At 68.3% G+C, this 54,783-nt stretch carries 54 protein-coding genes (1 of these 54 running past the window's edge); 29 read left to right on the forward strand and 25 right to left on the reverse strand.

The window, feature by feature from the left end; translation table 11 throughout:
- The 13 genes from AC07OY_RS13500 to AC07OY_RS13560 form a co-directional block, all read left to right on the forward strand.
- On the forward strand, positions 1-594 hold the 3' portion of the coding sequence (locus AC07OY_RS13500; RefSeq protein WP_495043102.1) for an arabinan endo-1,5-alpha-L-arabinosidase. Its footprint begins 327 nt before the window's first position; 594 of the gene's 921 nt are visible here — the last part of the coding sequence; its start codon lies off the left edge, out of view; it ends in the stop codon at positions 592-594.
- A 19-nt stretch (positions 595-613) separates the two neighbouring features.
- Positions 614-1,708 (forward strand): ABC transporter ATP-binding protein, encoded by a 1,095-nt coding sequence (locus tag AC07OY_RS13505; RefSeq protein ID WP_495043103.1) that lies wholly within the window; start codon positions 614-616, stop codon positions 1,706-1,708.
- On the forward strand, positions 1,705-2,577 hold the full coding sequence (locus AC07OY_RS13510) for a carbohydrate ABC transporter permease (protein WP_495043104.1): 873 nt from the start codon (positions 1,705-1,707) through the stop codon (positions 2,575-2,577). The genes AC07OY_RS13505 and AC07OY_RS13510 overlap by 4 nt, the downstream gene beginning before the upstream one ends.
- Before the next feature lie 144 nt (positions 2,578-2,721).
- Complete coding sequence (locus AC07OY_RS13515) at positions 2,722-3,558, forward strand: carbohydrate ABC transporter permease (protein ID WP_495043105.1); 837 nt, start codon at positions 2,722-2,724, stop codon at positions 3,556-3,558.
- Positions 3,555-4,883 (forward strand): ABC transporter substrate-binding protein, encoded by a 1,329-nt coding sequence (locus AC07OY_RS13520; protein WP_495043106.1) that lies wholly within the window; start codon positions 3,555-3,557, stop codon positions 4,881-4,883. Before AC07OY_RS13515 ends, AC07OY_RS13520 begins: the two co-directional genes overlap by 4 nt.
- On the forward strand, positions 4,883-6,409 hold the full coding sequence (gene arfA / locus AC07OY_RS13525) for an arabinosylfuranosidase ArfA (protein ID WP_495043107.1): 1,527 nt from the start codon (positions 4,883-4,885) through the stop codon (positions 6,407-6,409). Before AC07OY_RS13520 ends, arfA begins: the two co-directional genes overlap by 1 nt.
- On the forward strand, positions 6,406-7,347 hold the full coding sequence (locus tag AC07OY_RS13530; RefSeq protein WP_495043108.1) for a glycoside hydrolase family 43 protein: 942 nt from the start codon (positions 6,406-6,408) through the stop codon (positions 7,345-7,347). The genes arfA and AC07OY_RS13530 overlap by 4 nt, the downstream gene beginning before the upstream one ends.
- A complete protein-coding gene (locus tag AC07OY_RS13535) occupies positions 7,344-9,239 on the forward strand; it encodes a glycoside hydrolase family 97 protein (RefSeq protein ID WP_495043109.1) in 1,896 nt (631 codons plus the stop codon). Before AC07OY_RS13530 ends, AC07OY_RS13535 begins: the two co-directional genes overlap by 4 nt.
- A gap of 29 nt (positions 9,240-9,268) precedes the next feature.
- Positions 9,269-10,021, forward strand: coding sequence for a FadR/GntR family transcriptional regulator (locus tag AC07OY_RS13540; protein WP_495043110.1), 753 nt, complete (start codon positions 9,269-9,271; stop codon positions 10,019-10,021).
- A 2-nt stretch (positions 10,022-10,023) separates the two neighbouring features.
- Positions 10,024-11,010 carry a LysR family transcriptional regulator gene (locus AC07OY_RS13545; protein ID WP_495043111.1) on the forward strand — a complete coding sequence of 329 codons (987 nt, stop codon included), beginning with the start codon at positions 10,024-10,026 and terminating at the stop codon, positions 11,008-11,010.
- Positions 11,011-11,228: 218 nt separating this feature from the next.
- Entirely contained in the window at positions 11,229-12,341 is a 1,113-nt protein-coding gene (gene dnaN, locus AC07OY_RS13550) for a DNA polymerase III subunit beta (RefSeq protein WP_495043112.1), read from the forward strand.
- 112 nt (positions 12,342-12,453) lie between these two features.
- Positions 12,454-15,003 carry a DNA topoisomerase (ATP-hydrolyzing) subunit B gene (gyrB, locus tag AC07OY_RS13555; protein WP_495043113.1) on the forward strand — a complete coding sequence of 850 codons (2,550 nt, stop codon included), beginning with the start codon at positions 12,454-12,456 and terminating at the stop codon, positions 15,001-15,003.
- A 183-nt stretch (positions 15,004-15,186) separates the two neighbouring features.
- Positions 15,187-15,759 carry a YuaM family protein gene (locus tag AC07OY_RS13560; RefSeq protein ID WP_495043114.1) on the forward strand — a complete coding sequence of 191 codons (573 nt, stop codon included), beginning with the start codon at positions 15,187-15,189 and terminating at the stop codon, positions 15,757-15,759.
- A 122-nt stretch (positions 15,760-15,881) separates the two neighbouring features.
- Here AC07OY_RS13560 and AC07OY_RS13565 read toward each other — a convergent pair whose 3' ends face one another.
- Complete coding sequence (locus AC07OY_RS13565; RefSeq protein ID WP_495043115.1) at positions 15,882-18,908, reverse strand: N-6 DNA methylase; 3,027 nt, start codon at positions 18,906-18,908, stop codon at positions 15,882-15,884.
- Between the two features lie 266 nt (positions 18,909-19,174).
- Here AC07OY_RS13565 and AC07OY_RS13570 point away from each other — a divergent pair, with 266 nt between their 5' ends.
- Entirely contained in the window at positions 19,175-20,230 is a 1,056-nt protein-coding gene (locus tag AC07OY_RS13570; RefSeq protein ID WP_495043116.1) for a DNA cytosine methyltransferase, read from the forward strand.
- Positions 20,231-20,247: 17 nt separating this feature from the next.
- On the opposite strand, the gene AC07OY_RS13575 is transcribed toward AC07OY_RS13570, so the two are convergent.
- From AC07OY_RS13575 to AC07OY_RS13590, 4 genes are all read right to left on the reverse strand, one after another.
- The gene (locus tag AC07OY_RS13575; RefSeq protein WP_495043117.1) at positions 20,248-21,078 is read right to left on the reverse strand and encodes a hypothetical protein; all 831 of its coding nucleotides are present in this window, start codon (positions 21,076-21,078) and stop codon (positions 20,248-20,250) included.
- 45 nt (positions 21,079-21,123) lie between these two features.
- Complete coding sequence (locus tag AC07OY_RS13580; protein ID WP_495043118.1) at positions 21,124-21,531, reverse strand: very short patch repair endonuclease; 408 nt, start codon at positions 21,529-21,531, stop codon at positions 21,124-21,126.
- 27 nt (positions 21,532-21,558) lie between these two features.
- Entirely contained in the window at positions 21,559-21,801 is a 243-nt protein-coding gene (locus tag AC07OY_RS13585; protein ID WP_495043119.1) for a helix-turn-helix domain-containing protein, read from the reverse strand.
- Positions 21,802-22,222: 421 nt separating this feature from the next.
- A complete protein-coding gene (locus tag AC07OY_RS13590) occupies positions 22,223-23,005 on the reverse strand; it encodes a ThuA domain-containing protein (RefSeq protein WP_495043120.1) in 783 nt (260 codons plus the stop codon).
- 107 nt (positions 23,006-23,112) lie between these two features.
- Between AC07OY_RS13590 and AC07OY_RS13595 the strand changes: the two genes are divergently transcribed.
- A complete protein-coding gene (locus AC07OY_RS13595) occupies positions 23,113-23,991 on the forward strand; it encodes a GNAT family N-acetyltransferase (protein ID WP_495043121.1) in 879 nt (292 codons plus the stop codon).
- Here the strand turns inward: AC07OY_RS13595 and AC07OY_RS13600 are convergent.
- The 4 genes from AC07OY_RS13600 to AC07OY_RS13615 form a co-directional block, all read right to left on the reverse strand.
- Positions 23,988-24,947, reverse strand: coding sequence for an SGNH/GDSL hydrolase family protein (locus AC07OY_RS13600; RefSeq protein ID WP_495043122.1), 960 nt, complete (start codon positions 24,945-24,947; stop codon positions 23,988-23,990). The genes AC07OY_RS13595 and AC07OY_RS13600 overlap by 4 nt on opposite strands.
- Positions 24,948-25,036: 89 nt before the next feature.
- The gene (locus tag AC07OY_RS13605) at positions 25,037-25,888 is read right to left on the reverse strand and encodes an alpha/beta hydrolase family protein (protein ID WP_495043123.1); all 852 of its coding nucleotides are present in this window, start codon (positions 25,886-25,888) and stop codon (positions 25,037-25,039) included.
- Positions 25,889-25,943: 55 nt separating this feature from the next.
- Positions 25,944-26,996, reverse strand: coding sequence for a hypothetical protein (locus AC07OY_RS13610; RefSeq protein WP_495043125.1), 1,053 nt, complete (start codon positions 26,994-26,996; stop codon positions 25,944-25,946).
- A gap of 77 nt (positions 26,997-27,073) precedes the next feature.
- On the reverse strand, positions 27,074-27,655 hold the full coding sequence (locus tag AC07OY_RS13615) for a PEP-CTERM sorting domain-containing protein (protein WP_495043126.1): 582 nt from the start codon (positions 27,653-27,655) through the stop codon (positions 27,074-27,076).
- A gap of 160 nt (positions 27,656-27,815) precedes the next feature.
- Here AC07OY_RS13615 and AC07OY_RS13620 point away from each other — a divergent pair, with 160 nt between their 5' ends.
- Entirely contained in the window at positions 27,816-28,271 is a 456-nt protein-coding gene (locus tag AC07OY_RS13620; RefSeq protein WP_495043127.1) for a hypothetical protein, read from the forward strand.
- Between the two features lie 48 nt (positions 28,272-28,319).
- Here the strand turns inward: AC07OY_RS13620 and AC07OY_RS13625 are convergent, their stop codons facing one another.
- Complete coding sequence (locus tag AC07OY_RS13625; protein WP_495043128.1) at positions 28,320-29,915, reverse strand: hypothetical protein; 1,596 nt, start codon at positions 29,913-29,915, stop codon at positions 28,320-28,322.
- A gap of 187 nt (positions 29,916-30,102) precedes the next feature.
- On the opposite strand from AC07OY_RS13625, the gene AC07OY_RS13630 reads away from it, so the two are divergent.
- Together AC07OY_RS13630 and eutC are read left to right on the forward strand one after the other, a co-directional pair.
- Positions 30,103-31,467 (forward strand): ethanolamine ammonia-lyase subunit EutB, encoded by a 1,365-nt coding sequence (locus AC07OY_RS13630; RefSeq protein WP_495043129.1) that lies wholly within the window; start codon positions 30,103-30,105, stop codon positions 31,465-31,467.
- A complete protein-coding gene (eutC, locus tag AC07OY_RS13635) occupies positions 31,464-32,255 on the forward strand; it encodes an ethanolamine ammonia-lyase subunit EutC (protein ID WP_495043130.1) in 792 nt (263 codons plus the stop codon). The genes AC07OY_RS13630 and eutC overlap by 4 nt, the downstream gene beginning before the upstream one ends.
- Here eutC and AC07OY_RS13640 read toward each other — a convergent pair.
- The 4 genes from AC07OY_RS13640 to AC07OY_RS13655 all read right to left on the reverse strand — a co-directional run bounded on the left by AC07OY_RS13640 (position 32,252) and on the right by AC07OY_RS13655 (position 36,179).
- Complete coding sequence (locus tag AC07OY_RS13640; protein WP_495043131.1) at positions 32,252-32,443, reverse strand: hypothetical protein; 192 nt, start codon at positions 32,441-32,443, stop codon at positions 32,252-32,254. The two genes, eutC and AC07OY_RS13640, sit on opposite strands and share 4 nt — an antisense overlap.
- Before the next feature lie 66 nt (positions 32,444-32,509).
- Entirely contained in the window at positions 32,510-32,860 is a 351-nt protein-coding gene (locus AC07OY_RS13645; protein WP_495043132.1) for a PRC-barrel domain-containing protein, read from the reverse strand.
- Between the two features lie 174 nt (positions 32,861-33,034).
- Positions 33,035-33,676 carry a response regulator gene (locus AC07OY_RS13650; RefSeq protein ID WP_495043133.1) on the reverse strand — a complete coding sequence of 214 codons (642 nt, stop codon included), beginning with the start codon at positions 33,674-33,676 and terminating at the stop codon, positions 33,035-33,037.
- The gene (locus AC07OY_RS13655; RefSeq protein ID WP_495043134.1) at positions 33,651-36,179 is read right to left on the reverse strand and encodes a sensor histidine kinase; all 2,529 of its coding nucleotides are present in this window, start codon (positions 36,177-36,179) and stop codon (positions 33,651-33,653) included. The genes AC07OY_RS13650 and AC07OY_RS13655 overlap by 26 nt, the downstream gene beginning before the upstream one ends.
- 296 nt (positions 36,180-36,475) lie before the next feature.
- Here AC07OY_RS13655 and AC07OY_RS13660 point away from each other — a divergent pair, with 296 nt between their 5' ends.
- Positions 36,476-36,901 (forward strand): response regulator, encoded by a 426-nt coding sequence (locus AC07OY_RS13660; RefSeq protein WP_495043135.1) that lies wholly within the window; start codon positions 36,476-36,478, stop codon positions 36,899-36,901.
- Positions 36,898-38,958 (forward strand): PAS domain-containing hybrid sensor histidine kinase/response regulator, encoded by a 2,061-nt coding sequence (locus AC07OY_RS13665; protein ID WP_495043136.1) that lies wholly within the window; start codon positions 36,898-36,900, stop codon positions 38,956-38,958. Before AC07OY_RS13660 ends, AC07OY_RS13665 begins: the two co-directional genes overlap by 4 nt.
- Before the next feature lie 6 nt (positions 38,959-38,964).
- On the opposite strand, the gene AC07OY_RS13670 is transcribed toward AC07OY_RS13665, so the two are convergent.
- The gene (locus tag AC07OY_RS13670; RefSeq protein WP_495043137.1) at positions 38,965-39,354 is read right to left on the reverse strand and encodes a RidA family protein; all 390 of its coding nucleotides are present in this window, start codon (positions 39,352-39,354) and stop codon (positions 38,965-38,967) included.
- Positions 39,355-39,407: 53 nt separating this feature from the next.
- Positions 39,408-40,274 carry a TolB family protein gene (locus AC07OY_RS13675; RefSeq protein WP_495043138.1) on the reverse strand — a complete coding sequence of 289 codons (867 nt, stop codon included), beginning with the start codon at positions 40,272-40,274 and terminating at the stop codon, positions 39,408-39,410.
- A 161-nt stretch (positions 40,275-40,435) separates the two neighbouring features.
- Between AC07OY_RS13675 and AC07OY_RS13680 the strand changes: the two genes are divergently transcribed.
- The 3 genes from AC07OY_RS13680 to AC07OY_RS13690 are packed head-to-tail and all read left to right on the forward strand — an operon-like array spanning position 40,436 to position 41,980.
- Complete coding sequence (locus AC07OY_RS13680; RefSeq protein WP_495043139.1) at positions 40,436-40,612, forward strand: hypothetical protein; 177 nt, start codon at positions 40,436-40,438, stop codon at positions 40,610-40,612.
- A gap of 8 nt (positions 40,613-40,620) precedes the next feature.
- A complete protein-coding gene (gene ku / locus AC07OY_RS13685; protein ID WP_495043140.1) occupies positions 40,621-41,487 on the forward strand; it encodes a non-homologous end joining protein Ku in 867 nt (288 codons plus the stop codon).
- A gap of 13 nt (positions 41,488-41,500) precedes the next feature.
- On the forward strand, positions 41,501-41,980 hold the full coding sequence (locus tag AC07OY_RS13690) for a VOC family protein (RefSeq protein WP_495043141.1): 480 nt from the start codon (positions 41,501-41,503) through the stop codon (positions 41,978-41,980).
- Here AC07OY_RS13690 and curA read toward each other — a convergent pair whose 3' ends face one another.
- The gene (gene curA / locus AC07OY_RS13695) at positions 41,981-42,976 is read right to left on the reverse strand and encodes an NADPH-dependent curcumin/dihydrocurcumin reductase (protein ID WP_495043142.1); all 996 of its coding nucleotides are present in this window, start codon (positions 42,974-42,976) and stop codon (positions 41,981-41,983) included. It lies immediately after the preceding gene.
- The gene (locus AC07OY_RS13700; protein WP_495043143.1) at positions 42,973-44,199 is read right to left on the reverse strand and encodes an MFS transporter; all 1,227 of its coding nucleotides are present in this window, start codon (positions 44,197-44,199) and stop codon (positions 42,973-42,975) included. The genes curA and AC07OY_RS13700 overlap by 4 nt, the downstream gene beginning before the upstream one ends.
- A 77-nt stretch (positions 44,200-44,276) precedes the next feature.
- Between AC07OY_RS13700 and AC07OY_RS13705 the strand changes: the two genes are divergently transcribed.
- Positions 44,277-45,260 carry an AraC family transcriptional regulator gene (locus AC07OY_RS13705; protein ID WP_495043144.1) on the forward strand — a complete coding sequence of 328 codons (984 nt, stop codon included), beginning with the start codon at positions 44,277-44,279 and terminating at the stop codon, positions 45,258-45,260.
- A gap of 3 nt (positions 45,261-45,263) precedes the next feature.
- On the opposite strand, the gene sodC is transcribed toward AC07OY_RS13705, so the two are convergent.
- The 4 genes from sodC to AC07OY_RS13725 all read right to left on the reverse strand — a co-directional run bounded on the left by sodC (position 45,264) and on the right by AC07OY_RS13725 (position 48,441).
- Positions 45,264-45,806, reverse strand: a complete 543-nt coding sequence (sodC, locus tag AC07OY_RS13710; protein ID WP_495043145.1) for a superoxide dismutase [Cu-Zn] SodC — start codon at positions 45,804-45,806, stop codon at positions 45,264-45,266.
- Positions 45,806-46,417, reverse strand: a complete 612-nt coding sequence (locus tag AC07OY_RS13715) for a PEP-CTERM sorting domain-containing protein (protein ID WP_495043146.1) — start codon at positions 46,415-46,417, stop codon at positions 45,806-45,808. Before AC07OY_RS13715 ends, sodC begins: the two co-directional genes overlap by 1 nt.
- A gap of 97 nt (positions 46,418-46,514) precedes the next feature.
- Entirely contained in the window at positions 46,515-47,774 is a 1,260-nt protein-coding gene (locus AC07OY_RS13720) for an ATP-binding protein (protein WP_495043147.1), read from the reverse strand.
- On the reverse strand, positions 47,767-48,441 hold the full coding sequence (locus AC07OY_RS13725) for a response regulator (protein WP_495043148.1): 675 nt from the start codon (positions 48,439-48,441) through the stop codon (positions 47,767-47,769). The genes AC07OY_RS13720 and AC07OY_RS13725 overlap by 8 nt, the downstream gene beginning before the upstream one ends.
- A 66-nt stretch (positions 48,442-48,507) precedes the next feature.
- On the opposite strand from AC07OY_RS13725, the gene AC07OY_RS13730 reads away from it, so the two are divergent.
- Entirely contained in the window at positions 48,508-49,185 is a 678-nt protein-coding gene (locus tag AC07OY_RS13730) for a phosphatase PAP2 family protein (protein WP_495043149.1), read from the forward strand.
- A gap of 127 nt (positions 49,186-49,312) precedes the next feature.
- Positions 49,313-49,774: a nuclear transport factor 2 family protein gene (locus AC07OY_RS13735; RefSeq protein WP_495043150.1), complete on the forward strand. Its 462-nt coding sequence runs from the start codon at positions 49,313-49,315 to the stop codon at positions 49,772-49,774.
- Positions 49,775-49,805: 31 nt separating this feature from the next.
- Here AC07OY_RS13735 and AC07OY_RS13740 read toward each other — a convergent pair whose 3' ends face one another.
- A complete protein-coding gene (locus AC07OY_RS13740) occupies positions 49,806-50,228 on the reverse strand; it encodes a hypothetical protein (protein ID WP_495043151.1) in 423 nt (140 codons plus the stop codon).
- A gap of 79 nt (positions 50,229-50,307) precedes the next feature.
- A complete protein-coding gene (gene ssb, locus AC07OY_RS13745; RefSeq protein WP_495043152.1) occupies positions 50,308-50,901 on the reverse strand; it encodes a single-stranded DNA-binding protein in 594 nt (197 codons plus the stop codon).
- Between the two features lie 158 nt (positions 50,902-51,059).
- Here ssb and AC07OY_RS13750 point away from each other — a divergent pair, with 158 nt between their 5' ends.
- From AC07OY_RS13750 to AC07OY_RS13760, 3 genes are read left to right on the forward strand one after another with little or no spacing between them, the layout of a single operon-like run.
- Positions 51,060-52,151 (forward strand): sensor histidine kinase, encoded by a 1,092-nt coding sequence (locus tag AC07OY_RS13750; protein ID WP_495043153.1) that lies wholly within the window; start codon positions 51,060-51,062, stop codon positions 52,149-52,151.
- Between the two features lie 2 nt (positions 52,152-52,153).
- Entirely contained in the window at positions 52,154-52,897 is a 744-nt protein-coding gene (locus AC07OY_RS13755; protein ID WP_495043154.1) for a LytR/AlgR family response regulator transcription factor, read from the forward strand.
- Positions 52,894-53,712, forward strand: coding sequence for a head GIN domain-containing protein (locus AC07OY_RS13760; protein ID WP_495043155.1), 819 nt, complete (start codon positions 52,894-52,896; stop codon positions 53,710-53,712). Before AC07OY_RS13755 ends, AC07OY_RS13760 begins: the two co-directional genes overlap by 4 nt.
- Here AC07OY_RS13760 and AC07OY_RS13765 read toward each other — a convergent pair.
- A complete protein-coding gene (locus tag AC07OY_RS13765; protein ID WP_495043156.1) occupies positions 53,684-54,574 on the reverse strand; it encodes a PEP-CTERM sorting domain-containing protein in 891 nt (296 codons plus the stop codon). The genes AC07OY_RS13760 and AC07OY_RS13765 overlap by 29 nt on opposite strands.
- Positions 54,575-54,783 lie beyond the last annotated feature (209 nt).

The raw sequence follows: 54,783 nt of genomic DNA on the forward strand, positions 1-54,783 counted from the left end.
AACCGCTCGGCCATCGGCCTGGTCAGCAGCGACAAGGCGGACGGTGCCGAATGGCGCGACGAAGGCCTGGTCGTGCAGAGCGTGGCGACGGACAACTTCAACGCCATCGACCCCGACCTCTTCGTCGACACCGACGGCAAGCTGTGGATGAGCTACGGCTCCTTCTGGGGCGGCCTGCGCCTGACGGAGCTGGACGCCAGGACGCTGCGCCCCACCGGCAGCACGCGCTTCATCGCCCGCAACCCGGCCATTGAGGCCCCGACCCTCGTGCGGCGTGGCGACTGGGTCTATCTGTTCGCCTCCTACGACCTGTGCTGCAAGGGCGCGCAAAGCACCTACAACATCCGCGTCGGCCGCGCCCGCAGCGTGACCGGCCCCTACCTGGACCGCGACGGCAAGGACATGATGGACGCTGGCGCCACGCCGCTGCTCTCGGCGACCGGCACGCGCTGGAAAGGCCCCGGCCACCAGGACGTGGTCGGCGACTGGCTGGTCCATCACGCCTACGACACCGAGCGTGGCGGCAAGCCGCATCTGCGCATTGCGCGCCTGAGCTGGTCCGCAGATGGCTGGCCCGTGATCCAAGAAGAATGAAGAACCGGAGACAAGCGAAGTGGCTGGCCTGAAGCTGGAGAACCTCTGCAAGCGCTATGGCGCGGTGCAGGTCATCGAGAACCTGTCGCTGGACGTGGCGCAGGGTGAGTTCGTCGTCTTCCTCGGCCCCTCGGGCTGCGGCAAGACGAGCCTCTTGCGCATGATCGCGGGCCTGGAAGAGGTGACGGGCGGCCGCATCCTCATCGGCGATCGCGACGTGACGCATGCCGCGCCCGGCCTGCGCAACCTCGCCATGGTCTTCCAGCACTACGCGCTCTACCCGCACATGACGGTGCGCGACAACCTGGCCTTCGGGTTGAAGAACATCGGCATCCCGGCTGAGGAGATCGCCAAGCGCATCACCGAGTCGGCCCGCATGCTGGAGCTGGACACGCTGCTGGACCGCAAGCCCGGCCAGCTCTCCGGCGGCCAGCGCCAGCGCGTCGCCATCGGCCGCGCGGTGGTCAAGGAGCCCGGCATCTTTCTGTTCGACGAGCCGCTGTCGAATCTGGATGCGGCTCTCCGTGGACGCACTCGTCTGGAACTGGCGCAGCTGCACCAGCGTCTGGGCGCGACCATGGTCTTCGTCACCCACGACCAGATCGAGGCCATGACGCTGGCGACGCGCATCGTCGTCATGAAGGGCGGCGCCATCGAGCAGGTCGCCACACCGGCCGAGCTCTATCGCCGGCCTGCCACGCGCTTTGTCGCCAGCTTCATCGGCACGCCGGGCATGGGCTTCGTGCCGGTGCAGCGCGCACCGGATGACCGTGGGCGTGCGGTCGTCACGGTGCCGGGCGGCCAGTGGGTGACGACCCGCGTCGCCACCGAAGGCCTGCCTGCGCAAGGCCTTGTGCTGGGCGTGCGCCCCGAGAACCTGCGCGTGGCCGACCAGGGTCCGCTGCGTGGGCGCGTCGAGCTGGTCGAGTTCCTTGGCGAACGCACGCTGGCGCACTTGAAGCTCGAGGGCGACACGCCGCTGATCGTCACCGTGCCGGCGGGTGCGGCCTCACCTCGGCTCGGCAGCTACGTCGCCGTCAGCGTCGACGTGGCCGAGGCGCATCTCTTCGACGAGACCGGCCGCGCCCATCACGCCCAGGAGTCGCTGGCATGAGCACCGTCGGCCTGCGCGCCTCGCGCCCGGCCTACGCCTTGTTCGTGCTGCCCTTCGTGGCGCTCTACGCGCTGATGCTGCTTTGGCCGCTGGCCAAGGGCGTGTGGATCAGCTTCCACGACCATGACCTGCTGTCCGACGACAGCTTCTGGGTGGGCCTGGCCAACTACAAGGAACTGTGGAGCGACGAGGTCTTCCGGCAAGTGGTCTGGAACACCATCCGCTTCGTCGCCATCAGCACGCCCATCTTCGTCGTGCTGTCGCTGATGCTGGCCCTCGCGCTGAACCGCACCGGCAAGCTGGCCACCTTCCTGCGCGCCACCTTTTTCTGCGCCTCCGTCTTTTCGGTCACGCTGATCACGCTGGTGTGGAAGCTCGCGCTGATGCCCGAGCGCGGCCTCGTCGCGCAGATGTTCACGGCCCTCGGCATCCCCGAGCTGCCGCTGCTGACCAGCGACAACCTCGCGCTGCTCACCATCGCCCTCGTCACCGTCTGGTGGATCATCGGGCTGCCGATGATCCTCTTCCTGTCGGCCCTGCAGCAGATCCCCTCGGACATCTACGAGGCCGCCGCGCTGGACAACACGCCGCGCTGGCGTGTGCTGACCCACATCACGCTGCCCAGCCTCAAGCGCGCCATCGTGCTGGTGGCGCTGATCGAGGTGATCCGCCAGTTCCAGGTCTTCCCGCAGATCATGCTGATGACCAACGGCGGGCCCAACAACACCACGCGGTCCATCGTGCAGTTCACCTACGAGCAGGCCTTCATGCAGCTCTCGCTGGGCTATGCGACGGCTGCCTCGCAGATCCTGCTCGCCATCATGCTCGTCGGGGTCTCCGCGCAACTCTGGCTGGAACGTGGCAAATGATGAAGCCCCTCGTCCAAGGAGTACCTTGGCCGGTCCCCCGCGGGGACGGCGATGCGTGCGGCATCGAGCCGCGCGCCCATCGCCTGAGCGGGCCGGCTAGGGAGCGGCCCGTCGCTCGGCCCGCAAGCGGAATGGAAACCTGACATGAATCCCTTGCTGAGACGCGGTTGGTTCGACCGCTTCGTCATGGCCGCGCTGACGCTGCTGGCCCTGGCCTGGATGGCGCCGCTGCTGTGGGTGCTGGCCCTGTCCTTCAAGCCCAACGAATTCCTGCTGCGCCACACCGATGTGTTCCTGGCGCCGCCCTACACGCTGGCCAACTACCTGGACATCCTGCAGACCTCGCAGGTGTTCCGCTGGCTGGGCAACAGCGCGCTGGTGGCGCTGCTGCAGACGGCGGGTGTGCTCGTGCTGTCGTCGCTGGCCGGCTATGGCTTCGCGCGCTGCGAGTTCCCGGGCCGCCGCGTGCTGTTCGCCCTCGTCATGTTCGGCCTGGCCGTGCCGGCCCAGTCGGTCTTCATCCCGCTGCATCGGCTGTTCTCGGAGTGGAACCTGCAGAACACGATTGCCGGCCTGGCACTGCCGGGCCTGGCCGCGCCCTTCGGCGTCTACCTGATGACGCAGTACTTCAAGGCCATCCCGGCCGAGTTGGAAGAGGCCGCGCTGCTGGACAACGCGTCGCGCTTCAAGACCTTCCTGACCATCATCCTGCCGCTGACGTTGCCCGCACAAGCGACGTTAGGCATCTTCACCTTCCTGGCCTGCTGGAACGACTACCTGTGGCCGCTGGTCATCGCGACGCAGCCCGACATGTACACGCTGACCCGCGGCCTGGCCTCCACGCAGACCAATTTCGCGCAGTCCGAGGGCCTGGGCTTCCTGATGGCTCAGGCCGTGTTCGCCGGCGTGCCCGCGCTGATGCTGTATCTCTTCTTCCAGCGCCATCTGGTGACGGCCGTCGCCGGGACGGGCAAGTCATGAAGCGCCTGTCAGTTCTGCTGTGCACTGTCCTGCTCGCCGCCTGCGGCGCGGGCAAGGACAACTCGGGCAAGACCGAGATCACGCTGATGCGCTTCTTCGGCAGCTGCGAGTCGCAGTTCGGCCAGGTGGTGAAGGCCTCCGAGGGCGTCGGCGAATGCGGCATCGTCACGGCCCTGGTCAACGAATTCAACGCGACCCATCCCAACATCGTCGTCAAGACGCAGATCGGCGAGTGGGGCCCTTACTACGACCAGCTCACCGCGCGCCTCGTGTCCAAGGACATCCCGACCGTGGCCGTCATGCACGAGTCGGCCCTGGGCGACTATGTGCGCCGCAAGCTGGTGCTGCCGCTGGACGAAGACTTCGCGCGCGTCGGCGTGTCGGTGGACGACTTCACCGAGCATGCGCGCAAAGGCACCACGTTCAACGGCCAGACCTATGCGCTGCCCTTCGACACCTGGGCCTGGCTGTGGCATATCAACACCCGACTGATGAAGCAAGCCGGGCTGCTCGGCGCCAACGGCGAGCCGGTGCTGCCGCGTTCGCCGGAGGAACTGCTGGCGCAGGCGCGGCAGTTCAAGCAGAAGACCGGCAAGCCCTTCTTTGCCTGGGCCGTGGCCAACGAGACTGCCGCCAACAACCGCACCTTCCAGTCGCTGGTGGCCCAGCAGGGCGCGGCGTTGTTCGCGGAAGACGGCAAGAGCATCCACATGCAGCAGCCGGCCGTGACGAAGGCGCTGACGTTGATGCAGACCCTCTACAAGGAGGGCCATGTGCGGCCCAACCTGGACTATGCCGCCGCCAACCAGGCCTTCCTGAACGGCGAGGCGGGTGTCGTCGTCGTCGGCACCTGGACCATCGACCAGTTCCTGCGTGAATCGAAGAAGGCCGACTCGCCGCTGCAGGGCGGCTACGCGGTGCGGCCCTTCGCCCAGCTCTACGACAAGCCCGCCGTGTTCGCCGACGGCCACTCCTGGGCGCTGTTCAAGGGCGGCGCGACCGATGCCAAGGGCCATGAGGCGGCGCTGAAGTTCCTGAAGTTCGTCTGGGAGCGCAGCGCCGAGTGGTCGCGCACCGGCCATCTGCCGGTCAGCAATACAGTGGCGCAGAGCGAGGCCTTCCGCGCGCTGCCGCAACGCGAGTCGCTGGCCGAGATCACGACCACCGGCGCGTCCATGCCGGGCAATGTGCCCACGCAACGCAATATCGAACTGCTGATCGGCGAGGACGTGGCCAACCTGCTGCTGTCGGGCAAGCCCGTGGCCGAGGTGCAGGCCAGCGTCGAGAAGCGGGTCAACAAGGCACTCCAGAAAGCCCGCCGCTGATGACCTTCCAAGCCTCTCTCATCGTCGACCGCGACTTTGCCCTCGCGCCGCTGGACCGCCGCCTGTTTGGCGTGTTCGTCGAGCACCTGGGACGCTGCGTCTACAACGGCATTCACGAGCCAGGCCACCCCACTGCCGACGAGCACGGCTTTCGCGGCGATGTGGCCGAGCTGACCAAGGAGCTTGGCGCCACCATCGTGCGCTACCCCGGCGGCAACTTCATGTCGGGCTACAACTGGGAGGATGGCGTCGGCCCCAAGGACCGGCGCCCGCGCCGGCTGGACCTGGCCTGGTTCTCGACCGAGACCAACCAGGTCGGCACGCATGAGTTCATGGCCTGGTGCAGGAAGGTCGGCATCGAGCCCATGTTCGGCGTCAACCTCGGCACGCGCGGGCCAGACGAAGCGCGCCATTACCTCGAGTACTGCAACCACCCGAGCGGCACCGCGCTGTCGGACCTGCGCCGCTCGCATGGCGCCGAGGAGCCGCTGGGCATCAAGTTCTGGTGCCTGGGCAACGAGATGGACGGCCCCTGGCAGATCTGCCAGAAGACGCCGGACGAGTACGGCCGCATCGCCAAGGAGACCGCCAAGCTGATGCGCTGGGTGGACCCGACCATCGAGCTGGCCGCCTGCGGCTCGTCGGCCTACGACATGCCGACGTATGGCGTGTGGGAAGACCGCGTGCTGGAGCACTGCTTCGAGTTCGTCGACTACCTGTCCCTGCACAGCTACTTCGTGAAGCCGCCCGCGGACGCCAGCACCGAGAGCTTCTTCGCGCAGATCGAGACGAATGCGCGCTACATCGAGGACACCGTGGCGATTGCGGATTCGGTGGCCACACGCAAGCGCTCCACCAAGCGGCTGAAGCTGTCCTTCGACGAATGGAACGTCTGGTACCGCGCCCGTCACGGCGAGCACCTGAAGCAAGCCGGCTGGCCCGAGGCGCCACGTCTGCTGGAAGAGGTCTACACGGCCGAGGACGCGCTGCTGATCGGCGGCATGCTGACCATGTTCATGAACCATGCGGACCGGCTCAAGGTCGCCTGCATGGCCCAGCTCTGCAATGTCATCGCGCCCATCATGACCGAGCCCGGCGGCGCGGCCTGGCGGCAGACCATCTTTCATCCTTTCGCGCAAGCCGCGCGCTGGGCCCAGGGCGAGGTGCTGCGGCCCGTCATCCAGTCGCCCGGCTATGCCAACGCGAAGCATGGCGAGCTGCCCTATCTGTGCGCCAGCGTGGTCGATGACGCGGCCACGGGCCAGACGGCGGTCTTCCTGCTGAACCGCAGCCTGACCGATGAGATGGACCTGTCCATCACGCTGCGCGGCCTGGGCGTGGAACGTCAACTCGTGCAGGCCGAGCAGCTCCACAGCGCCGACCTCAATGCCAGCAACACCGCCGACGCACCCGACCGCGTCGCGCCCCAGGCTCTCCACGGCATTGCCATCGACGGCGAGCAATTGCGCGTGAAGTTGAGGCCCGCCTCCTGGAACGTCATCGTCACGAAAGCCCTGCGCTCATGAGCGACTGGACCAACCCCCTCATCGCCCAACGCGCCGATCCGCAGATCACCCTGGTCGACGGCCGCTACTGGTTCACCGCCTCGGTACCCAGCTACGACGCCATCGAGATCCGCGCTTCCGACAGCATCGCCGGCCTGGCCACCGCGACCACCAAGATCATCTGGCGCAAGCACGACAGTGGACCGGCAAGCTTCCACGTCTGGGCTCCCGAGCTGCACCGCATCGATGGCCGCTGGTACGTCTATTTCGCAGCCAGCGAGCGCGACGACATCTGGAAGCTGCGCATGTACGTCCTCGAATGCGAGAGCGACGACCCGCTCACCGGCGCATGGATCGAGCGCGGCCAGATCGTCACGCCCGAGGAAGGCTTTTCGCTGGACGCAACGCCCTTCGAACACGGCGGCCGCCGCTTCCTGTGCTGGGCGCAGAAGAGCCCGCCGACGGAGAGCAACCTCTATCTCGCCGAACTCGCCAACCCGTGGACGCTGAAGACCGAGCCCGTCGTCATCACGCGGCCCGAGCTGGCCTGGGAGCGCATCGGCTTCTGCGTCAACGAAGGCCCGGCCGTGCTGAAGCGCAACGGCCGCGTCTTCATCGCCTACTCGGCCGCGGCGACCGACGCCAATTACTGCGTGGGCCTGCTGTGGGCGGATGAGAACGCCGACCTGCTGGACCCGGCGAGCTGGAGCAAGTCGTCCGTGCCGGTGTTCAAGAGCGATGAGTCAGCGAGCCAGTTCGGCCCCGGTCACAACAGCTTCACGACGACGCCCGACGGCAAGACCGACCTGCTGGTCTATCACGCCCGCAACTACCGCGACATCGTCGGCGACCCGCTCAACGACCCCAACCGCCAAACGCGCGTGCAAGCCTTTGGCTGGCGCGCCGACGGCTTCCCCGATTTCGGAACGCCGGTCGCCGACGGCCCCTACTCGTCATGAAACTCTTCGCCTCGTTCCTGCTCGCCATCCCCGCCCTCGCCAACGCGCTGAGCAGCCCCGACGGCCAGCTCCAGGTCGACGTGTCGGTCAACGCCGAGCAACAGCTCGTCTATTCGGTGCAGCGCGCCGGCCAGCCGGTGCTGCTGGCGTCGCGCCTGGGCCTGGTGCTGGAGCAGGGCGACTACGCCAACGGCCTCAAGCTCCTTTCGACCTCGCCCGTGAAGGCCCACCGCGAGCAGTACGCGCTGGCCGCCGGCAAGAAGAGCCAGGTGGACTACCGCGCCAACGAACAGCGCTTCACCGTCGCCAACGCGGCGGGCCAGAAGCTCAGCGTCACCCTGCGCGCCTCCAACGACGGCCTGGCGCTGCGCTACACGGTGGATGGCGCCGGCCGGAAGACGTTCAAGGACGAGCTGACCAGCTTTGCCTTCCCCCCCGAGGCCCGCGCCTGGCTGCAGCCCATGTCGGTCGCCAAGACGGGCTGGAAGCGCACCAACCCGTCCTACGAAGAGCACTACCAGGCCGACATCCCCGTCGGCACCGCCGCGCCTTCGCATGCGGGCTGGGTCTTCCCGGCGCTGTTCCGCTCGGGCGCCAACTGGGTGGCACTGACCGAAGCCGGCATGGACGGCCGCTTCCACGCCTCGCGCCTGGCGAGCGATTCAACGGGCGGCACCTACCGCATCGGCCTGCCCGAGGCGAGCGAGGTCAACACCGGTGGCCACCTGCTCGCTGATATCGATGGGCCTCTCACCACGCCCTGGCGCGTGCTCGCCATCGGCCCGCTGAAGACGGTCATGGAGTCGACGCTGGGCACCGATCTCGCCGCGCCCGCCGTCGCTTTCGACAAGACCCAGCTGAAGCCTGGCCCTGCATCGTGGAGCTGGGCCATCCTGAAGGACGACGGCACGGTCTTCGACGTGCAGAAGCGCTTCATCGACTACGCGGCCGACATGCGCTGGCCCTACACGCTGGTCGACGCCGACTGGGACCGCAAGATCGGCGACGCCAGGATGAAGGAACTGGCCGACTACGCCAAGACCAAGGGCGTCGGCCTGCTGGCCTGGTACAACTCGTCGGGCGCCTGGAACGATACCGAATACAGCCCCAAGGGCGCCCTGCTGACCCGGGAAGCGCGAGCCCGCGAATTCGCCCGCGTGAAGGCCATCGGCGTGAAGGGGCTGAAGGTGGACTTCTTCGGTGGCGACGGCGCCTCCATGCAGGCCTATTACGTCGACCTGCTGAAGGAGACGGCGGCGGCCGGCCTGCTGCTGAACTTCCACGGCGCCACGCTGCCGCGCGGCTGGAGCCGCACCTATCCCAATCTGCTGACGGTGGAGGCCGTGAAAGGCTTCGAGTTCGCGACCTTCACGCAGGAAGACCAGGACAAGGTCGCCCGCCACGCGGCCATGCTGCCCTTCACGCGCAACCTCTTCGATCCCATGGACTTCACGCCCGTCGTGTTCCATGACATCCCCAACATCCAGCGCGCCACGCGCAACGGTTTCGAACTGGCCGAGAGCGTGCTCTTCCTGTCGGGCATCCAGCACTACGCCGAGACACCCGAAGGCATGGCCACCGCGCCCGCCTCTGTGAAGGCCTTCCTGCGCGAGCTGCCGCGGCATTGGGACGAAGTGCGCTTCCTCGATGGCGAGCCCGGCAAGTGGGTCGCAATCGCCCGCCGTGCCGGCCAGCAATGGTTTGTCGCCGGCCTCAACGCCGACGACACGCCACGCGAGGTGCAATTGGATCTGGGCTGGCTCGGCAAGCGCGAGGGCCAGCTCATCAGCGATGGCGAAGGTCCGCGCGACTTCACCGAAGGCAAGCTGTCGGCGGCCTCGCCCAAGCTCACGCTTTCCCCCAAGGGCGGTTTTGTCGCCCGCTTTCGATAATGCGCGCTTTGTTCGGTAGCCTGCCGCCGATGAAGACTCGAGCAGATCACTCCACCTACAGCGCCCAACCCGAGGGCAAGAGCCAGCACGGCCGCATCGTCAGCGAGCTGGGCCTGGCCATCATCGGCGGCGAGCTCAAGCCCGGCGACAAGCTGCCGCCCGAGGCCCAGCTGCTGGAGCGCTACGAGATCAGCCGCCCCGTGCTGCGCGAGGCCGTGCGCGTCCTCGTCGCCAAGGGCCTGGTGGTGTCGCGCCAGCGCGCCGGCGCCATCGTCAGGCCGCGCAACGAATGGCATCTGCTCGATCCCGACGTGCTGTACTGGCTGATCCAGTCCCGCCCCCAGCGCGACTTCGTGCAGACCCTGCTGGAAGTGCGCCGCATCTTCGAACCCGCCGCCGCTGCCCTGGCCGCCCGCGCCGCGACGGACGAACAGCTGGCCGGCATCGCCACCGCCTACGAGGGCATGGCCGCCGCCCAGACGACGGCCGAGCTGCTGGAGCCCGACCTGGCCTTCCACCGCCGCATCGCTGAGGCCACCGGCAACGACCTGCTGGCCTATATCGGCAACATGCTGTCGCTGGCCCTGCGCGAATCCATCATCCTGTCCAGCCAGCTGCCCAACACGCACGACCTCTCCCTGCCGCGCCACAAGGCCATCCTGACGGCCCTGCAGGCCCGCGACGCCGTCGGCGCCCGCCAGGCCACGCTGGTACAGCTGGACGAGACGGGTGACGACATCAACAGCGTCCTGGCCAATGACGGCCGGGTCAACTTGGCTTGACCATGGCCCGCGACGACGACGATGACATCAACGGCACGTCGCTGACCGACGCCAGCCCCAACCCCAACTGGTTCCTGCGCGCGCGCCTGAAGACGCGCCAGCTGCTGCTGCTGATCGCGCTGGACGACGAGCGCAACATCCACCGCGCCGCCGAGGTGCTGTGCATGACCCAGCCGGCCGCCTCCAAGCAGCTCAAGGACCTGGAGGACATGCTGGACGTGAAGCTCTTCGAGCGCCACCCGCGCGGCATGGAGCCCACGCTCTACGGCGAGACCATGATCCGCCATGCCCGCATGGCGCTCACCAGCCTGTCGGCGGCGCATGACGACATCGTGTCGCTGAAGAATGGCCTGGCCGGCCAGGTCGAGGTCGGCGTCATCATGACCCCGGCCATGGGCCTGCTGCCGCGCGCCATCGCCCGCATCAAGCTGCTGGCGCCCAGGCTGCGCATCGGCGTGCACATGGAGAGCAGCAAGCAGCTGGTGGACATGCTGCAGCGGGGCAAGCTCGACTTCATGATCGGCCGCATCGTCGAAGAGGAAGACGCCGCTGGCCTGCACTACGAGGAGCTGACGGTCGAGCCCGCCTGCGCCGTCGCCCGCGTCGGACATCCTCTCTTGAAGGAAGACAACCTCAAGCTCGCCCACCTGGCCGACCAGCCCTGGATCCTGCCGCCCACCGGCAGCGTGCTGCGCCACCGCTGGGAGCTGATGTTCCGCCGCGCCGCGCTGGAGCCGCCGTCCAACAACGTCGACACCACGGCCCTGCTCCTCATCACCGCCCTGCTGCAGCAGACCGACTCCCTGCACGTGATGCCGGTGGAGGTGGCGCGCTACTACGCGTCCCTCAACGTGCTGGCCATCCTGCCCATCGACCTGCCCTGCCACATGGACGCCTTCGGCATCATCACCCGCGAGGGGCATCTGATGTCCCCGGGGGCGCGCCAGCTGCTGCACGAGGTGAGATCGGCCGCGCGGGACCTTTACTGAGGGTTTTGGCCGCCGTTGCGGCAAGAAGCCGGGTTTTGAGAGGCTTGCCGGCCCAGCCGGGCCGCGCCGCCCTGGCCGGCCCCCGGGTTGACCCGTAGCCTCCGGGAGAGCCCCGCCGGCCGGCCGGGCACCGTTTCCGGGCGACAATCGCAGCTTCGCGCGCGCGTTGTGCTTGGGCGCGCCCGGTTGACCCCCCTGAGATCCCCCAAGAGGCCTCCATGATCGTTTTGAAAGCTCCCCAGGATCAGGTGCTCGGCGCGCTGCAAGCGGTGTCCGGCATCGTTGAGCGGCGCCACACGCTGCCGATCCTGGCCAATGTGCTGATCCGCAAGACCGGCAACCAGGTGGAGCTCACGACCAGCGACCTCGAGATCCAGGTGCGCACCACGGTCCAGTTCGACGGCGACGCCGCCAACCTGAACACCACCGTCGGCGCCCGCAAGCTCATCGACATCCTGCGCTCCATGCCGGCCGACCAGGTCGTCAGCCTGACGAGCAACCAGAACAAGATGACCCTGCAGGGCGGCAAGAGCCGCTTCACGCTGCAGACCCTGCCGGCCGACGACTTCCCCCTGGTGCAGGAAGCCGCCGACTTCGGTCCCGCCTTCAGCGTGCCGCAGAAGGCGCTCAAGGGCCTGATCAACCAGGTCCACTTCGCGATGGCGGTGCACGACATCCGCTACTACCTGAACGGCATCCTGTTCGTCGCCGAAGGCAAGAACCTGACGCTGGTGGCCACCGACGGCCACCGCCTGGCCCTGGCCCAGGCCGAACTGGACACCGACATCCCCAAGCAGGAAGTCATCCTGCCGCGCAAGACCGTGCTGGAACTGCAGCGCCTGCTCAAGGACGGCAAGGACGACGACGCCATCGAGATGCGCTTTGCCGGCAACCAGGCCAAGTTCAGCTTCAGCGGCATGGAGTTCGTCACCAAGCTGGTCGAGGGCAAGTTCCCCGACTACAACCGCGTCATCCCCAAGAACCACAAGTTCCGCCTCACCCTGGGCCGTGCGCCCCTGCTGAGCAGCCTGCAGCGCGCCGCCATCCTGACCAGCGAGAAGTTCAAGGCCGTGCGCCTGACCTTCGAGCCGGGCCTGCTCTCCATCGCGTCCAGCAATGCCGAGCAGGAAGAGGCCAAGGAAGAGATCGAGATCGACTACGCCGGCGACAAGATCGAGACCGGCTTCAACGTCACCTACCTGATGGATGCCCTGGCCAACATGAGCCAGGACATGGTCTGCATCGACCTCAATGACAGCGCCAGCAGCGCGCTGCTGACCATCCCCGACACCACCGGCTTCAAGTACGTCGTGATGCCGATGAGGATCTGACGATCCTCATCGGCGTTGCATGCCTGAATGTTTTGCACCCCCCAGCCCCCCGCCGAGCGGGGGGCTCTAGTTTGAGTTTGTAGGGCCGCTCCCGCGGCCTTGAGAGTGCCCCATGAGTGATGTGAATAGCAGCCCCGAACACCCGGACGGCCTGAACGCCAACCAGCAGGCGGCCGCGGCGGCCGAGGCCAAAGCGGGCGAGGCCTATGACGCCAGTTCCATCCAGATCCTGGAAGGCCTGGAGGCCGTGCGCAAGCGCCCGGGCATGTACATCGGCGACACCTCCGACGGCACCGGCCTGCACCACCTCGTCTTCGAAGTGGTGGACAACTCCATCGACGAAGCCCTGGCCGGCCACTGCGACGACATCGTCGTCACCATCCACACCGACAACTCCATCTCCGTCATCGACAACGGCCGCGGCATCCCCACCGGCGTCAAGATGGACGACAAGCACGAGCCCAAGCGCTCCGCCGCCGAGATCGCGCTGACCGAGCTGCACGCCGGCGGCAAGTTCAACCAGAACAGCTACAAGGTCTCCGGCGGCCTGCACGGCGTGGGCGTGTCCTGCGTGAACGGCCTGTCCAAGTTCCTGCGCCTGACCGTGCGCCAGAACGGCAAGGTGCATTTCATCGAGTTCGCCAAGGGCATCCCGCAGAACGGCGAAAGCGTGATGGTCGACGGCTTCGAGACCCGTCCGATGAAGATCATCGGCGAGACCGACAAGCGCGGCACGGAGGTCCACTTCCTGCCCGACACCGAGATCTTCAAAGAGAACAACGACTACCACTACGACATCCTCGCCAAGCGCCTGCGCGAGCTGAGCTTCCTGAACAACGGCGTCAAGATCCGCCTGGTCGACGAGCGCAACAACAAGGAAGACAACTTTGCCTACGCCGGCGGCGTGAAAGGCTTCGTCGAGTTCATCAACAAGGGCAAGACGACGCTGCACCCGAACATCTTCCATGCGCAGGGCGACAAGGTCAGCGACCAGAACACCAACGTCGGCGTCGAAGTGGCCATGCAGTGGAACGACGGCTTCAACGAAAACGTCCTCTGCTTCACCAACAACATTCCGCAGCGCGACGGCGGCACCCACCTGACCGGCCTGCGCGCCGCGATGACCCGCGTCATCAACAAATACATCGACGACAACGAGCTGGCCAAGAAGGCCAAGGTCGAAGTCGCCGGTGACGACATGCGCGAAGGCCTGGCCTGCGTGGTGAGCGTGAAGGTGCCCGAGCCCAAGTTCAGCTCGCAGACCAAGGACAAGCTCGTGTCCTCGGAAGTGCGCGGCCCGGTGGAAGACATCGTCTCCCGCCTGCTGACCGACTACCTGCTCGAGAACCCGATCGACGCCAAGATCATCTGCGGCAAGATCCTCGACGCCGCCCGCGCCCGCGAGGCCGCCCGCAAGGCCCGCGAGATGACGCGCCGCAAGGGCGTGCTCGATGGCCTGGGCCTGCCCGGCAAGCTGGCCGACTGCCAGGAAAAAGACCCCGCCCTGTGCGAGATCTACATCGTGGAGGGCGACTCCGCCGGTGGCTCCGCCAAGCAGGGCCGCGACCGCAAGTTCCAGGCCATCCTGCCGCTGCGCGGCAAGATCCTGAACGTCGAGAAGGCGCGCTACGAGAAGCTGCTGACCAGCAATGAAATCCTGACGCTGATCACGGCCCTGGGCACCGGCATCGGGCGCGGCGCCGGTGGCGACGACTTCAACCCCGACAAGCTCCGCTACCACCGCATCATCATCATGACCGACGCGGACGTGGACGGCGCCCACATCCGCACCCTGCTGCTGACCTTCTTCTACCGCCAGATGCCCGAGCTCTGCGAGCGCGGCCACATCTACATCGCCCAGCCGCCGCTGTACAAGGTCAAGGTCGGCAAGCACGAGCAATACCTGAAGGACGGCCACGAGTTCGACGCCTTCCTGCTCAAGGTCGCGCTGCAGGACGCGAGCCTGGACACCGGCACCGGCAGCACCCTCAGCGGTGAAGCCCTCGACGTGCTGGCCCGCAAGTACGTGACGGCGCAAAGCGTCATCCAGCGCCTGTCCAACTGGATGGACATCGAAGCCCTGCATGTGCTGGCCAACGGCCTGGCGCTGGATCTCGACACCCTAGACGCCGCCACGGCCAGCGCCGCCAGCCTCAAGGGCCTGCTGCACGATGCGCTGGTGACGGTGGAGACCGACCCGCGCACCGACAAGCTCTTCCTGAAGATCGCCCGCACCCACCACGGCAATGTGCGCGCCAGCGTCATCAGTGCCGACTTCGTGCACGGCGCCGACTACGCCGTGCTGGCCGACGCCGGCCTGAGCTTCCAGGGCCTCATCAAGGCCGGCGCCATCGTGCGCAAGGGCGAGGGCGAGAAGGCCAAGGAATCCAAGGTCGAAGACTTCCGCGCCGCCATGGCCTGGCTGATGCAGCAAGCCGAAGGGGCAGTCGGCCGCCAGCGCTACAAGGGCCTGGGCGAGATGAACCCTGAGCAGCTCTGGGAAACGACGATGGACCCCACCGTGCGCCGCCTGCTGCGCGTGCAGATCGACGACGCCATCGAGGCGGACAAGGTCTTCACGATGCTGATGGGCGACGAGGTGGAGCCGCGACGCGATTTCATCGAAACCAACGCCTTGCGCGCCGGCAACATCGACGTCTAACAGCAAGCAGCACAGCCTTTGGCAATGGAGGAGGCCGCATCGGAGTCAGTAGACGGGCAGGCGTCAGGCTCTGACGTCAGAGCTGTCTTCGAACTCCTGGCTACTTGCGTCCCCTTCGACGTCGAAGGCACTCGTGGTGTTCGGTCCAGATTTCTAGATCGCATCGCCACTCGGGCGAACTTGGTGGGCGTGCCTCTGCTTGCCTTCCTTGCCGTCCTTGCCTGGCTTAGGTTTGGTATCGGCTCGGTAGGGGCGGCTTTGGATTGGGTCCTTCTGGCCTTCGGTCTGGGCGTCATACCGCTCTTGGCGGTAGCGGGCTTGGTCTGCACCATGGCCGCCGAAGTGCTGCACTTTCGTGAGATGAAAGAACGGCAAGGGCAGAACTGGGCAAGCGACTATGAAAACGACGCCTCGTACGCGGAGTCGTTGTCGAAGTTCTCGACAGACGCGTTGCGCTTCGCTGATGCGTGGTTCGAGCAGAAGATCAAGCGTCTTGAGCGGCGCCAAACGCGATTCTTCGGTGGCAATGACAAGCTCGCCCTGCTAACTTTGTTGGCCGCTGGATGGGCTTCGTGGAAAGAGATCCGCAGCCTGCTTCAGGGAGGCGAACCGCCTTGGTTCTTGCTTGGCTTGGCGCTTCTGGGCGGTATGGTGCTTGGAGGCGTGGCGCTTTCCAGCCGGTGGGAGCGGATGGGGTATTTGCGAGATCTGCTGGCTATGGCGATCAAGCGCAAAGAGGCTGTGGCGGCCAAGTAGCCAGCAGCAGCAAGGTGCGCTTCCGCGCTACAAAGGCGCCCCAGCGATATGAACTCCGAGCAGCTCTTGGAACGAAGATAAACCCACAGCTCAGGTGGCAACCGTGTTGCCACTTTAGGCGCTCAGATTGCTAGGAGCTCCCGCACTCGCGAATCGAGTTGGTCGAGATCAGACGGCTGGGCGTTGCCTGCCTTCTCGGTCAAATCCCGCGCAATGCTTCCGATGGCTGTCATCCGCTCATCAAGCTCATCGAACTTTGGAATATTGAGGTACTCCGCCACGCTCGCGCCGAGGCTTAGTTGGGCCGCGTATGCGGAAACTGCTTTGGAGATGGTGGGGGCGTTCAAAAATCCAGTTAGATAGGCGGCCTCAGGCTCCGAGTCCACCGGGATGAAGTAGAGCTTGTGGTCTGGAACCACAATCCGCTCCCCCACATGTTCAATGGTTGCGCTTCCGATATAGGCAGCCGCGAAGGTGTTGCCCATTTCGCGCCAAAGTACCTTGAAGGGTGCAAACGTGTAGGGCCCGGTGCTCCACAGCGAGTAAAACTCCTGCCCCTTCTGAAACCTCTTCAAGCTGGACCGTTGCTCCAGATGACTCTTGAAGCGGTTCAGGAACTTGAAGGTATGCGGGCTCTGAGCCGGCAGGCCAGGGTCGCCATGCATGCCGCGCTGCGGAACAAGGATGCGGAGGTCTGCTTCAGGTACGGCGTTGAACGGTGCAACGCCCCGTCCACGCAGGAGCGGGAACAGGTGTTCCGCCTCGACTGTTGCCGTGATTTGGGGAATGCCCTTCGTCTTGCCGATGTCCGCTGCGTTCCGCACCGACACCAGCTCAGGCCCTACCGCGCCAATTGCATGAACCCAGAAGATGCCGTTGCGGTCAGTCGTGATGCCTTTCCGTGCCTTGTATTCGGGTTTCGCACCTGCAGCGAAAACCTTTGAAAACACAGCTTGGTCCGCTGCAGATCCGACGAGCCACGGTCGCGTGCCATCGCCGCCTGGTACGGGCACTGCAGTGCCGTCAACTCGCTTGGCGGCATGGCGGAATTGATCTGCAGAAACGTAACTCCGCTGGCTTACGCCATCGCTGTCGGCTGTGGTCCAAGAGCGGTACGGAACAGGAAATGCAGTGACGGCGTCCCTTTGAAGCATCAGGAACGTCGGATGGTTGCTCACCCCATCGAAAGGCCTGATGTCCTGGTAGTCCTCAACCATCAAGACCTGGCACTGCAAGCTACCGTTTTCAATGGAGAAGCGTCTGAAGCCGGCGCTGGACTCGGTGGTGAATACCGATCCGGGAAGGAAGAAGCCCAACCGCCCATGGTGCGCAAGGTAGTGCTTCACGGCTTGGTACGTGATCACCGTCGAGATGTCGGCCTCGATGCCACCCACCCACTTGTCGGTGCTGAAAACGCCGAGACCGCGGCAGTGCTGCTGGATCGACTGAGCGTAGTCCTTTGGTAGGTTGCTCCACTTCACCCAAGGCGGGTTCCCGCATATATGTGACGAACGCGGAATTGCGCCCCCTGCAAAGCGATCGGCCAAGATCGAGCACCATATGCCGTTCCATCCTTGGTCGTGAAGGTCGACAAGATTGGCTACGGTGGCGCTAACGATGGAGATGTCCGACGGGTCTAACCCCATCGATTGCAGATCGGGCAGGATGGAGGTGCAGACCTTCGTTGCGGAGTAGTCTGCATCGATCAGGAACCGCACTTTCGAGAAGACGCGGAAGAAGTCCGGGTGACCAATCATCCGCTCCGGTACGGAAAACTCCTTCGGCCCTTTCTCCGTGTGCAGGACATGGCTGTAGTTTGAGAAGAGATCGACGGCCGCCGGGTACACGGCATCGGCCAAGTACACCGGCAGTCGGATAGGGCGCGCCGGATCCAGGTGCGGCGACAAGAAGACGGCAAGTGATCCCTTGGCCGCGAGGACCGCAAGGGGATTGAGGTCGATGCCGTGGATGCCTTCGAGCAGCGAGTGCGCTGTTGCGGTGCTGTCGACTTTCCGCCGGCGCCGGATCGCTTCGAGCAAGAACGTGCCTGATCCGCATGTGGGATCAGTTAGAGAATCTGTTGGCTGCCATTCCAGCAGATCCATCCCATGCTCTGCCAGCCAGTCCGGGGTGTAGAACTCTCCGAGCGCATGCCTGACCTCTCTGGGAATGAATCGCTCGTAGATGCCTTTGAAGAGGTCCCGGGTAGTATCAGCGTGCTTCTTAGAGATGGCGAAATCGACGCCGCTGAGCCGGCCCAACATGGCGCTAAGGTGGGATTCGTATCGGGACCAGTCTGCGTCGTCCAAGTACCAGGAAAAGAAGTCTCCACTCAGCATGTTCAGAATGCCGGCGTGTTCGAATAGCTCGCCCGTCTCAACGGGGCGAAGCCGGTCGGCTACACGAACGCCCGACTCCAGCACACCTTGGCTGGCCTGCGGCAGCGCGCAGGCTGCTACGACCTTAGCAATGATGGCGATGTACGTGTTTAGCGCGAAAAGGTAGGCCGCAGGGTTGTCTTGGTACGGCTGGTCGTGCGAGATCTCTTGCCGAGCAAGAAGCTTCTTCATGTGGTCTGGCTGGAAGCCAACGACCTGGCTGAAGAGCCTGCGCCATTCCGAAAACAGCATCTTGGTTTTCGTGGTTGCAGTGGAGCCGTCTGCTTTGCAGATGCTTGCATAAAGCTCGGGGATGAGTGCGGTCCCGTACTTGGAGTCGGGGCCCACCAATGCTTCCAGCAGTTGTGGATGAACAAGCGGCCGACCGTTGCCCTCCAATGCCGCGAGCAAGCGGGTTGCCGCAGCGTTGTCGAAGGGTCTGACTCCCTCCCAGTTGGCACCAGTCGCTTCGAACCTGCCGAAGGTGATGTCGGCTCCGTCCCAGGCCACCAGCACGTACTCATGGAGCGCGCGCCCTTCCTCGGCAGAGATGAGCTCAGCGTACTCCTCGGCTTGCTTGCGCGCGTGGTTCGCCTTGCTTCCAGCACGGCCGTTGAACGACTTGGGCGGCTCGTACTCGATCACCACTGCACCGTGGGCAACGTCCGCAAACTTCGTGGGCTTCCCTGTCGTCTTCAGCGCTCGTTCAAGCTGAAACGGCGTCCACGGAATAGAAAGCGCTGAACACGCCCGCTCCAGCGCGTTCTCCAACTCGTGCCGTAGCTGTGCTTCGTTCTTCGAAATCCCAGCTGCGGAAAGGACCGCGCTGACAAGGGCCGATGAAGTCGCGCTGATCACAGTCCTCCCGGTGCAGACGCAGCTGATGTTTGCATTTCACTTGGTGACTAGCGATGGAGACCCGACAGGCGCAGGACAACATGGCGACCCAGCGGTACAGGGGCCAGCACAAACCACTGGCCAAACATACAGCTAAGAAGTATAATGGCTTTCCAAGCGGAAATAACTAACTATCAAACATGACGTCACGGGTTATCTCTCTATTTTGTGGGGCCGGTGGGATGGATTTTGGATCCCATGCTGCGGGTTTCGAGACAACTCTGGCGCTTGACAATTTTGCTGCGGCAACCGAGACGTTTTCGAACTATTTCCCAAACGCCGATGTCAGGACGACGGGAATTTTTGAGTTTAACGAATCAAATAAGAACCCTTACCCCAAAGCGGATGTGCTGACAGGAGGTTATCCGTGTCAATCATTTTCCATGGGCGGTGTTCGAGACCCGGCCAGCGATGATCGCTCCAATTTGTTTTTGGGCTTTGCCGCTGCGGTCAACAAGGTTAAACCCAAAGTCTTTATCGCAGAGAATGTTTCCGGTTTGGCTAGGCTAAAGAATGGTGAGTGGTTCAAAAAACAAATTCAAGTTTATGAGAACGAGCTCTCCGTAAAATACCATGTCCACCATATGCTTCTAAACGCGGCGGATTACGGTGTTCCACAGTTCAGAAAAAGAGTGATTATTGTCGGCGTGCGTCACGATGTAAGTGATGCATTTGAATTCCCGACCCCGACCCATGCTAAGCCAAAGCAAGCGAAAAAGCTTGGTTTAATACCCCACGCGTCGCATGGAGAGGCGATCAGGCATCTGCCTCCGCATCCAGTGGGGGAGTATTACGAGCGACCGCATGATCCGGAGGGTAATTTTGCCTGGTACTTTATGTCCCGCAATAGACGGCATCGATGGGATAGCCCGGCATTCACTGTTGTCGCAAACTTCCGGCATATTACATTGCACCCAGCTTCGCCGGTGATGGAGCTGGAATGGAGCGACTTGGCGGACGGCTGGAAACAGAAGTGGAGGTTTACAAATGAATATGATCATATTCAATTTGCTCCCGAGTTTCCTAAGCTTGATCCAGCGAGGCGGCTTTCGTGGCGCGAAGCCGCCGCGATTCAAACGTTTCCTGTGAACTTTGAGCCCGCGGGTGACCTACAGGAAAAGTTCGAGCAAATCGGTAATGCAGTGCCGCCCCTCTTAATGCAGCACATCATGCGGAAAGTGAAAGAACTTCTTTAGTTTATGGCGCGAGGCTGCTACGAATGGCCGAACATTCGGACCGACTTTTGGTGCAGGGACTCTTGCGCCGGCTTCAAAAGTTTGAAGAGCCTGGATCCATATTTGCGATTTTTAATCAATGGGTAATATTTGAATTGACTTCCCGATAGTGCATACCATTCGTATAGCACGCCGCCATCAGCATCAAGGCCTACTAAAGCCTTACCCCTGAACTTCCATCTCGCGGGAGTTGGAAGGACGATTGAATAAGAGGATATTAGGTATTCTCGTTGTTCGTTTTTGTCCATCGGCGAATACATTACGGACACAAAGACGCTTGCGTCCGCATTTACGGTGCGCACTGCCGCATTCTTGCGCTGCTTCTGTATTTTTGCCACGGCGCTAGCGCGCTCCTTTGCTTGCCTTTGGAGAATTGCTGCTCCAAACTTCTTTGCGTATCGGTGAGCTCTAAAATCGTCCTCGCTTAGCCCCAATTCGTGACACAGCTTCCAATCTTTGGCATTTGCATTTGCAATTTCAAGATACGCCCTGAGCTTTTGGCGCTTCTTGACATCGCGGAAATCTCGAATGTTGGCGGCCTCCTTGGATTTGATAGACGCTGCGCTTACGATTACGCCACCGCCCTTGTTGATTTCAACGGCGAAATCGTAATAAGACTTACTTTCGGGAGGCTTCACGCCAAAGAGTTCTGCGAAGCAGCGTTCTATTTGTCGTGAATCGGCGCGCGTTGTCTTTTCAGAATCGTCTTCGCGAATATTTCCACTACCGTCTCGGTAGGTGCTAAGATATTTAACTAGTGCCCGAAGCTGATCCATTGTTGGATTTGCGCTCAGGAATGGTTGTGACATTTATTCACCCTGCGTTTGTAGACGCGGGTCCATGGTTTCTCGAAGCTAGGCGAGGAAACGTATAAGGCGCTTTTCCAGCTGCGCAAGATTTTTGGCCTTCGTCTGACATTCCCATACCGTTGCAACTCTCCAGCCGAGCCTTCTGAGGCTTCGTGTGGTACGGGAATCTCTAGCCATGTTTCCCAAGATTTTGGCGTTCCAATATGGTTGGTTTGATTTTGGAGTTGAAGACAGCTTGCAACCGTGGTGATGCCAAAAGCAACCATGCACTTGAATTACGCATCCTCGTGAAGGGAACACGAGGTCCGGTTTACCTGGCAAGCGGCGATCGTGAAGGAGGTAGCGATAGCCGAGGCCGTGCAGCAGCTTGCGTACTGCTAATTCCGGTAGCGTGTTTGTCGATTGAATACGCCGCATGAGGGCGCTGCGGCGCTCGCTTGAAAGTGTGTCCATTGCTCGTGCACACTATTGAAGCCCGCTCTAAGGCATGAGCAGGAAATGCACGGGCACATGCAGCGCCGCTGCGAGCTTTTCGACGTTGTCAAGGGAGATATTCCTCGCCCTTCGCTCTACGTGAGCCACGAAGGTACGATGAAGCCCCGCTTCAAATGCCAAAGCTTCTTGACTGAGTCCGCGCTGCTGACGCAAAAGGATTAAGTTCAAAGCTAAAAGGTCCCTAGCGGGCGTATTTACTTGCTGGTGGGCGCTTGAAGGTTCTGACACGGCACTAAGTCTTCCCGCCTGCCGCTTTTGCGTCAGCCGCGTTTAAGTCACAATCGCGCGGTTATGCGTTAAGTAGCGGTCGCAGAAAGTCGTGTGTCGCCAGCGAGACATGCTCGTCAAGCAGCTCATCAGTTTGCTCGTGAGCGCTTTAGCGTCTGTACGGCGGCATAACTTTTATGGGTGGGCATGGGTTGCATGGCCGCCAGTGGGGCACATGCGCGCGAGGTACTCGCGCTGCCGGCCAGGCTGGTCCGCCTGCTGGCCCAGGCGCCGGCCCTGAGCGTGAGGCGGCGGGTGCGCCTGACCTGCCGCTTCAGGCGCTGTGGCGGCGTGGGGTCTTGCGCAGCTAGGGCTTTGGGCGCTGCGGCTTCACGGTGGATTCGCTGTACAAGGCAGACGTGAGGGTTGATGCCCTCGGAGGTCAAGGTAGCTTCAGCTGCCCTGACCCACTCGCCGCCCACCACACCCCACCCCACAAGTGGTCCAGATACCGCCCCTCGCGGTACATCTCCCCGTTGTGCCCCAGCGCCGTGACGAACACGCGGCCCTTCTCATAGGGGTGCCACCAGCTCACCGGGTGGTCGGCGCCCATGCCCTTGGCGACCTGGCCGGGCCAGATCTTGGTGGGGTCGTAAGTGCGCTCGTCCACGGCCAGCACGGGGTTGATCTTGGCGCCGTGCGGGTTGCTGAACTCGTACCACTCGTCTGACCAGATCCACTTGTCCGGCAGGCCGAAGGTGGCGGGGTGGCTGGCATCGGCCTTGGTGACGACGGCTGTCTGCAGCATGGGGTGAATGACGAAGCTGCGGCCCACCAGCTTCTCGTACCAGGGCCACAGGCCCGGCTTGCTGATGATGGCGCGGTGCACGACGACGGCGTTGCCGCCGGCCTTCATGTAGCGCTCCAGCCCGGCGCGCTGCGCTTCGTTGAATTCCTCGCCCGAGCTGTTCAGCAGCACCACCGCGGCGTACTTGCTCAAGTCGCCCTCGAAGGCATAGGGCTGGGCCACCCAGGTGAGGTCGAAGGCGTGCAGCCTGGCGAGCTTCTCAAAGCTCTCGCGTGCCACCGGGATGTACTCGTAGTGGTACTTGGTGGGCATGGCCAGCACCAGCAGCTGGAACTGCCCGTCGCCGGCCTGTGCAGGCACCGCGGTGCTAGCGACCGCGGCGGCCACGGCGAGGGTCTGCAGCGTCTTCTTGATCATCGTGCGGCCGATTCTTCCACCGCGGGGGTACAGGCGTCGCTCAAGCGCATGACTTTGCGGGCGAGGGCCGAGCGTGGCCAGAATGCCCCCGACTGCTTCCAACGCCCATGACCACCTTCTCCCTCGTCCCCACCGACCAGCTCGTCCCCGAAGCCCTGCATGCGGCCTTCGTGCGGGCCTTTGCCGACTACCTGATCGGCCCCTTCAACCTGGCCTTGGACCAATGGCCGGGCTTTGTGCTGCGCCAGGGCGTGGACCTGGGCCTGGGGCGTGCGGCGGTCGGCGCTGACGGCCTGGTGCTCGCCTTCGCGCTGGTGGCGCCGCGGCCGGTACTCGGGCGCTGGCGGCTGGGCACCATGGGCGCGGTGCCGGAGGCGCGCGGCAGCGGCGCGGCGGTGCAGTTGCTGCAGGACTTTGTGAATCGGGGCCGAGACGAGCATTCCAGGGCGGGCCTGAAGGCGGTGGAGCTGGAGGTGTTTGCGCAGAACGAGCGCGCCGCGAACCTGTACCGCCGCCATGGCTTCGTCGAGCGGCATGCGCTGCACGGCTACCACCGCATGGCCGACGCCGGCGAGGCCCGCGTGCCGTCGCCCGAACTGGCCTGCACCCAGGCCGACGCGCTGGCCTGGCTGCGCGAGGCCGAGGCGGCCATTGCCGACCTGCCGCTGCAGGTGTGCGCCGATGTCGTGGGCGTGCTGACGGTGCCCTGGACGGCCTGGCGGCGCGGCAGCGCGCAGCTGGTGTTCACGGGTGACATCGAGACGGGCGTGCTGGTGCGATCGCTGATCGACCGCAACCCCGCCCAGCAGGACGCTCAAGGCCTGGTGCAGGCCCTGCTGGCGGCTCACCCGGGCGCCAAGGTCAGCGTGCCGCAGTTGCAGCGCGCCGACCTGGGCGGCGAGGCACTGCAGCGCTGCGGTTTCTCCACCGAGCCGCTGCACCAGGCCCTCATGCGTTTGGACCTGGCGCCTGCCTCCACCCTCTAGCCCGCCTTGCGTTCGCGGCGCCGCGCCATCACGCCGATGACGCCCAGGCCCAGGGCCATCAGGCCGTAGGTCTCGGGCTCGGGCACGGCGGCGATGGCCGCGGCGCCCATCATCTGGTGCGACAGCGCCGAGGGGTGCAGCGCATCGGAGAACTGCGAGACGCTGCAGGAGATGCCGATGGAGCCCTGGAAGGCGCCGCAGGGCGTGGTGATGTTGGTGATGCCGTAGGTGGCGCCGCCGTTGTTCAGCACGTCGTTGCGCACCGCGAGGCTGAGGCCGGCGAGGTCGAAGAAGCTCATGGTCAGGCCGATGCCCTGGCCGTAGCTGACGACGCCGCCCATCAGCGCATTGAAGGCGTTGGTGGCCTGGGTGGACGCGCCGACCACGCCCAGGGCCATGGCCTCGGGCGTCCAGCCGAGGTCGGGCAGGTTGGCCACCAGCACGTTCTTGGCGCCGTCGGCGGCCAGCAGGCCCAGGGCGGTCTTGAGGTTGTTGGTGGCGGTGACGGCGGCCGTGCCGATATTGGCCGGGTTGCCGCTGCGCGCATCGCGCATGTCGTTGCCGCCGGCCACGACCACATAGAGCGCGTTCGGGTCCAGCGAGCCCGCCGCACTGGTGAAGCTGCCCACCTGGGCCAGCAGGCTGGGGATGCCGCCGCCGGCGGTGCGCGCGCCGCCCCAGGCGTAGTTGTTGCCGCCTTGCAGGCTGGCCGTGGCGGCGCCGGCGTGGCCGATGCCGGCGGCGAGGTATTCCACCCACACCGGGCCGTCCGAGAAACGGCCGTTGTAATAGGGCGCGACGGGCAGGGCGCCGCCGTAGTAGGTGTAGACGTTGCCGGTGTCAGACAGGCTGTCGCCGAAGAAATAGGCGTTGCTGAAGCTGGCGGCGGTGGCGGGAGCGGCGAACACGGCCGCGAGAACTGCTGCGGCGAGTGGGCTGCGGACAGGGCGTGTCATGGCGTCTCCGTTCATTGTTGGAAGGGGAGACCGACGCTAGCAGCGGCCTTCGCGCTGGCAAGAGGGTAAGCCAGCGTGTCGCGCAGGTGTCAGGCGCCCAGCCAGGTGCCCAGGCGCTGCATGGCCGCGGGCGTGCGCGCCAGGCTGCGGTGGTTGGTGCCGGCCAGCTGCTGCACGGTGACGGCCACGCCCGCGCGCTCCAGCGCGCGCACGAGGGCATGGGAATGCGCATGCGGCACCTGCGTGTCGCGCTCGGCCAGCAGCACCAGCACGTTGCCCTGCAGCACCCGCGCGGCGGCGACGCTGTCCAGCGGCGAACGCAGCCAGGGCGTCAGCGGCGCGATCAGCGGGTTGCGATTCAGCACCGCGCGCAGGCTCTTCAACGGCGTGATCAGCGCGACGCTGGCGGCTGGGCGCCCGGCCGCGGCCAGGCGCGCCGCCAGCTGCATGGCCACGCCGGTGCCCAGGCTGCGCCCGGCCAGGTGCAGGGCGGCGGCCGGCAGCTCCAGGCGTGCCAGCCCCCAGGCCGCGGCGGCTTCGGCGTCGGCCACGCAGGCGGCTTCGCTCGGCCAGCCATTGCTGTTGCCCAGGCTGCGGTAGTTGAAGGCCAGCAGGGCGCAGTCGTCGGGCAGCCAGCCGGCGAGGTCGGGCGTCCAGGCGACGTGCTCGTTGCGCCCGCCGAACCACAGCAGCAGGCGGCGCGGTGGTGCCGCGCCTGACGGCACCGTGAGCCAGCCCTGCAGGCGCACACCGCCCGGGCGGTCCAGCCAGACGGCCTCGGCGAGCCGCCGCCCGGCAGCGGGGCCCGGGTCGGTGCGGCGGATGACCCAGGTGCGGCCGAACAGCAGCTTGCCCTGCAAGCCGACGACGGCGGCCATCAGGCCTGCCCAGGCGAGCAGGGCCCAGGCCCAGGGTGGAAAGGTGGCGAGGAGAGACGTCACAGGCCGGCCAGCCTAGCCAGCCGAGATGACAGCGCCGTGAGCGCGGGGCGCCCGCTCAGGTCCTGGCGCCCAACTCCCGCAGCTGGGCCACGGCGGCCGCGAACTGCTGGGCGACCTGCTTCAGCGCATCGAGCTCGGCGCCGGCCCGGGCCAGGGCCTTCTGGGCCGCCTCGCGTGCCGCGGCCTCGCCACCGGCCGGTGCCGCGGCGATGGCGCCGAGGCGGGCCTGGGCCTCGGTCAGCGCGCGGGCCAGGTGCTCACGCAGCTCCTCGAGGCGGCGGTCCAGGGCCGTCGCGAAGCCCAGGGCCTCTTCGGTCTTGGGGTCGACGCGCTCGCCAGGCCGCGTGGCCTCGCGCATGCCGTCGACGGTGTCGCGGTCCGCCTTGATCTGGGCCTCCAGCGCGTCGCGCTCGGTGGTCAGCGCGGCCTGCTGCCTTTGCTGGGCGGCCGGGTCGGTGGGCACGTTGCCGTCGCCGCGGGCGCGCAGGCCTTCGCTGGCGCTCTTGCTGCCGAAGTAGAAGCCGATGACGGTGGTCAGCAGCGTGATGATGGCGGTGAGCAGCTGCTTCTGGGCGTCCACGGCGGCGGCCGAGGGGCGGGGCTCCAGCGTGTAGAGATGGAGCTTGGCATTGGCGCCGGGGTCGGCACCTGAGGGCGCGCGGCCGGGCGAGGCGACGACGACCATCAGCGAAGGCACCTGCTGGTAACGCGCCAGCTCGATCTCCAATCGAGGCACGGGCACCTCGACCTGCTCCAGCGGCTTGTCGCTGAGGCGCGGGGTGCTGGCCTGGCTGTGCGCGTCGCTGAAGAACTTGAGGCCGAAGACGGCGAACAGCACCATGACGCCCACGGCCAGCAGGGTGCGCACCGAACCCGAGGGCAGGCCGAAGGCTTCGTTGGCGTCGTTGAGCTGGAGGCCGCCGAAGACGATGGCCGTCAGCGTCAGCGCGGTGGCCATCAGCACCAGCAGGCCGACGAACCAGAGGGCGGAGTCGCCGCTGCGGCCCGGCAGCATCAGCATGACCGCCAGCACCGCGCAGACGGCCAGCAGGCCGATGACGCCCCATTTGACCCGCCGGGAGATGTTGCTGCTGTCCTCTTCATCCATGGCGACCTCGCGCTGGCTGGCAAGACCGCCACCCTAGCCGCCACGGCCGAGCCGGGCATCCTCAGGCTTGCTGAGGCTCAGGCCCGGCGCCGGGCGGCGAAGCCGAGAAGGCCAAGGCCGGCGACCAGCATGGCCAGGGATGCCGGCTCAGGGACTGCGCTGACGCTCACGCCCGTGACCGTGCCGTAGTAGGCCGGGAAGCCGCCCTGATCGCCGAAGGACTGGACGACGAAGTCGTTGGTGTCCAGATGCATCCACGCGCCGGGCGAGCTGCTGACGATCTGGAACTCGAAGCGATAGCCGGAGCCACCGGACGCAAAGCGGCTGAAGTCGAACGGGATGGCCGCGGTGTTGCCGTTCTGGATGAAGAAGCTGTCAGGGCTGGAGAAGAAATTGAAGTGCCCGTTGTTCGCCGAGCCCCGGGCCACCAGGCCTTGGCCGTCGAATATCGAGTTCTCGATCTGGAACGTCCCGAAATGACCCCAGCCGGTGGGCAGGATCCACAGGGAGTTGTTCGTGGCCGGCTGCACCGGCAGCGAGAACTCGACGACCAGCCGGCTGCCGGTGGTCAGGGTGACGGGCACCGCCTGGGCGGGGGCCATGTGCAAGGCGAATGCCGTCGCGGCCGCCCAAGCGGCCATCTTGAACTTGGAGGTCAAAGCTGTTCTCCCTGGTGTGATGGAAAGCCGCGGATGATGGTGGCGCCGCCACTTGCCGCGACGCGCGCCTGCCCCCAGGAATGCGGGGGGCGAGACCATCACAAGACGGTCGTGACCCCGCGATGCGGGACACCGGGAGCCGGGAGCGCACACTCACACCATGGCCCATGCCCACACCCTCGGCACCGAGCGCTTCCACTTCGCCGACCTGCGCACCCTGCTGGCGGCTGCCTTCGGCGCAGATCTGGGCGATGGCGCACCGAGCGCCCGGGCCATCGCCTTGTTCACCGACGCCGATGCGCAGGAAGTGGAAAGCGAAAGCGTCACGGGGCCCTTCAATCTCTGGACCTGGCGCGGCCTGCAGCCCGACCGGCGGCTGCCCGAGGCGAGCGCCGCGTCACCGGAGCACTGGATCTGGAACGAGGGCTGCCCCGCCGACATCCCCGGCTTCGAAGGCCAGCGCGTCGTGCTGCTCGGCCCGGCGCCCTATCCCCGCACCTGGAATGCAGGCCGGACGTTCCCGGGCATGGTGGGCGAGTTGAGGATCGAGCGGGCGCTCACCGCGGCAGAAACTGCCGATTGGCTGTCACGGCTCGCGCGGGCCGCCGATTCCTGAGGCCGCGGTCGTGCGCATGCCCGCCGCCTGGGTCCTGGAGGGCGGCCCTCATTTGTCGAGGCGCAGGCTGCCGCTGCCCACATAGACGGTCTTGCCGTCGTCGTACACGGGGAAGCTCAGCAGGCGCTCCTGGCTGCCGTCGTCGTAGTCCAGCTGCAGCACGAAGCCGCCGAGCCGATAGCGGCCGCGGCGGCTGGCGCCGTCGTCCTTGTTGGCGCCGCTGGTGGCGGTGGCCGTGCCCATCGGCCCGGCCACGCTGCCCGCCATGGTGCTGCTGCTGCCCTTGCCGTCGCGGTGCGAGGACGAGGCGATCTGGGTGCCGTTGGTGGCCGCCAAACTGCCCGAGGTGCCCAGCGAGCTGCTGCTGCGCTCGAAGCGGCCGTCGCGCGTGAAGCGGATGGCGCGCCTGGACGACACGCCGCCGGTGATCAGGCTGCCGTTGAAGCTGCCGCGGCTGAAGTAGCCGTCCAGGCGCGTGTCCTGGGGCCAGGGCTTGACGGGGTGGTGCTTGCCGCCCTTCCAGTCGCCCGTGGGGCGGCCGTCGAAGTCCTGCGCCTGCATCTCGTACTGCTTGCCGGCGCTGCGCCAGCGGCCCCACTGCTGCGGCTCCAGCTTGCGCGAGGCAGCCACGTCGAGCTGGTCGGGCGGCATCTCGGTGCGGCTGTAGACCGTGCCGTCGCGCAGCAGGAAGCGCACATCCTCTTCCCAGGTCGTGCCGTTGTTGAAGTTGCTCTTGCCCTCGATGACGATGGCGGCCAGGTCCTTCTCGGCCAGGCCGCGGCCGGGCGGGCTCATCACGCGCTGCAGCAGCACTTCCTTGCGCCGCAGCGGCTCCTGGACCAGCGGCGACGGCAGCAGGTGCGAGGCGTCGGCCACCAGGGCCACCAGCTTGAGGTCGGCGGCATAGGGGCGCAACGACGTCATCACCCCGCGCACCACCACCTCGCGGCCCACCCAGGCCTCGGCATCGAAGTCGAGGTCGATGCGGGCGCGAGAGCTGCGCTCGCCCTCGTCCACGAACAGGCCGAAGAAGTCGCCGTTGCGGCTGCTGGCCCAGCGTTTGACCCGCCCCTTCACGTAGAAGAAGCCATGCTCGCGCTGGGCCTGGTCGGCGGACATCGAGTCCCAGCCGCCCTGATGCTGCTGCGCCAGCGCGGCAATCTGCGTCGGCAGCAGCACCTGGGCGCCGGCGGGGGCCGTGGTGGCCGGCAGCTCGGCCAGGCGCGACGCCGCGTCGGCGCGCACCAGATCCATCGCCGTGGCGGCAGCCTGCGGGTACAGCGCGGCCACGTCCATGCCCGGCGACTGCAGGTCGCGCACCAGGGCGGCGCAGGCCTTGTCGGGCGCGGGGTCGGCCAGCACGCGGGCCCGCATGGGCTCGATGATCTCGTCCCAGTCCGGCGCGCGGCCAAGGCGGTTGCGCCGGTTGGCGCTGACCAGCACCGCCTTCAGTTGCGGCAGCTGGTGCTTCTCGCGCCAGGCCACCCAGGCGGCGCGCAGGGGGCCGAAGGACGGCGCGCCCAGGTCGTCGCAGGCCGACAGCGAGGCCTCGGTCATCACGTCCAGGCTGACGGCGTTGACGAGCTGACCCACGGCGTTGCGGTCGACCGTCGGGCCTTGCGCCACAGCCGGGGCGGTGGCCATGCAGCATGCCCATGCCATCAGGCCGGTGAGGCTGGCGTGCGGATGCATCGGGGCAGGACTCCTGAATCGAAAGGGCGCGATGTTCGGCAGCCGCGCCCGCGCCGGCCATCCCATGCTTGCAACCCCGGTAATCCTCACGGCCGCGGGTTGTCATGCAGGCGCCGCCGCTTTTGCGGACACTCGCGCCATGGGCTACAGCCACACCCTCGGCACCGAGCGCTTCCACTTCGCCGACCTGCGCACCCTGCTCGCCAAGGCCAGCCCGCGGCGCTCGGGTGACGAGCTGGCGGGCGTTGCCGCCGCGAATGCCCGCGAGCGGGTGGCGGCCCAGCTGGCTCTGGCCGACCTGCCACTCAAGGCCTTCCTCACCGAGGCCGTCGTGCCCTACGAGAGCGACGAGGTCACGCGGCTCATCGTCGACACCCATGACGCCGCCGCCTTCGCGCCCATCGCCCACCTGACCGTCGGCGGCCTGCGCGATGCGCTGCTGGCCGATGCCGTCGACCCCGCGCAGATCGCGCCCGGCCTGACGCCCGAGATGGCCGCCGCCGTCAGCAAGCTCTGCCGCGTGCAGGACCTGATGCTGATCGCCAGCCGCTGTGAGGTCGTCACGCGCTTTCGCAGCACGATAGGCCTGCGCGGCCGCCTGGCCACGCGCCTGCAGCCCAACCACCCGACGGACGACGAAGCCGGCATCGCCGCCAGCCTGCTCGACGGCCTGCTGATGGGTGCCGGCGATGCCGTCATCGGCATCAACCCCGCGACCGACAACCTGCCCCAGGTGATGCGCCTCGTGCAGATGCTGGACGCCGTCATCGCCCGCCACGAGATCCCGACGCAGAGCTGCGTGCTGACCCATGTGACGACGACGCTGGAGGCCATCAACCGCGGCGCGCCGGTGGACCTGGTGTTCCAGTCCATCGCCGGCACCGAGGGCGCCAACCGCGGCTTTGGCATCACGCTGGCCTTGCTTGAAGAAGCGCAGCAGGCAGCGCTGGCTTTGAAGCGCGGCGGCCGCCAGGTCATGTATTTCGAGACCGGCCAGGGCAGCGCCCTGTCCAGCGGCGCCCACCAGGGCTGCGACCAGCAAACGCTGGAATGCCGCGCCTATGCGGTGGCGCGGCGCTTCGAGCCGCTGCTGGTCAACAGCGTGGTCGGCTTCATCGGGCCGGAATACCTGTTCGACGGCAAGCAGATCCTGCGCGCGGGCCTGGAGGACCATTGCTGCGGCAAGCTCCTCGGCCTGCCCATGGGCGTGGATGTCTGCTTCACCAACCACGCCGAGGCCGATGTCGACGACGTGGACAGCTTGCTGACCCTGCTGTGCACGGCCGGCTGCAACTACATCATGGGCGTGCCGGGCTCGGACGACATCATGCTGGGCTACCAGAGCACCAGCTTCCACGACGCCCTGGCCATGCGCCGCCTGCTGGGCCTGCGGGCCGCGCCCGAGTTCGAGGCCTGGCTGCAGCGCATGGGCATCTTCGACGGGCGGCTGGCGCTGGCGGACGGATTGCCCGAGCGCTTTGCGGCCATGCTGGAGCAGACGTGAGCGTTGTCGAGCAGCCTTGGTCGCGCCTGCGGGCCTACACGGCCGCGCGCATCGGCCTGGGCCGAGCCGGTGCCAGCGTGCCGACCGCCGCGCACCTGGCCTTCCAGCAGGCCCATGCCGAGGCGCGCGACGCCGTGCATGCGCCGCTGGATGCGCAAGCGCTGCTGGAAGGCCTGCGTGCGCTGGGAGAGGCGCCGTTGAAGGTGCAGAGCCGTGCGGCAGACCGCGCGAGCTATCTGCAGCGGCCCGATTTCGGGCGACGGCTCGATGAAGCCGATGCGCGGGCACTGCAGGCGCTGAATGCTTCCCCGACCGACCTGGCCTTCGTGCTGGCCGACGGCCTCTCGGCCCTCGCCCTGCAGCGCCAGGCCCTGCCGCTGTTCGCGGCGCTGCGTGAGCGGCTGCTGGAGGAAGGCGGCTGGACCTGGGCGCCGCCCGTTGTCGCCACGCAGGCTCGGGTGGCCCTGGGCGACGAGGTGGGGGAACTGCTGAAGGCGCGCTGCGTCGTCGTGCTGATCGGCGAGCGGCCGGGGTTGTCGGCGCCGGACAGCCTGGGGCTCTATTTCAGCTGGGCGCCGCGCATCGGCCTGGTGGATGCCGAGCGCAACTGCATCTCGAACGTGAGGCCCGAGGGCCTGGCGCCGGCCGCTGCCGCGCTCAAGCTGCACGGGCTGCTGCGCCTGGCGCGAACCCGCCAGCTGAGCGGCATCGCGCTGAAGGACGAGGAGGACGAGCGCACCCTGCCGACGGCGGCGGGTGCGCCGTTGATGCGCCTGCTTGCGGGCTAGCGGCGCGGCGTCAGCGTGTCGACACCGGCGCCCGGGTCTTCCTCGCCGGCCACCGAATCATCGAAGGCGCCGTCCTTCACGTCGCGTGCCGGCCGCTGCTTGGCGGTGGGGCGTTCAACGTCGCCGGACTGCGGCACGGTGGTCGCGGGTTCGGGCGGGATGGGCGGTGTGCGGGTGGGGTCAGGCATGGCGGCCTCCAGTTCAACAAAAGGGGCGGCAGCGCCGCCCCTCGATCACAAGCGGCGCGAGCCGGCTTACATCCACCACGCAGAGCCGTAGTAGTCGTAGACCTTGCGGCCGTACTCGTCGTTGTAGGTGGGCGTTTCGTCGCTGGGGTAGCGCGGCGCGCGTTCCAGCTGGGCCTTGTCGACGTTGACGACGTAGCCGTCCTTGCTGGTGTCGTACTTCAGCTGGTCCCAGGGCAGGGGGTAGCGGTCGCTGCCCATGCCCAGGAAGCCGCCGAACTCCAGGGCGGCATAGCGGACCTGGCCGGACTTCTTGTCGATGACCAGGTCATCGATGGAGCCGAGCTTGTCGCCGCTGGGGCTGTAGACGTTGGTGCCTTCGACCTTGGACGAAGAGATGGTGGGACTGACACTGGCCATGATGGACTCCTGTAGTGAACATGGGCACGGGGCAGGCCGGTGGCCTGCTCCGCCAGGTGCTGTGCACCATGCGTCCAATATGCGCGGGTCGCGGCGCCGGCACAGTCGGGCCAGGCGCACCGGGGATGTAGGAGCGGACCGACCGTGAGGTGACCCGCCGCCGAGGCTCCCGCCTCAGTTCTCATCCAGGCTGATCAGCCCCTCGCGCAGGGCCCACTTCACGAGGGCGGCGATGTCGTTCAAGCCGAGCTTTTTCATCAGCCGGCTGCGGTAGGTGTCCACGGACTTGGGCGACAGGTGCAGGGCCTCGCCGATGGCGCTGCTGGTTGCGCCTTGGGCCACCATCAGCAGGATCTGGCGCTCGCGCGGCGACAGATCCTCCTCGTCGCCCTGCTTGCCCGCGCCGGTCAGCATGGAGGCGGCGAACTCGGCCGCCTGGGGGCTCAGGAAGCGCTCGCCGGCGGCCACGGCCTTGACGGCCTGCAGCACCTCGGAGCTGGCCGAGCCCTTCAGCAGATAGCCCCAGGCGCCCAGGCGCAGGGCCTCGGCGACGTGGCGGGGCTGGTCGGACATGGTCAGCACGATGACGCGCAACTGCATGCCGCGCTTGCGCAGCTCCTCCAGCAGCTCGAAGCCCGAGCGCTGGCCCAGGCGCAGGTCCAGCAGCACGACGTCGGGCTGCAGGCGGCCCAGGTCGGCCAGGGCCGGCGTGGGGCCGGCGGCTTCGCCGATCACCTCGTGGCCGGCGGTCTCGAGCACGACGCGCAGGCCGTCGCGCATGATGGCGTGGTCATCGATCAGGTAGATGCGGCTCATCGGCGTGGGCCTCGTCGGGCGCCTCCCAGGTCAGGACGACCATGGTGCCATGGCCGGGCCGGCCGTCAATGTGCAGTTGCGCACCGATGGCCAGCGCGCGTTCGCGCATGCCGATGAGGCCGAGGCGGCCGGGCAGCGCCCCCAGCTGCAGGCCGCGGCCGTCGTCGCTGACGGCCAGCTCCAGCTGGAACTCGTCGCCGTCCAGCCTGACGGTGATGCTGCCGGCCTCGGCGTGGCGCAGCGCGTTCAGCAGGGCCTCGCGGGCGACCATGAAGACGGCGTACTCGATGTCGGCCGGCCAGCGCTGCAGCTGGGCCGACTCGCTGGCCCGCAACTCGAGGCGGGCCTCGCCGTCGTGATGCTGGCGGATCTCGTTGTCGATGGCGGCAGCCAGGCCGAGTTCGTCCAGCAGCGGCGGGCGCATCTCGGCCAGCACGCCGCGCACCTGGCGGTTGGCCAGCACGATGAGGTTGGCGATGCGCCCGTCCATGCGCTCGCGCTGCTCGGCACTGGCGCCGCGCCAGGCCTCCCAGTGCAGACGCAGGGCGGCCAGGGTCTGGCCGAGCTCGTCGTGCAGGGACTGGGCCAGGCGCCGGCTGGTGCGCTTCTCCTGGTCGAGCAGGCGGCGGTTGAGCAGCGTGACCTCGTCGCGCGTGGCCTCGACGAGGCGGGTCTGGGCGGCGCGCTCGCTGACGTCGCGCAGGATGAGGCCGAAGCGGCCCGCGCCTGGCGCCAGGCGCAGCGCATACAGCGAGCCCTCGAAGCGGCGCTCGCGGCCATCGGGCCCCGGGGCCTGGATGCGCAGCTCGCACCAGCCGTCGATCTGGGCGCTGCGCATCCAGGCCGCGCAGCCGCCGAAGCCGGGCAGCAGGGTGTCCACGCCGCGGCCCAGGGCGGCTGCCGGCGCATGGCCGCTGATCAGCTCGGCGCCGCGGCTCCACTCCAGCACCTGGCCCTGCATGTCCAGCGTGGCGAGCAGGGTGTCGACGGCGGCATCGGCCAGGGCGCGCAGCCGGCCGGCCATGGCGTCGGCGCGCGCGCGGGCGCAGCGTTCGGGGCGGATGTCGTGCACGATCTGCAAGGCGCCGCGCTGGCGGCCCTGGCCGTCGAACATGGGCACGAGATGGCATTGCGCGGCCACGGTGTCGCCGCTGGGCGTCAGCGCCTCCAGGCGCATGACGAACTCGCCCGGCGGGTCGCCGAGCTGCTGGTGGAGCCGCCCCAGGCCTTCGCGCTGCGACGGGTCCACCAGCGCCTCGCCGACCAGGCGGCCGCGCAGGGCCTCGGTCGTCCAGCCCAGCAGCCGCGTGTAGGCCGGGTTGACGTATTCGCAGCGGTGGTGGTGGTCGGTCAGCGCGATGGCGACGGGCAGGTGGTCGATGGCGCGGCGCAGGTTGCCGGCGTCGCGCGCCAGCCAGCCCATCAGCATCTCGGTGGGCGACTGCGGCCCGTGCTGGGCGCGTTCGGCGACGAGGTCCTGCACGCGGGCGCCTACATGGGCGAGGTCCGCGCCGGCGGCGCCCTCGGGCAGCACCTTGTCGATGATGTGGTCCCAGGGCGCCAGCAGACGGCGCGCGATCCAGAAGCCCGCGGCAGCCAGCAGCAGGGCGGCGGCGATGCCCACCCACAACATGGACGAGGTCAACTCGCGCAGCGGCGCCAGCGCCACGTCCTCGCGCTGCAGCACGACGGCCCGCCAGGGCAGCAGCGGCGCGTCGGCGCCGCCCAGGCCGCGCAGGGGCGACTGGGCCAGCAGCCAGCGCTGGCCGTCGGCGCTCTGCCAGGCGCGCGGGCGCGGATGGGCGGGCGGCAGGCCGGCGGGCACGACGCTGGCCGGCGCGACGCTGCGCGCGCCCGGCTCGGTCAGCACCAGGCCCTGCAGGCCCTGCGCGGCGGCGTCGGCGGGTTCGCCGAGGCTGAGGGCCATCTGCTCGCGCACCCAGTCCAGGCCAAGGTGCACGGCCACGACAGCCACGACCTCGCCGGCTTCGTTGAGCACCGGCTCGCCGATGTCGATGAGTTCGCGCGCGCCGCCGGGCAGCTTGGCCAGCAGCGGCGCCAGCGCCACGGGTTCGTGCACATCGCCCACCATGCCGTCCAGGCCGCGCCGGAACACCGGCCGCTGCGCGATGGAGGCGCCTTCCAGCCAGCCGCGGCTGGCGGCGAGGACCTGGCCGTCCAGTCCCACCAGGCCGGCCCAGACGAAGCGTGGCGAGCGCTCGACGAGATGGTCCAGCTCGGCGCGGGCCCGGCCGGGCGCCGCGCCGGGGCGCAGCAGCGGCGAGCGCGCCAGCAGGCGCACCTGGCTGACGGCGTCGCGCAGGGCCAGCTGCAACTGCAGGCCGAGGACGTCGGCGCGCTGCTGGTTGCGCACCAGGCTGCGCTCGACGAGCTCGGCGCCCAGCAGCCGCTGTTCGAAGGCCAGCAGCACGCAGGTCAGCGCGGCAACGGCAAGCGCCGGCAGCAGCGCGAAGCGCCAGGTCGGCCGGGCGGGGCGTTTCATGGCGGCGTCCTGAGCGGGGCTGGCGGCCTGGCCGATCGCGAGGGAGCTGCTGCGGGCGGCCATGGGCTCACGCAGCCCTGGCGGCGGCCAGCATCAGCTGTGTCGGTTGCGTCAGCGGTCCCTCGTCGCGCATGCCTCAACTCCGTTGTCGTGTCGCCCGGGGCCCACTGTCGGTCAAGAGATGTAACGGCGCCATGAGGTTTGTGTAGGGGATTCTTGATGGTCGCTGTCGGGGATGCCGGAAACCCCTCAGGACCCCCTCGCCAGCCGGGCCGGGCGCGAACAAGATGCGCGCCATGCTCATTTCTGACCCACCCGACGCCGCGCCCCTCGTGCTGCTGGCCGGCACCGCGCCCGAAGGCGCCGCCGCGCTGCTGCGCGAGGCGGGCTATCGCGTGCGCGCCGCGGCTTCGGGCGCCGCGCTGCTGCGTCTGGCGGGTGGCGAGCCCCGGCCCAGCCTGCTGCTGCTGGCCGAGACCGTCGCCGACCAACACGGCCTGGACCTCCTGAGCCGGCTGCGGGATGACGCGGCGACGCGGGCCATCCCCGTGCTCTTCGTGTCGGGCGGCGGCGACGAGGAGCTGGCCCTGGCGCTGGGGGCCTCCGATTGCCTGAGCCTGCCCTTGCGCCCACTGCTGCTGCTGGCGCGGGTTCAGGCCCACCTGACCCTGCATCGCCTGTTGGCTCGCAGCACGGGTGGCTCGATGAGGGCGGTGGTTTGAGCGCCCTGCCCCTACCCGCCGCCGGCCCGGCGCGCTGGCTGCGCCGCCTGCGCGACGCCGGCCGTGCCCGCCTGCTGCGCCGGCGCAGCCAGGCCCTGGGGGCCCAGGCCATGCAGATGCTGGACGCGGTGCTGGCCGATGCCGGCGTCGCCGTCGTCGTCTACGACGCCGAGGGCCACTGCCTGGTCTGCAATGCCGAGGCCGCCCGCGTCGCCGGCCTGGCCGTGGCGCCGCTGCCGGGCAGCAGCCTCGTGGGCCGCATGCCCGATGTGATGCTGCACGGCCCCTTCGAGGCGAGCGATGCCGAGACCTGGCAGACGCCGGCCGGCCCGCGCCTGTTCCGCGTCAACCGCGGCCGCCTGGCCGGCGCGGGCGAGCCGCGCTATCTCGTCGCCCGCGACGTGACCGAGCAGCGCTACGCCGCCGAGCGCCTGGCGCGCAGCGAGCAGCAGCTGTCGCTGGCGATGCGCGGCGCGGCCCTGGGCCTGTGGGACTGGCAGGTGGCCACCGGCCAGGTGCATGTCAATGAGCGCTGGGCCGAGATGCTGGGCTACCGCCTCGAGGAGATCGAGCCGCATCTGGACAGCTGGCGCTCCCTCGTCCACCCCGACGACTGGGCCGCCATCGATGCCTCGCTGCTGCCGCATCTGCGCGGCGACACCGACAGCTACCGCTGCGAACACCGCCTGCGCCACCGCGATGGGCACTGGATCTGGGTGCTGGACGCCGGCCAGGTGGTCGAGCGCGACGCCGACGGCCGCGCCCTGCGCGCCATCGGCATCCACCTCGACGTGACCGACAGGCGCGGCGCCATCGATGCACTGGAGCGTTCGCGCCGCGAGCTGGAGGTCCGCGTGCAGGAGCGCACCGCCGAGCTGCAGCAGGCCTCGGCCGAGGCGCGCGCGGCCAGCGAGGCCAAGTCGGCCTTCCTGGCCAATATCAGCCACGAGATCCGCACACCGATGAATGCCATCGTCGGCATGTCGCGCCTGCTGTCGCGCTCGGCCGTCGACGCCGAGCAGGCCGCGCGCATCGCCACCATCGAGAGCGCCGCCGGCCACTTGATGACGCTGATCGGCGATGTGCTGGACCTGTCCAAGATCGAGGCCGGCCACATGGTGCTGGAGCGGCTGCCGCTGGCCCTGCCCGAGCTGCTGCGCCAGTCCCTCGGCCTGTTCGGCCCGCAGGCCCAGGCCAAGGGCATCGCACTGAGGCTGTGCGCCGCCGGCCTGCCCGAGCGCCTGCTGGGCGACCCGACGCGGCTGCGCCAGGCCGTGCTCAATCTCGTCGCCAACGCGGTCAAGTTCACCGACAGCGGCGAGGTCGTGCTCAGCGTGACCGAGCTGCCCGAAGCGAACGATGGTGCGGTGCGGCTGCGTTTCGAGGTCAGCGACACCGGCCCGGGCTTCGGCCCCGAGGTGGCCGGCCGGCTCTTCAGCGCCTTCGAGCAGGGCGATGCCAGCATCGCGCGCCGCCACGGCGGCACCGGCCTGGGCCTGGCCATCACGCGGCGCATCGCCGAGATGATGGGCGGCGAGGTCGGCCTGTCCAGCCAGCCGGGCCGGGGCGCGCGCTTCTGGTTCACCGCCCGCCTGGCGTGCGACCAACGGCCGCGCGGCTTCGAGGAAGGCCCCTCCTTGCGCCTGTCGGCTGCCGAGCGGCTGCGCCTGCGCCACCATGGCCGGCGCCTGCTGCTCGTCGAAGACAACCCGGTCAACCAGGAGATTGCGCTGGCGGTGCTGGACCAGGGCGCGCTGGAGGCTGTCGTCGCGCCCGATGGCGAGAGCGCCCTGCGCGAGTTCGCCGACTACCCGGCCTTCGACGCCGTGCTGATGGACCTGCACCTGCCCGACATGGACGGCTTCGAGGTGACGCGCCGCCTGCGCGCGGCCGGCCTGCGGGCGCCGGTGCTGGCGCTGACGGCCAGCGCCATGCCGCTGGAGCGCGAACGGTGCGAGCGCTTGGGGCTGGCCGCCTTCCTGACCAAGCCGCTGGACCCCGACGCCCTGCACGAGGCGCTGCTGGCGGTGTTTGCCGCCGTGCCGCAAGCCGCCTGAGCGGCTTCAGTCGGCCGCGATGGCCTCGATCTCCAGCAGCCAGTCGCTGTCGTAGATGCCGGCAATGAGCACGGTCAGCGCCGGGCTGCGCGCGCCCAGCACCTCGCGGCGGATGGCGGAGTTCTCCAGCGCATGTTTCCTGTCGCCCAGATAGGTCGTCACCTTGACGAGCTGGTCGAGCGTCATGCCGGCCGCCTTCAGCTGGGCGTCGACATGGGCCCAGACGAGGCGGCATTGCGCGGCGAAGGTCTTGGGCACCGCGCCGGCCTTGTCGACGGGGATCTGGCCGCTGATGAAGAGCAGTCGCGAGGGCGCCTTCAGCTCCAGGGCTTGCGCATAGCCGCCCGAGGGAGCGGGGGCTTCGGGGGCGTTGACGGCGCGGGTCTTGGCGGCCATGGCGGTTCCTGTGAGAGGGGTGAGGCTGAGGGCGACGGCGCGGCGGGTCAGCGTCATGGCTTGCTCGCGGGGCAGGCCGGGGGCCAGGTGTTGTCCGGGCTGGCTCCGAGGTCGATGAGGAAGAGCTCGCCAGAGCGCTGGCCGTCTCCTTGAGCGAACAGCAGGCGGTCGGCCTTGGGCGACAGCAGGGGGCCGACCTGGAAGACGTCGTCGCGGGCCGGCACGCGGCCCAGCGGCCGCCAGCCGTCGCCCTGGCGCGCAAAGCGGTAGAGATGGGAGCGGCCCTCGCGGTCGGACACGACGACGGCCTGGCTGCCGTCGCGCGACATCTCCACCTCGTAGTCGTTCTTCGCGGTGTTCAGCGGCGCGCCGAGATTGGCGACGCGCCAGCCGCCGTCTGCCTGGGGCGTGGCGACATAGACGTCATTGCCGCCCAGGCCACCCGGGCGCTCGGAGCCGAAGAAGAGGCGGCCGTCGGCCAGGCGGCGCGGCAGCAGCTCGGACTGTGCCGAGTTGATGGGTTCGGGCAGGCGGCGCGGCGCACCCCAGCCGCCGCGGCCGTCGCTGTCAGCGACCCAGATGTCCAGGTCGTCGCCCTTCTTGCCCGGGAAGGGCCGGTTGGACACGAACCAGAGCTGGCGGCCATCGGCCGTGATGAAGGGATCGGCCTCGCTGGCCGGCAGCGGCGCGGCGATGGACAGGGGTCTGGCCTCGCTCCAGCCGGTGGGGCCGCAATCCGACTGCATCAGCCGGTAGGCCGAGAACTGCGGATTGGCGCGCATGAAGACCATGCCCTGGCCGTCGGGCGTGAAGCTCGGCGAGGACTCGTACTGGTCGGTCGAGACGCGCTCGGGCGTCCAGCGCATGGGAGCGCTTGCGGAGGTGGCGGCGGCAACGGCGAGAGCCAGCAGGACCTTCATGGCGGTGTCCGAGGTCAGTGGGGACGCAGTCTGGCGCCGCGGCGCACGGCTGACCATAGTCACCCCGGTGGTCGGCGCAGGCCTACAGCCGGACGGCCCGCACACCGACTGCGGTGTCAGCACGCGGCGCCGAAAGTGAAGCACCACGCCGCCGATTTCCCATGCCGCCCCGCCAGAGATTCAAGCTGTTGACCGTGACCGCCCTGGTGGCGGTGGCGGCCCTGGCTGCCTGCCGCAAGGAGGTGCCGCCGCCGCCCGGACCCGATGAGCTGCCCCGGCCCAAGACGGCGCTGGCGGCCTACGCCCTGCCCACCGCCCTGCTGCGGCCGGGCCACTGAAGCAGCCCATGGCCGAGGCCAGTTCCCGTGCGATCTGGAAGGGCGCCATCTCCTTCGGCCTCGTGCATGTGCCGGTGTCCCTGCACAGCGCCACGCAGGAGCAGGAGATCGACTTCGACTGGCTGGACAAGCGCAGCATGGACCCGGTGGGCTACAAGCGCGTCAACAAGCGCAGCGGCAAGGAGATCGCCAAGGAGCACATCGTCAAGGGCGTCAGGCTCCAGGGCAGCGATGACTATGTCGTGCTGTCCGACGACGAGATCAAGGCGGCCTATCCCAAGCGCACCCAGACCCTGCAGATCGAGTGCTTCGTGAAGGCGGCGGAGGTGTCCTTCGTCTACATCGAGAAGCCCTACTACCTGGCGCCCGACGGCCGTGCCGGCCGCGTCTATGCGCTGCTGCGCGAGGCGCTGGAGACCTCCGGCGTCATCGGCATCGCGCGCTTCGTGCTGCACAACAAGGAGCACCTGGCCGCGCTGATCCCGGCCGGACCGGCGCTGATGCTGGGCGTGCTGCGCTGGGCCGAGGAGATCCGCTCGCCCGAGGCGCTGGACCTGCCCAAGGCCGGCGCCGGCGACCTCAAGGCTGCCGAGCTGAAGATGGCCCGCCAGCTGATAGACCAGATGACCTCGGCCTGGAAGCCCGGCCAGTTCAAGGACGACTTCACGACCGCCATCCACGCCCTCGTGAAGCGCAAGGCCAAGGCCGGCAAGAAGGCCAAGGTCAAGCCCTTCGAGGACGCGCCGGAGCTGGGCAGCAGCAGCAATGTGGTCGACCTGACGGAGCTGCTGAAGCAGAGTCTGGGTGGCAAGTCCAAGGCGTCGCCGAAGCCGGCGGCGACCAAGAGCAAGACGCGCGGCAAGAAGGCCGCTTGATTCAGGAGCAGCCATGTCCGCGAAGAACACCATCTGCCTGTGGTTCGACGGCGCCGCCGAAGAGGCCGCCCGCTTCTATGCCGCCACTTTTCCCGACAGCCAGGTCGGCGCCGTCCACCGCGCGCCGGGCGACTATCCGTCGGGCAAGGAAGGCGACGTCATCACGGTGGACTTCACCGTCTACGGCATTCCCTGTGTCGGTCTGAACGGCGGGCCGGAGTTCAAGCACAGCGAGGCCTTCTCCTTCCAGATCGAGACCGAGGACCAGGCCGAGACCGACAGGCTGTGGCATGCCATCGTCGACAACGGCGGCCAGGAGAGCCAGTGCGGCTGGTGCAAGGACCGCTGGGGCGTGTCCTGGCAGATCAGCCCGCGGGTGCTGAACGAGTCGATGGACAACCCCGACCGCGCCGCGGCCAAGCGGGCCTTCGACGCGATGATGACGATGAAGAAGATCGACGTGGCGGCGATCGAGAGGGCGTTGAAGGGCTGATCAGGCCAGCTTCACCACCGTCTTGCCGAAGTTGCCCCCCTGCAGCAGCCGGGCCAGGGCCGCCGGGGCCTGCTCCAGGCCGTCGACGATGTCCTCGCGCAGCGTGAGGCGGCCTTCGCTCAGCCATTGGCCCATGTCGCGGCGGAAGCTGTCGAAGCGCTCGCCATAGTGATCCAGGATGATGAAGCCCTGCATGCGGATGCGCCTGGCCAGCAGCGTCGCGAGGTCGGGGCCTGGCGAGGGCGCGGCGTCGTTGTAGTGGGAGATGAAGCCGCAGACGGGGATGCGGGCATGCAGGTTCAGCAGCGGCAGCACCGCCGCCAGCACCTCGCCGCCGACGTTCTCGAAATAGACGTCGATGCCTTGCGGGCAGGCCTGGGCCAGGCGCGCGGCGAGATCGGGCGCGCGGCGGTCGATGCAGGCGTCAAAGCCCAGCACCTCGACGGCATGGCGACACTTCTCGGCGCCACCGGCAATGCCGACCACACGGGCGCCCTTCAGCTTTGCCAGCTGGCCGACGATGGAACCCACCGCGCCGGTGGCGGCAGCAACGACGACCGTCTCGCCAGGCTTGGGTTGGCCGATGTCCAGCAGCCCGACATAGGCCGTGAAGCCCGGCATGCCCAGGCCGCCGAGGGCGTGCGAGGGATGCGCGACGTCCCCCAGGGCCAGCAGGTCGCTGCCGTCGGACAGCGCGTAGTCCTGCCAGCCGGCGTTGGCCAGCACCAGCTCGCCCGGCTTGAAGCCTGCATGGCGTGACGCGACGACTTCACTGACCGTGCCGCCCACCATGACGCCGCCCAGCGGCACCGGCGGCGCGTAGCCGGGGCCGATTGCCGCCATCAGGTTGCGCTGGTAGGGGTCGACCGACAGATACAGGGTGCGCAGCAGCACCTGGCCCTCGGCCGGTTCGGGAACGGGCTGGCTGTCGAGGTGGAAATGCTCCGGCCCTGGCGGGCCTTGCGGGTAGGCGGCGAGCGTCAGGCGGCGGTTCATGCGGCCACCTTGGCGGCCCGGGGGCCGTGGCGCAGCGTCAGCAGCGTGCCCAAGGTGAGCGCGACAACCGCGAAGGCCGGGCCGCCCAGCGCGCCGATGCGGTCCACCAGCAGGCCGCCACCGATGGCGCCGCTGGCGATGGCGATCTGGAAGCCCGCCACCATCAGCCCACCGGCGCCCTCGGCCTGGTCGGGCGCGGCGCGCACGATCCAGGTCTGGAAGCCGACCGGGAAGGCGCCGAAGGCAAAGCCCCACAGCGTCACGGCGATGGCCGTCACCCAGGCCGAGCTGCCCGCCACGAGCAGGCTGGCCGCCAGCACGGCGATCAGCACGCCGCCCGCGACGATGGCGTGGCGCTCGCTGCGCCCGGCCAGCCAGCCGCCGGCGAAGTTGCCGAAGAAGCCGCCGATGCCATAGCCCAGCAGCACGCCCGAGATGGCGCCGACGGACAGATGCGTCACCTGCTCCATCAGCGGCCGGATGTAGGTGAAGCCGGCGAAATGGCCCGACACCACGAGCAGCACCGCCAGCAGGGCCACGCGCACCGGCGGGCGGCGCAGCAGCTCGGCCAGCACGCGCAGGTCGGGCTTGTCGCGCGGCGGCAGGGCCGGCAGCGTCAGGGCCTGCACGGCCAGCGTGACGAGGCTGACCGCGCCGGCGGCGATGAAGGCGCTGCGCCAGCCCCAGACCTCGCCCATCCAGGCGCCCAGCGGCGCCGCGCAGACGGTGGCGATCGACACGCCGGTCAGGATGACGGACATGGCCCGCGCGAACTGGTTCTCGGGCACCAGGCGCAGGGCCAGCGCGGCCGACATCGACCAGAAGCCGCCCAGGGCCACGCCGAGCATCACCCGCGCCACCAGCAGCGGCCCGAAGCTGCTCGCCGTCGCGGCGATCACGTTGGACAGCAGCAGCAGCACCGTGAAGGCCAGCATGACGAGGCGACGGTCCAGGCGGCGCGTCAGCAGCGGCAGCGAGGGCGCGGCGATGGCGCCGACCAGGGCCGTGGCCGTGACGGCCTGGCCGGCCGCGCCGTCGCTGATGCCGAGGTCGGTGGCCATGGCCGTCAGCAGGCTGGCCGGCAGGAATTCGGCCATCACGAGGCCGAAGACGCCCAGCGCCAGCGAGCCGACGGCGGCCCAGTGGTGGGTGGGGACAGGTGCCGGGACGGGAGCGGCATGGGCGCCGCCGTCGGGGCAGGTGGAGCAGGAAGAGGTCGACACGGCTATCAAGACCCTGAGTGGCTAACGTTTTCATGCTAGGCATAGGATCCCGGCGTTTGAATGCCGAGAGAGCCGAGATGCTTGACTATTCGTCCAGAGGCCTCGAGACCGAGCCCGGCGTGCCTGACACGCTGACCCAAGTGCTGCTGGGCCTGCGCCTGGACGGCGTGGAGTACGGCCGCTGCCTGATGCGCGGACCCTGGGCCGTGGCCTTCCCGGCCCAGGCGGCCGCGCGCTTTCATTTCGTCGCCAGCGGCGGCGCCTGGCTGCGCACGGCGGCGACGGACTGGCAGCGGCTGAACCCCGGCGACGCGGTGCTGCTGCCGCATGGCAGCTTCCACATCCTGGCCAGCTCGCCCGATGTGCCGACGGTGGACATTGATTCGCTGTCCCGCGTCGCCGTGGCCGACAACATCTATCTGGTCGGCGGCGAGCACCAGGGCCCGCCGCAGCCGGGCGAGGCGGCGCCCGACGTGATGTTCTGCGGCGCGCTGCGCTTCAACCTCGACCCGCTGCACCCGCTGATCGCCATGATGCCCACCGTCATGCTGGCCGGCGACCTGGCCGCCAAGGACGCCACCGTGCCGGCCCTGCTGGACGCCATGGAGCGCGAGGTGGCCCTGGACCGCATCGGCGCCTGCGGCATCCTGGCCCGGCTGGCCGACGCGCTGGCGGCGAGCATCATTCGCGCCTGGGTGGAATGCGGCTGCAGCGACTCCACCGGCTGGGTGGCGGCCGTGCGCTGCCCCCGGATCGGCAAGGTCATCGCCGCCATCCACGCCGACCCCGAGCGCGACTGGAACGTGCCCGAGATGGCGGCGCTGATGGGCGCCTCGCGCTCCAGCTTCGCCGAGGCCTTCACGCGCACCCTGGGCGAGAGCCCGGCCAAGTACGTCGCCAAGGTCAAGATGTTCCAGGCGCGGCGCTGGATCGCCCACGACGGCATGCGCGTCGCGACCGCGGCAGACCGGCTGGGCTACGAGTCCGAGGCCTCCTTCAGCCGCGCCTTCAAGCGCGTCATCGGCCACGCCCCGAGCGCGGCGCGGGGGCCGTCTTCCTGAGCTTCAGGGCTCGCGTGCCCCCGAGGGCGTCACCCCGCAGGCCAGGCGGCCACCGCCGCCGCCCAGCGGCATGGGGTGGTCGGCATGGTTGTCGCCGCCGATGTGGATCATCAGCGAGCGTGCGCGCAGATCGCTCAGCTTGAGCCGAGGCGCGAGCACGGCATGGCTGGCGCTCTGGTCGGCCTCCACCACCAGGGCGGGCAGGTCGCCCAGATGGCCGTCGCCCCAGGGCGTGCCGTGGCGCTTGCTGCCCAGCGGGTCCAGGTGGCCGCCGGCCGCCAGCCCCGCCACCGGCTGGCCGTCGCGCAGGCCCGGTGCGCAGCTGGGGTTCTCGTGCACATGAAAGCCGTGGACGCCGGGCGGCAGGCCGCTCAGCGCCGGCGTGAAGACCAGGCCGTAGGCGGACTCGGTCACGACGACCTCGCCGATCGCCCGGGCCGTGCCCGTGCCGTCGATCAGGTGCATGGGCACGGTCAGGGCCGCCGCCTGGGCCAGGGCGGCGGGGGCGGCCAGCAGGGCCGGGAGGGTCAGGAAGAGGGCGCGCATCAGAGGTCTCCAGGTGCCGGGGCGGACCTGCGCCGGCGCCCGGCAGCGCCGATGCCGCCCACGGCCGCCGCCACCAGCGCGAGGCTGGCGGGCTCGGGCAGGGCGCGCAGGAGCTCGACCTGCACGTCGAAGGCGCCGCTGTTGTCGCCGAAGAAGGTGTCGTTGACCGAGGCGTAGATATGCCCGGCCGTCAGCAGCGTCAGCTCCGCGGCGTTGCCGATCAGGAACCAGGCGTTCGCCTGCGCGAAGCTCGGGTCGGTGCCCAGGTAGGCGTTGGCGTCCAGGGTGCCGATGAGGGCGCCGATGCGGGCGTTGAGGCCGGCGCGCCCGAACATGTCGTCGGCGGTGTAGGCGCCGTTCGGATTGAAGTAGGGCGCCAGCGGCGGGCAGGTGACGGTCGAGTTCGGCTGGCCGTCGGGGCGGATGACCGCGGAGCCGCCGCCGCAGATGTCGATGGTGCCCGAGCCCGTCAGCTGGTAGTGGCCGGCGGCGAACAGGCCGAGGTCGATCAAGGCGCCCGATGACGAGACGGGGGCGGCCTGGGCGGCGGGCTGGCATGCAAGGCAGGCCAGCACCAGCGCGAGACGGCGATGGAGCGAGAAGGAAATCATGAGGAGGTTCTCCGGGAGGGGGCGGCGCACCGTGCACTGCCTCTGCTCACCCGGACGCCCTGCCGGCGGCAAAGCGGACATCGCTGCTAGGGGGGCGCTAGCGGCCGAGCACCAGTTCCACGGCAAAGCCCTGGGCGCTGTCCGGCAGCGACAGCTCGCCGCCATGGGCCTGGGCCACGAGCTGGGCCAGCCGCAGGCCCAGGCCCTGTTCCGTCGCGCCTGACGCCAGCCGCGAGCGCAGCGCAGCCTTCTCCGCGTCGGCCAGGCCCGTGCCGTCGTCCACCAGCAGCAGGCTGCCGGGTTGGGGCTGGCTCAGCCACAGCCGCGTCGCACCGTGGCGCTGCGCGTTGTCGACGAGGTTGAGCAGGGCCGCCGCCAGCAGTTCGGCGTCGGCGCTCAGCGGGCAGGGCGGGCCGTCCAGCAGCTGCAGCGAACCCAGCGGCAGGCCGGCCAGCAGCGCGCGGGCATCCAGCGCAACGCGATGCAGCTCCGGCGTGCTGCGGAACAGCCGCAGCAAGGCCAGCAGCAGATGCTGCAGGCGGCGGCTGGCCTCGCGCACGCGCTGCAGGCGCGGCTGGTCGGGCAGCTCCTTCAGGGCCACGGCCAGTTGTGCGTCCATGCCGGCCAGCGGCGTGCGCAGCAGATGCGCCGACTGGGCGGTGAACTCGCGCTCCAGCGCAAGGCGAGCGCCCAGGCGTTGGCCGATCTGGCTCAAGGCCTCGTGGATGGGCCGCAGCTCGGCGCGCGTCGGCGGCCCCAACTGGGCGGCCAGCGCGCCGGGTTCGTCGCGCGTGGCGTCGAAGCGGGCCAGGCCCTCCGCCAGGCGCTGCAGCGGCCGCAGCTCGCGCTGCGAGCGCCAGGCCAGCAGCGGCAGGCCCAGGGCCGCCAGCAGCAGCGCGGCCAGCAGCGCATTGCTCGCCACCTCCACGCGCACCTCGCGGCGCTCGGCGCGCGTCTGGGCCACCACCAGCAGGCCGCGGCCGCCGCGCAGGGGCAGGCCGTAGAGCCGCCACTGCTCGCGATCGGCAAAGCCCGGCGCAGCCGGTTGCCAGTTGATCGTGGCGCCGGGGCTGGCGCGCAGCAGGCGGCCGCTGGCGTCGAACCAGGCCCAGGCGAAGCGCAGCTCGTCGTCGCCGTCGGCCGGCGGCGACTGGGGCGCGGCGCCGGATTCCAGCAGCAGCGGCGCCAGCTGCAGGGCGCTGGCCTTGAGGCCGTCGTCGAGCAACTCGTCCACCTCGGCGTCGACCGTCAGCACCGCCGCCGCGGTCACCGCCAGCGCCACCAGCAGGCTGCCCAGCCCCGTCACCCACAGCAGGCGGCGGGCTATGGCCGGCAGGGGCGGCTGCCGATCAGTCATGGCCGGCCTCGGCCTGCACGCGGTAGCCCATGCCGCGCCGCGACTCGATGCTGTCGCGCCCGAGCTTGCGCCTCAGGTTGGCGACATGCACCTCCAGCGCATTGCTGGCGGCCGGCTCGCCGCCGAAGCCCAGCACCAGGTGTTCCAGCATGTCCTTGGCCACCCAGCGCCCGGCGCGCAGGCCCAGGGCTTCCAGCACCGCCCATTCGCGCGCCGTCAGCTCGACGGCGGCGCCGCCGTACCAGGCGCGCCGGCCCGCGAAGTCGACCTGCACGTCCTGCTGCAGCCGCAGGCCCTGCACGCCGCCCTGCTGGCGGCGCAGCAGCCCGCGCAGGCGGGCGGCCAGCTCCTCGGGGGCGAAGGGCTTGACGAGGTAGTCGTCGGCGCCGGCATCCAGGCCGTCGATGCGGTCGGCCAGCGCGTCGCGTGCGGTCAGCAGCAGGGCGGGCGTCTGCTCGCCGGCGCGGCGCAGCTCGCTGAGCCAGGCGCGGCCGGAGCCGTCGGGCAGCTGCCAGTCCAGCAGCCAGGCGTCGAAAGGCTCGCCGAGCAGGGTGGCGCGGGCGCTCGCCAGGTTGCGGCACCAGTCGACGACATGGCCCTCCGCGGCGAGGAAGTCGCGCAGGCCCTCGCCCAGGAGGGGATCGTCTTCGAGCAGCAGCAGCCTCATGGCCGGCCAAGTTAGCACGACGGCACTTCAGGCTCGCTTCAGCGACGGCCCCTGCAATGGCGGCCCATGCACAGCCTCGCCTCCGATTTCCGTCGTCCGATTGCCGTTCTGGCCCTGGGCCTGCTGGGGGTGCTGGCCTGGGATGCCAGCGGCCTGGACCTGGCGCTGGCGCGCTGCTTCGGCGATGCCGGCGGCTTTGCGGCCCGCGAGGCCTTCTGGTCGCGCGACCTGCTGCATGGGGGCCTGCGCTGGCTGTGGATGGCCACCTGGCTGGGGCTGGCCGTGGACGCCTGCTGGCGCACCCCGGCCCTGCGCGGCCCATCGCGCCGCCGGCGTCGCCAGGCCCTGGCGGCCGGGTTGCTGATCCTGCTGGTCGTGCCGGCCTTGAAGGCGCTGAGCCACAGCAGCTGCCCGTGGAGCCTGCAGGACTTCGGCGGCACGGTGCCCTGGGTGTCGCACTGGGACTGGACGCTGAGCGACGGCGGGCCGGGGCATTGCTTCCCGTCCGGGCACACGGCTGGCGCGGCGGCGTTTGCGCCCTTCGCCTGGATCTGGGGGCGGCGCGCCTGGCGCTTGCTGGCGCTGAGCCTGGTGCTGGCCAGCGTGGCCCAGCTGGCGCGCGGGGCCCACTTCCTCAGCCATGTGCTGTGGGCGGCATGGATCTGCATCGCCTTGGGCTGGGTGCTGCTGCGGGTGATGGAGGGCGTGGCCATCCGGCGCCCCCGCCTCGGCCTGTCCGGCTGAGCTTCGGCTGATCCGTCGGCCTGCGCGCTTCGTCGCGCGCCCGTCGTCGCTCGCCTGCGCACTTTGCAAACTGCCGGCATTGCAGCGTTTGCAAGGAAACCTCATGCGCCCACTTCGACCGCGGCTCTTGGCCGGACTGTTCTCTTCCGCTCTGGTTCTGCCCTGCTTCGCGCAGGAAGCAACGGCCAAGTCAGGGAAGCTGTTTGACGAACTCGCCGGCATGGACGCCGCGCTGTTCCAGGCGGCTTTCGAGACCTGCGATGCAGGCAGGTTCAGGGCCATCTTCACCGAGGACGCCGAGTTCTATCACGACAAGACGGGAGCCAGTTTTGGCGAGTCGGTCAAGGTCATGAAGTCCTGTCCCCGCGACAACGGCGTCACCCGCACGCTGGTTGCTGGCAGCCTGGAGGTCTACCCCATGCAGGGCTATGGCGCCGTGCAGATCGGGCGGCATGTGTTTGCCAGGAAGGGCGAACCAGGGTCAGAGGAGGCGAAGTTCGTGCACTTGTGGAAGCGGGAGGCCAATGGGTGGCGGTTGGCGAGGGTGCTGAGTTTTGATCATCGGCCGGCGGGGGCGAAGGCGCCGTAGCTGGCTGTCCCCGGATTGACCTGATCCGGATTTACGGCTCGCGAAACGTGACATCCACAGATTCCCCTTCGACCAAGAGGTGATAGGACTCGAAACCCGTCGGATCCGTGTGCAAAAGCAAGGTTATGTCGCCTGAGAAACCCAGGAGCAGTTCATTGCATCTGAGTCTTTCGCATGTCTCAACCGATCGACCAAGCAATATCGTCAAGCACCCGGAATTTGCGCCAAGAACGTCGTTCACAGCGCTTTGAGTTCTTCCATCTGCCTCTTTCAGCTCAAAGCCTGATTCGATATCAATGCGGGCACCAGGCTGCCACTTTTGCTGGAATGAGTGAGCGTTTGATCGCTTGTAGAAGTTCAGGTGAACATCGTGTTGGCCAATGCAAACCTGTGTCACTTCCTGCCCAATAAGAGCGTCCAAAGGGAAATCCGCAGGAATATCGAGCGGCGGCATGGCGCGAGCGGGAAGTAGTCAGTAAATAAAAAAGCCCACCGCATTCGCCGTGGGCTTATGTTTGCCTGATATCTCGTTCTCAGAACGGAATATCGTCATCCATATCGTCAAACCCCGTCGCCGCCTTGGGCGCCGCGGCGGGTGCGCGCGGAGCGGGCGGGCGCTGGGCTGCGGCCGGACGAGCCGCCGGGCGGCCACCGCCGCCGCCGCCGAAGTCGTCACCACCGCCGTCACCACCGCCACGGCTGTAGCCACCGCCACCGCCACCACCGCCGCCGCCAGCACCAGCGCCACGGCTGTAGCCGCCGCCACCGCCGCCTTCGTCGCCACCGCCGCCGTCACGGCCGCCGAGCAGCTGCATTTCCTGGGCAATGATTTCGGTCGTGTAGGTGTCGCGGCCTTCCTTGTCCTGCCACTTGCGGGTCTTCAGGCGGCCTTCCACATAGAGGGGGCGGCCCTTCTTGACGTACTCGCCGACGATCTCGGCCAGGCGGTCGTTGAAGACGACGCGGTGCCATTCGGTCTCTTCCTGGCGCTCGCCGGTCTCGCGGTTCTTCCAGTTGCGCGTGGTGGCCAGGCTCAGGGTGACCCAGGCGCCGCCGCTGGGGTTGTAGCGGACTTCGGGGTCTTTGCCGACGTTGCCGATGATGATGACTTTGTTGACGCTGGCCATGACGCTCGCCTGAATTCGATGGGGAAGGGGCTGAATTATGCCGGCCACCCCCGCCAGAGGCCGTCAGCAACTCCACGTAGACCGCATCCCGCACCCTGAGGCTCGCACTTCGTCTCCCCACCCGCCGGCCGGCCGGTGAGTCTCCCTAAGATGAAGCCATGAACACTTCGGGCCCCCGTCACAGCAACCGCCGCCTCTGGTTGGCGTATGCCGGCGCCTGTGCACTGGCCTGGTGCATGTTCGTGCTGGCCGGCAGCGAGTTCGACCGCGGCCTGGACCCGTTCTGGCTGGCCGTCTACCAGGCCACCACCATGCTGTGGGCGCCCATGCTGCTGGGCATCGCCGTCTGGCCGGTGGCACGCCGCCTGCACGACAACGACGCCGGCACCGGCGCGACCGTCCTGGCCCATGGGATGGCGGCCCTGTCCTTCTCGGCGCTGTGGCAGGCCGGCGAGTTCGGCGTCAACGCCGCCCTGTTCGGCACCGACCATGCCGGCGCCGTGCTGCTGGCCGGCATCCTGTGGCGCTCGGTGTGGGGCTTCGTGGTCTACGCGGCCATCGCCACCGCCTTCAACGCCGTCCTGCAATCGCGCTCGGCGCGCTCGGCGGCCGTGCACGCCGCCCAGGCCGAGAGCGCCCTGGCCAAGGCCGAGCTGTCGGCCATCAGCGGCAAGCTGAACCCGCATTTCCTGTTCAACACGCTGAACTCGCTGATCGCCCTGACCCGCAAGGACCCTGCCGCCGCCGAGGCCGCGCTGCTGAAGTTCGCCTCCATGCTGCGCTATGTGCTGGACACCAAGCGCGGCGCCGAGGACCGCGTGATGCTGTCCGACGAGATCGACTTCCTGCGCGACTACCTGGCCCTGGAGGCCCTGCGCCTGGGCGCCCGCCTGCGCGTGGACTGGGACCTGGAGGAGCGCGTGATGGCCGACGAGCTGCCGCCGCTGACGCTGCAGCCCCTGGTCGAGAACTCCATCCTGCATGCCGTGGCCAACCGCAAGGGCGGCGGCAAGGTGACCATCACCGCGCGCCGCAATGCGCTCAACCAGGGCCTGGACCTGGCCGTGGCCGACGACGGCCCGGGCTGCGAGCCCGAGGCCCTGGAACCCAAGCCCGGCCAGCGCCGCGGCGTGGGCCTGGCAGCGCTGAAGAAGCGCTTCGCCCTGGACTACGACGGCAATGCGCGCCTGCGCATCCACACCGCCCCCGGCGCCGGCTTTCGCGTCGACCTCTTCATTCCTCAAGCCTGACCATGAGCACCACCACCGTCCTGATCGCCGAAGACGAACACCTGGCCGCCGAAGCCCTGGCCGACTGGGTCAAGGCCACGCCGGGCCTGCAGCTGGTGGCGGTCTGCGAGGACGGCGAGGACGCGCTGGAGAAGATCCGTGCCCTCAAGCCCGGCCTGGTGCTGACCGACATCCAGATGCCCGGCCTGACCGGCCTGCAGGTGGTGCAGGCCCTGCAGGGGGACGCCCATCAGCCGCGCATCATCTTCACGACGGCCTATGACCAGCATGCGCTGACGGCCTTCGAGCTGCATGCGGTGGACTATCTGCTCAAGCCCTTCTCGCGCGAGCGCTTCGACGAGGCCATCAGCCATGTGCTGCGCGACGCCTCGCCGAGCCCCGCCGAGGTCGCCCAGGCCCTGGGCGCACCGGCCGACGCGCCGCTGACCCGCCTGCTGGTGCGCGACCAGGGCAAGATCTTCCCGCTGCAGGTGGACGCCATCGAGTGCCTGCGCTCCGACAACAAGTACACGGCCATCACCAGCAAGGGCCGCAGCTTCCTGGTGCGCCTGCCCATCGCCGACTTCGAGACGCGGCTGGACGCCACGCGCTTCTTGCGCGTGCAGCGCGGCTGCATCGTGAATCTGGATTTCGTCGAGAGCATGACCCCGGACGAGAACTCGCAGCTCGTCGTGCAGCTGCGCGATGGCACGCGCATCACGGCCAATCGTGAGGTCTCCAAGATGTTGAGGGAGCAGTCGCTGTGAAAACCCTGTTGCTGACCTTGCTGGTCGCCGCCGGCCTGGCCCAGGCCCAGACGGCGCCGCCCGCCCCGCCGGCCCATCCGGCGCCCGCCCAGCCTGCTGTTCCTGCGCCGCACACGGCACCTTTGCCGCTTCCGGCGCCGATGGCACGGCCGATACCGCCGCGGCCGCCAGGCGAGCCCGGCAGGATCTATGCACCGGGCGCCTTCGACCGCCTGGAGCTGGCCGGCGCGGCCCGCGTCGTCGTCGTGCAGGGCGACCGCGACCAGGCCTTCATCGCCGGCGACGACGACGTGCAGAAGAACGTCGAGGTCGAGCTGGCCGACCGCCAGCTCATCATCCGCCCCAGCGGCGGCTGGAAGATCTGGCGCAGCGGCAAGCTCTTTGTGCAGGTGGAGATGCGCGAACTGCGCCAGCTGTCCGTCTCCGGCGCCAGCGACGTGCTGGCCCCCGGCCCGCTGCGTGTCGACCAGCTCAAGCTCAGCATCAGCGGGGCCGGCAATGTGAGGCTGGACCAGCTGCAGGCCAAGCAGCTCGTCTTCGCAATCTCGGGTGCCGGCGACGGCCAGCTCAGCGGCCGTGTCGACGACATGACGCTGCAGATCTCCGGCAAGGGCAAGGTCATCGCCGAGCGCATGCAGGCCCAGAAGGCCCGCGTCAACGTCAGCGGCCTGGGCAATGTGGTGCTGTGGGTCACCGATGACCTGGCCGCCCATATCTCGGGCGTGGGCTCGGTGGACTACTACGGCAACCCGTCGGTGCAGCGTTCGGTGTCGGGCATGGGCTCGATCAGCGCGCGCGGCGAGAAGCGGCCGTAAGCAACAGCAGGCCGCCCAGCGACATCAGCACCAGCGTGGACGGCTCGGGCACCGGCGCGAAGGACTGGGCCCAGTTCAGCCCCGACGGCGACGCGATGGTGAACAGCGACAGGTCCTGCGGCACATAGAGGCCGGTATTCGGGTCGAGCACGGAGATGGCCGAGATGCCGTTCCAGTAGGACGAGTGGCCGAAGTCGGCCGTGGCCGAGCCCGCCGCGCTGAAGCTGCACTGCAGCTCGCTGCCGCCGCAGTCGATCTTGCGGGTGTGCAGGGTCAGGCGCTCGGTGACCGTGAAGGGTGAGCCCATCGTGAAATTGATCTTGAGGTCGTGGATGCCCGAGTAGTACAGCGGGCCGCCCGCCACGGCGCTGACGTTGTCCACCGGAAAGCCGCCCGGAAAGTTCGGATTGGAGTTCGCCGTCCAGGTGCCGAGGAACCCGGACCCACCGAACGAGAAGTCGACCGAGCCATAGCCGCCCCCGGTCGGATCGATCATGCCCTGCAGCGTGACACTTACCGTGATCCTGGCCTGCATGCCGTTGAAGCCGGCGGAGCTGATGGTGATGTCCTCGGTGTAGGCGCCCTCGGCATGACTGTCGCCGATGCTGTTGCCCGCCCCGCCGTAGCTGGAGGCGTAGAGCTTGATGACGCCCAGCTGCACCGCGGCATCGGCGGTGCCGCCGGCGCCATTGCCGCTGGCCGACGCGGAGGCGGTGAACTCGCCGCTGTTGAACTGGCTGTAGACCGGGTCGGTGGACTTGCCCAGCGCACTGGCCGAAGCCCTGGCGATGGTCGAGCCCGCCGAGGCCGCAAAGGCGCAGCCGAGGGCTGTCAGGCCCACCAGGAGATGCCGGAATTTCATGGAGCCACTCCTTGAGTCTGCCCGGCAGATCCGAGCGCATGGACTTTTTACGCTCGTGCCGAAGGGGGGGCAATCGATGCGGCGCCCCTCCCCCTAGGACGATGGGCTACCCATTGATGACGAACGGCGCCCCCCTCATACCCCGCGGCGAGAAGAAACCTTCCGTGGACAGCCGCCGGGGCCTGCCTAAACTGCCTCCCACATTGCAG

The organism is Roseateles sp. GW821-FHT09H10 (assembly GCF_059415865.1).

Excerpts from the sequence above, each read along its gene's own strand:
- AC07OY_RS13545 (WP_495043111.1), top strand. The coding sequence starts at position 10,024 with ATGGCCCGCGACGACGACGATGACATCAACGGCACGTCGCTGACCGAC.
- AC07OY_RS13750 (WP_495043153.1), top strand. The coding sequence starts at position 51,060 with ATGAACACTTCGGGCCCCCGTCACAGCAACCGCCGCCTCTGGTTGGCG.
- AC07OY_RS13680 (WP_495043139.1), top strand. The coding sequence starts at position 40,436 with ATGCCGCCCCGCCAGAGATTCAAGCTGTTGACCGTGACCGCCCTGGTG.
- AC07OY_RS13570 (WP_495043116.1), top strand. The coding sequence starts at position 19,175 with ATGACGTCACGGGTTATCTCTCTATTTTGTGGGGCCGGTGGGATGGAT.
- AC07OY_RS13590 (WP_495043120.1), bottom strand. The coding sequence starts at position 23,005 with ATGATCAAGAAGACGCTGCAGACCCTCGCCGTGGCCGCCGCGGTCGCT.
- curA (WP_495043142.1), bottom strand. The coding sequence starts at position 42,976 with ATGAACCGCCGCCTGACGCTCGCCGCCTACCCGCAAGGCCCGCCAGGG.
- AC07OY_RS13660 (WP_495043135.1), top strand. The coding sequence starts at position 36,476 with ATGCTCATTTCTGACCCACCCGACGCCGCGCCCCTCGTGCTGCTGGCC.
- AC07OY_RS13670 (WP_495043137.1), bottom strand. The coding sequence starts at position 39,354 with ATGGCCGCCAAGACCCGCGCCGTCAACGCCCCCGAAGCCCCCGCTCCC.
- AC07OY_RS13645 (WP_495043132.1), bottom strand. The coding sequence starts at position 32,860 with ATGGCCAGTGTCAGTCCCACCATCTCTTCGTCCAAGGTCGAAGGCACC.
- AC07OY_RS13675 (WP_495043138.1), bottom strand. The coding sequence starts at position 40,274 with ATGAAGGTCCTGCTGGCTCTCGCCGTTGCCGCCGCCACCTCCGCAAGC.
- sodC (WP_495043145.1), bottom strand. The coding sequence starts at position 45,806 with ATGCGCGCCCTCTTCCTGACCCTCCCGGCCCTGCTGGCCGCCCCCGCC.
- AC07OY_RS13535 (WP_495043109.1), top strand. The coding sequence starts at position 7,344 with ATGAAACTCTTCGCCTCGTTCCTGCTCGCCATCCCCGCCCTCGCCAAC.
- AC07OY_RS13620 (WP_495043127.1), top strand. The coding sequence starts at position 27,816 with ATGGCCCATGCCCACACCCTCGGCACCGAGCGCTTCCACTTCGCCGAC.
- AC07OY_RS13725 (WP_495043148.1), bottom strand. The coding sequence starts at position 48,441 with ATGAGGCTGCTGCTGCTCGAAGACGATCCCCTCCTGGGCGAGGGCCTG.
- AC07OY_RS13715 (WP_495043146.1), bottom strand. The coding sequence starts at position 46,417 with ATGATTTCCTTCTCGCTCCATCGCCGTCTCGCGCTGGTGCTGGCCTGC.
- AC07OY_RS13540 (WP_495043110.1), top strand. The coding sequence starts at position 9,269 with ATGAAGACTCGAGCAGATCACTCCACCTACAGCGCCCAACCCGAGGGC.
- AC07OY_RS13765 (WP_495043156.1), bottom strand. The coding sequence starts at position 54,574 with ATGAAATTCCGGCATCTCCTGGTGGGCCTGACAGCCCTCGGCTGCGCC.
- AC07OY_RS13600 (WP_495043122.1), bottom strand. The coding sequence starts at position 24,947 with ATGACACGCCCTGTCCGCAGCCCACTCGCCGCAGCAGTTCTCGCGGCC.
- AC07OY_RS13595 (WP_495043121.1), top strand. The coding sequence starts at position 23,113 with ATGACCACCTTCTCCCTCGTCCCCACCGACCAGCTCGTCCCCGAAGCC.
- AC07OY_RS13720 (WP_495043147.1), bottom strand. The coding sequence starts at position 47,774 with ATGACTGATCGGCAGCCGCCCCTGCCGGCCATAGCCCGCCGCCTGCTG.
- ku (WP_495043140.1), top strand. The coding sequence starts at position 40,621 with ATGGCCGAGGCCAGTTCCCGTGCGATCTGGAAGGGCGCCATCTCCTTC.
- AC07OY_RS13530 (WP_495043108.1), top strand. The coding sequence starts at position 6,406 with ATGAGCGACTGGACCAACCCCCTCATCGCCCAACGCGCCGATCCGCAG.
- AC07OY_RS13520 (WP_495043106.1), top strand. The coding sequence starts at position 3,555 with ATGAAGCGCCTGTCAGTTCTGCTGTGCACTGTCCTGCTCGCCGCCTGC.
- AC07OY_RS13515 (WP_495043105.1), top strand. The coding sequence starts at position 2,722 with ATGAATCCCTTGCTGAGACGCGGTTGGTTCGACCGCTTCGTCATGGCC.
- AC07OY_RS13705 (WP_495043144.1), top strand. The coding sequence starts at position 44,277 with ATGCTTGACTATTCGTCCAGAGGCCTCGAGACCGAGCCCGGCGTGCCT.
- AC07OY_RS13580 (WP_495043118.1), bottom strand. The coding sequence starts at position 21,531 with ATGGACACACTTTCAAGCGAGCGCCGCAGCGCCCTCATGCGGCGTATT.
- AC07OY_RS13655 (WP_495043134.1), bottom strand. The coding sequence starts at position 36,179 with ATGAAACGCCCCGCCCGGCCGACCTGGCGCTTCGCGCTGCTGCCGGCG.
- AC07OY_RS13730 (WP_495043149.1), top strand. The coding sequence starts at position 48,508 with ATGCACAGCCTCGCCTCCGATTTCCGTCGTCCGATTGCCGTTCTGGCC.
- AC07OY_RS13575 (WP_495043117.1), bottom strand. The coding sequence starts at position 21,078 with ATGTCACAACCATTCCTGAGCGCAAATCCAACAATGGATCAGCTTCGG.
- arfA (WP_495043107.1), top strand. The coding sequence starts at position 4,883 with ATGACCTTCCAAGCCTCTCTCATCGTCGACCGCGACTTTGCCCTCGCG.
- dnaN (WP_495043112.1), top strand. The coding sequence starts at position 11,229 with ATGATCGTTTTGAAAGCTCCCCAGGATCAGGTGCTCGGCGCGCTGCAA.
- AC07OY_RS13640 (WP_495043131.1), bottom strand. The coding sequence starts at position 32,443 with ATGCCTGACCCCACCCGCACACCGCCCATCCCGCCCGAACCCGCGACC.
- AC07OY_RS13610 (WP_495043125.1), bottom strand. The coding sequence starts at position 26,996 with ATGGATGAAGAGGACAGCAGCAACATCTCCCGGCGGGTCAAATGGGGC.
- AC07OY_RS13630 (WP_495043129.1), top strand. The coding sequence starts at position 30,103 with ATGGGCTACAGCCACACCCTCGGCACCGAGCGCTTCCACTTCGCCGAC.
- ssb (WP_495043152.1), bottom strand. The coding sequence starts at position 50,901 with ATGGCCAGCGTCAACAAAGTCATCATCATCGGCAACGTCGGCAAAGAC.
- AC07OY_RS13740 (WP_495043151.1), bottom strand. The coding sequence starts at position 50,228 with ATGCCGCCGCTCGATATTCCTGCGGATTTCCCTTTGGACGCTCTTATT.
- AC07OY_RS13625 (WP_495043128.1), bottom strand. The coding sequence starts at position 29,915 with ATGGCCACCGCCCCGGCTGTGGCGCAAGGCCCGACGGTCGACCGCAAC.
- gyrB (WP_495043113.1), top strand. The coding sequence starts at position 12,454 with ATGAGTGATGTGAATAGCAGCCCCGAACACCCGGACGGCCTGAACGCC.
- AC07OY_RS13690 (WP_495043141.1), top strand. The coding sequence starts at position 41,501 with ATGTCCGCGAAGAACACCATCTGCCTGTGGTTCGACGGCGCCGCCGAA.
- AC07OY_RS13510 (WP_495043104.1), top strand. The coding sequence starts at position 1,705 with ATGAGCACCGTCGGCCTGCGCGCCTCGCGCCCGGCCTACGCCTTGTTC.
- AC07OY_RS13650 (WP_495043133.1), bottom strand. The coding sequence starts at position 33,676 with ATGAGCCGCATCTACCTGATCGATGACCACGCCATCATGCGCGACGGC.
- AC07OY_RS13755 (WP_495043154.1), top strand. The coding sequence starts at position 52,154 with ATGAGCACCACCACCGTCCTGATCGCCGAAGACGAACACCTGGCCGCC.